The sequence below is a fragment of the Litoreibacter meonggei genome, from assembly GCF_003663885.1.
Lineage (GTDB): Bacteria > Pseudomonadota > Alphaproteobacteria > Rhodobacterales > Rhodobacteraceae > Litoreibacter > Litoreibacter meonggei.
In genome coordinates, this window is record NZ_RCCE01000007.1 from 1 (window position 1) to 55,865 (window position 55,865).

Annotated in this window: 61 protein-coding genes (1 of these 61 running past the window's edge); 29 read left to right on the top strand and 32 right to left on the bottom strand. The window is 56.2% G+C overall.

Annotated elements, in window-relative coordinates; all coding sequences use genetic code 11:
• Window positions 1-188: 188 nt before the first annotated feature.
• Window positions 189-434 carry a hypothetical protein gene (locus BCF46_RS17830; protein ID WP_147436016.1) on the bottom strand — a complete coding sequence of 82 codons (246 nt, stop codon included), beginning with the start codon at window positions 432-434 and terminating at the stop codon, window positions 189-191.
• Between the two features lie 44 nt (window positions 435-478).
• On the opposite strand from BCF46_RS17830, the gene BCF46_RS17835 reads away from it, so the two are divergent.
• Entirely contained in the window at window positions 479-2,239 is a 1,761-nt protein-coding gene (locus tag BCF46_RS17835; RefSeq protein ID WP_121027685.1) for an RcgA family putative transporter, read from the top strand.
• A 7-nt stretch (window positions 2,240-2,246) separates the two neighbouring features.
• Window positions 2,247-3,200, top strand: a complete 954-nt coding sequence (locus BCF46_RS17840; protein ID WP_170157976.1) for an alpha/beta fold hydrolase — start codon at window positions 2,247-2,249, stop codon at window positions 3,198-3,200.
• Between the two features lie 386 nt (window positions 3,201-3,586).
• Here BCF46_RS17840 and BCF46_RS17845 read toward each other — a convergent pair whose 3' ends face one another.
• A complete protein-coding gene (locus tag BCF46_RS17845) occupies window positions 3,587-4,108 on the bottom strand; it encodes a disulfide bond formation protein B (protein ID WP_121027691.1) in 522 nt (173 codons plus the stop codon).
• A 150-nt stretch (window positions 4,109-4,258) separates the two neighbouring features.
• On the opposite strand from BCF46_RS17845, the gene BCF46_RS17850 reads away from it, so the two are divergent.
• Window positions 4,259-5,080, top strand: a complete 822-nt coding sequence (locus tag BCF46_RS17850) for a DsbA family protein (RefSeq protein ID WP_245990238.1) — start codon at window positions 4,259-4,261, stop codon at window positions 5,078-5,080.
• A gap of 187 nt (window positions 5,081-5,267) precedes the next feature.
• The gene (locus BCF46_RS17855) at window positions 5,268-7,283 is read left to right on the top strand and encodes a protein-disulfide reductase DsbD family protein (protein WP_121027697.1); all 2,016 of its coding nucleotides are present in this window, start codon (window positions 5,268-5,270) and stop codon (window positions 7,281-7,283) included.
• 2 nt (window positions 7,284-7,285) lie between these two features.
• Here the strand turns inward: BCF46_RS17855 and cueR are convergent, their stop codons facing one another.
• Both cueR and BCF46_RS17865 read right to left on the bottom strand, forming a co-directional pair.
• Window positions 7,286-7,675 (bottom strand): Cu(I)-responsive transcriptional regulator, encoded by a 390-nt coding sequence (gene cueR, locus BCF46_RS17860; protein WP_121027700.1) that lies wholly within the window; start codon window positions 7,673-7,675, stop codon window positions 7,286-7,288.
• 9 nt (window positions 7,676-7,684) lie between these two features.
• Complete coding sequence (locus tag BCF46_RS17865; protein ID WP_121027703.1) at window positions 7,685-10,195, bottom strand: heavy metal translocating P-type ATPase; 2,511 nt, start codon at window positions 10,193-10,195, stop codon at window positions 7,685-7,687.
• Window positions 10,196-10,347: 152 nt separating this feature from the next.
• On the opposite strand from BCF46_RS17865, the gene BCF46_RS17870 reads away from it, so the two are divergent.
• Window positions 10,348-10,542, top strand: a complete 195-nt coding sequence (locus BCF46_RS17870; RefSeq protein ID WP_245990240.1) for a heavy-metal-associated domain-containing protein — start codon at window positions 10,348-10,350, stop codon at window positions 10,540-10,542.
• A gap of 8 nt (window positions 10,543-10,550) precedes the next feature.
• Here BCF46_RS17870 and BCF46_RS17875 read toward each other — a convergent pair whose 3' ends face one another.
• The 9 genes from BCF46_RS17875 to BCF46_RS17915 all read right to left on the bottom strand — a co-directional run bounded on the left by BCF46_RS17875 (window position 10,551) and on the right by BCF46_RS17915 (window position 18,292).
• Window positions 10,551-11,270, bottom strand: a complete 720-nt coding sequence (locus tag BCF46_RS17875; protein WP_072629808.1) for a DsbA family protein — start codon at window positions 11,268-11,270, stop codon at window positions 10,551-10,553.
• Window positions 11,270-11,761 (bottom strand): c-type cytochrome, encoded by a 492-nt coding sequence (locus BCF46_RS17880; protein WP_425439448.1) that lies wholly within the window; start codon window positions 11,759-11,761, stop codon window positions 11,270-11,272. The genes BCF46_RS17875 and BCF46_RS17880 overlap by 1 nt, the downstream gene beginning before the upstream one ends.
• On the bottom strand, window positions 11,761-13,149 hold the full coding sequence (locus BCF46_RS17885) for a multicopper oxidase family protein (RefSeq protein WP_121027709.1): 1,389 nt from the start codon (window positions 13,147-13,149) through the stop codon (window positions 11,761-11,763). The genes BCF46_RS17880 and BCF46_RS17885 overlap by 1 nt, the downstream gene beginning before the upstream one ends.
• Before the next feature lie 16 nt (window positions 13,150-13,165).
• Window positions 13,166-14,056: a c-type cytochrome gene (locus tag BCF46_RS17890; protein WP_121027712.1), complete on the bottom strand. Its 891-nt coding sequence runs from the start codon at window positions 14,054-14,056 to the stop codon at window positions 13,166-13,168.
• A gap of 4 nt (window positions 14,057-14,060) precedes the next feature.
• Window positions 14,061-14,651, bottom strand: a complete 591-nt coding sequence (locus BCF46_RS17895) for a c-type cytochrome (protein ID WP_121027715.1) — start codon at window positions 14,649-14,651, stop codon at window positions 14,061-14,063.
• Window positions 14,652-14,821: 170 nt separating this feature from the next.
• Window positions 14,822-15,388, bottom strand: coding sequence for a L,D-transpeptidase (locus BCF46_RS17900; protein WP_121027718.1), 567 nt, complete (start codon window positions 15,386-15,388; stop codon window positions 14,822-14,824).
• 134 nt (window positions 15,389-15,522) lie between these two features.
• On the bottom strand, window positions 15,523-16,116 hold the full coding sequence (locus tag BCF46_RS17905) for a L,D-transpeptidase (protein WP_072629813.1): 594 nt from the start codon (window positions 16,114-16,116) through the stop codon (window positions 15,523-15,525).
• Window positions 16,117-16,133: 17 nt separating this feature from the next.
• Window positions 16,134-17,576, bottom strand: a complete 1,443-nt coding sequence (locus BCF46_RS17910) for an ATP-binding protein (RefSeq protein WP_121027991.1) — start codon at window positions 17,574-17,576, stop codon at window positions 16,134-16,136.
• Window positions 17,573-18,292, bottom strand: coding sequence for a response regulator (locus BCF46_RS17915; protein WP_121027721.1), 720 nt, complete (start codon window positions 18,290-18,292; stop codon window positions 17,573-17,575). Before BCF46_RS17915 ends, BCF46_RS17910 begins: the two co-directional genes overlap by 4 nt.
• A gap of 126 nt (window positions 18,293-18,418) precedes the next feature.
• On the opposite strand from BCF46_RS17915, the gene BCF46_RS17920 reads away from it, so the two are divergent.
• The 3 genes from BCF46_RS17920 to BCF46_RS17930 all read left to right on the top strand — a co-directional run bounded on the left by BCF46_RS17920 (window position 18,419) and on the right by BCF46_RS17930 (window position 19,934).
• Window positions 18,419-18,865 (top strand): DUF411 domain-containing protein, encoded by a 447-nt coding sequence (locus BCF46_RS17920; RefSeq protein WP_058314103.1) that lies wholly within the window; start codon window positions 18,419-18,421, stop codon window positions 18,863-18,865.
• Between the two features lie 85 nt (window positions 18,866-18,950).
• Window positions 18,951-19,505: a hypothetical protein gene (locus BCF46_RS17925; protein ID WP_235872024.1), complete on the top strand. Its 555-nt coding sequence runs from the start codon at window positions 18,951-18,953 to the stop codon at window positions 19,503-19,505.
• Between the two features lie 117 nt (window positions 19,506-19,622).
• Window positions 19,623-19,934 carry a DUF2933 domain-containing protein gene (locus BCF46_RS17930; protein WP_058314104.1) on the top strand — a complete coding sequence of 104 codons (312 nt, stop codon included), beginning with the start codon at window positions 19,623-19,625 and terminating at the stop codon, window positions 19,932-19,934.
• A gap of 276 nt (window positions 19,935-20,210) precedes the next feature.
• Here the strand turns inward: BCF46_RS17930 and merA are convergent, their stop codons facing one another.
• The 5 genes from merA to BCF46_RS17955 form a co-directional block, all read right to left on the bottom strand.
• Entirely contained in the window at window positions 20,211-21,641 is a 1,431-nt protein-coding gene (merA, locus tag BCF46_RS17935; protein WP_121027724.1) for a mercury(II) reductase, read from the bottom strand.
• A 135-nt stretch (window positions 21,642-21,776) separates the two neighbouring features.
• A complete protein-coding gene (merF, locus tag BCF46_RS17940) occupies window positions 21,777-22,163 on the bottom strand; it encodes a mercury resistance system transport protein MerF (protein WP_121027727.1) in 387 nt (128 codons plus the stop codon).
• Complete coding sequence (locus BCF46_RS17945; protein WP_121027730.1) at window positions 22,160-22,411, bottom strand: hypothetical protein; 252 nt, start codon at window positions 22,409-22,411, stop codon at window positions 22,160-22,162. Before BCF46_RS17945 ends, merF begins: the two co-directional genes overlap by 4 nt.
• Window positions 22,412-22,421: 10 nt before the next feature.
• Window positions 22,422-22,724, bottom strand: a complete 303-nt coding sequence (locus BCF46_RS17950) for a heavy-metal-associated domain-containing protein (RefSeq protein WP_121027733.1) — start codon at window positions 22,722-22,724, stop codon at window positions 22,422-22,424.
• Window positions 22,725-22,739: 15 nt separating this feature from the next.
• Window positions 22,740-23,147, bottom strand: coding sequence for a mercuric transporter MerT family protein (locus BCF46_RS17955; RefSeq protein WP_235183693.1), 408 nt, complete (start codon window positions 23,145-23,147; stop codon window positions 22,740-22,742).
• A 76-nt stretch (window positions 23,148-23,223) separates the two neighbouring features.
• Here BCF46_RS17955 and BCF46_RS17960 point away from each other — a divergent pair, with 76 nt between their 5' ends.
• Window positions 23,224-23,637: a MerR family transcriptional regulator gene (locus BCF46_RS17960; protein ID WP_211332843.1), complete on the top strand. Its 414-nt coding sequence runs from the start codon at window positions 23,224-23,226 to the stop codon at window positions 23,635-23,637.
• A gap of 25 nt (window positions 23,638-23,662) precedes the next feature.
• Here the strand turns inward: BCF46_RS17960 and ccmI are convergent, their stop codons facing one another.
• From ccmI to BCF46_RS17980, 4 genes are read right to left on the bottom strand one after another with little or no spacing between them, the layout of a single operon-like run.
• A complete protein-coding gene (ccmI, locus tag BCF46_RS17965) occupies window positions 23,663-24,820 on the bottom strand; it encodes a c-type cytochrome biogenesis protein CcmI (RefSeq protein ID WP_121027735.1) in 1,158 nt (385 codons plus the stop codon).
• On the bottom strand, window positions 24,820-25,287 hold the full coding sequence (locus BCF46_RS17970) for a cytochrome c-type biogenesis protein (protein WP_121027738.1): 468 nt from the start codon (window positions 25,285-25,287) through the stop codon (window positions 24,820-24,822). The genes ccmI and BCF46_RS17970 overlap by 1 nt, the downstream gene beginning before the upstream one ends.
• Window positions 25,284-25,850, bottom strand: coding sequence for a DsbE family thiol:disulfide interchange protein (locus tag BCF46_RS17975; protein ID WP_121027741.1), 567 nt, complete (start codon window positions 25,848-25,850; stop codon window positions 25,284-25,286). Before BCF46_RS17975 ends, BCF46_RS17970 begins: the two co-directional genes overlap by 4 nt.
• Window positions 25,851-25,852: 2 nt before the next feature.
• On the bottom strand, window positions 25,853-27,853 hold the full coding sequence (locus tag BCF46_RS17980; protein WP_121027997.1) for a heme lyase CcmF/NrfE family subunit: 2,001 nt from the start codon (window positions 27,851-27,853) through the stop codon (window positions 25,853-25,855).
• 208 nt (window positions 27,854-28,061) lie between these two features.
• On the opposite strand from BCF46_RS17980, the gene BCF46_RS17985 reads away from it, so the two are divergent.
• From BCF46_RS17985 to BCF46_RS18010, 6 genes are all read left to right on the top strand, one after another.
• Window positions 28,062-28,613, top strand: a complete 552-nt coding sequence (locus BCF46_RS17985) for an EF-hand domain-containing protein (RefSeq protein WP_121027744.1) — start codon at window positions 28,062-28,064, stop codon at window positions 28,611-28,613.
• A gap of 39 nt (window positions 28,614-28,652) precedes the next feature.
• Window positions 28,653-29,120, top strand: coding sequence for a rhodanese-like domain-containing protein (locus BCF46_RS17990; RefSeq protein ID WP_121027747.1), 468 nt, complete (start codon window positions 28,653-28,655; stop codon window positions 29,118-29,120).
• A 1-nt stretch (window position 29,121) separates the two neighbouring features.
• Complete coding sequence (locus BCF46_RS17995) at window positions 29,122-30,570, top strand: multicopper oxidase domain-containing protein (protein WP_121027750.1); 1,449 nt, start codon at window positions 29,122-29,124, stop codon at window positions 30,568-30,570.
• Between the two features lie 189 nt (window positions 30,571-30,759).
• On the top strand, window positions 30,760-31,383 hold the full coding sequence (locus tag BCF46_RS18000) for a TVP38/TMEM64 family protein (RefSeq protein WP_245990243.1): 624 nt from the start codon (window positions 30,760-30,762) through the stop codon (window positions 31,381-31,383).
• 84 nt (window positions 31,384-31,467) lie between these two features.
• A complete protein-coding gene (gene petA, locus BCF46_RS18005) occupies window positions 31,468-32,028 on the top strand; it encodes a ubiquinol-cytochrome c reductase iron-sulfur subunit (protein WP_072629824.1) in 561 nt (186 codons plus the stop codon).
• Between the two features lie 168 nt (window positions 32,029-32,196).
• Window positions 32,197-34,509, top strand: coding sequence for a heavy metal translocating P-type ATPase (locus BCF46_RS18010; RefSeq protein WP_245990266.1), 2,313 nt, complete (start codon window positions 32,197-32,199; stop codon window positions 34,507-34,509).
• A 160-nt stretch (window positions 34,510-34,669) separates the two neighbouring features.
• On the opposite strand, the gene BCF46_RS18015 is transcribed toward BCF46_RS18010, so the two are convergent.
• From BCF46_RS18015 to BCF46_RS18035, 5 genes are all read right to left on the bottom strand, one after another.
• Entirely contained in the window at window positions 34,670-37,141 is a 2,472-nt protein-coding gene (locus BCF46_RS18015) for a penicillin acylase family protein (protein WP_121027759.1), read from the bottom strand.
• Window positions 37,142-37,582: 441 nt separating this feature from the next.
• Complete coding sequence (locus BCF46_RS18020; protein WP_370399028.1) at window positions 37,583-38,104, bottom strand: L,D-transpeptidase; 522 nt, start codon at window positions 38,102-38,104, stop codon at window positions 37,583-37,585.
• A 141-nt stretch (window positions 38,105-38,245) separates the two neighbouring features.
• Window positions 38,246-38,797 (bottom strand): methyltransferase family protein, encoded by a 552-nt coding sequence (locus tag BCF46_RS18025; RefSeq protein ID WP_072629826.1) that lies wholly within the window; start codon window positions 38,795-38,797, stop codon window positions 38,246-38,248.
• Window positions 38,794-39,714 carry a cation diffusion facilitator family transporter gene (locus BCF46_RS18030; RefSeq protein WP_121027762.1) on the bottom strand — a complete coding sequence of 307 codons (921 nt, stop codon included), beginning with the start codon at window positions 39,712-39,714 and terminating at the stop codon, window positions 38,794-38,796. The genes BCF46_RS18025 and BCF46_RS18030 overlap by 4 nt, the downstream gene beginning before the upstream one ends.
• Complete coding sequence (locus tag BCF46_RS18035; RefSeq protein WP_121027765.1) at window positions 39,704-40,474, bottom strand: transglutaminase-like domain-containing protein; 771 nt, start codon at window positions 40,472-40,474, stop codon at window positions 39,704-39,706. The genes BCF46_RS18030 and BCF46_RS18035 overlap by 11 nt, the downstream gene beginning before the upstream one ends.
• A gap of 160 nt (window positions 40,475-40,634) precedes the next feature.
• Between BCF46_RS18035 and BCF46_RS18040 the strand changes: the two genes are divergently transcribed.
• A complete protein-coding gene (locus BCF46_RS18040; protein ID WP_121027768.1) occupies window positions 40,635-42,110 on the top strand; it encodes an alkaline phosphatase in 1,476 nt (491 codons plus the stop codon).
• A gap of 103 nt (window positions 42,111-42,213) precedes the next feature.
• Here the strand turns inward: BCF46_RS18040 and BCF46_RS18045 are convergent, their stop codons facing one another.
• On the bottom strand, window positions 42,214-42,546 hold the full coding sequence (locus tag BCF46_RS18045) for a YnfA family protein (protein WP_121027771.1): 333 nt from the start codon (window positions 42,544-42,546) through the stop codon (window positions 42,214-42,216).
• A 2-nt stretch (window positions 42,547-42,548) separates the two neighbouring features.
• Window positions 42,549-42,977, bottom strand: a complete 429-nt coding sequence (locus tag BCF46_RS18050; RefSeq protein ID WP_121027774.1) for a MerR family transcriptional regulator — start codon at window positions 42,975-42,977, stop codon at window positions 42,549-42,551.
• Window positions 42,978-43,150: 173 nt separating this feature from the next.
• On the opposite strand from BCF46_RS18050, the gene BCF46_RS18055 reads away from it, so the two are divergent.
• From BCF46_RS18055 to lnt, 9 genes are all read left to right on the top strand, one after another.
• Window positions 43,151-43,747 carry an SCO family protein gene (locus BCF46_RS18055; protein ID WP_121027776.1) on the top strand — a complete coding sequence of 199 codons (597 nt, stop codon included), beginning with the start codon at window positions 43,151-43,153 and terminating at the stop codon, window positions 43,745-43,747.
• Entirely contained in the window at window positions 43,744-44,169 is a 426-nt protein-coding gene (locus tag BCF46_RS18060; RefSeq protein WP_121027779.1) for a disulfide bond formation protein B, read from the top strand. The genes BCF46_RS18055 and BCF46_RS18060 overlap by 4 nt, the downstream gene beginning before the upstream one ends.
• Window positions 44,166-44,825, top strand: a complete 660-nt coding sequence (locus tag BCF46_RS18065) for a DsbA family protein (RefSeq protein ID WP_121027782.1) — start codon at window positions 44,166-44,168, stop codon at window positions 44,823-44,825. Before BCF46_RS18060 ends, BCF46_RS18065 begins: the two co-directional genes overlap by 4 nt.
• Window positions 44,826-44,874: 49 nt before the next feature.
• Window positions 44,875-45,318, top strand: a complete 444-nt coding sequence (locus BCF46_RS18070) for a copper chaperone PCu(A)C (protein ID WP_121028000.1) — start codon at window positions 44,875-44,877, stop codon at window positions 45,316-45,318.
• Entirely contained in the window at window positions 45,318-45,944 is a 627-nt protein-coding gene (locus BCF46_RS18075) for an SCO family protein (protein ID WP_121027785.1), read from the top strand. The genes BCF46_RS18070 and BCF46_RS18075 overlap by 1 nt, the downstream gene beginning before the upstream one ends.
• Window positions 45,941-47,314, top strand: a complete 1,374-nt coding sequence (locus tag BCF46_RS18080; RefSeq protein WP_121027787.1) for a M23 family metallopeptidase — start codon at window positions 45,941-45,943, stop codon at window positions 47,312-47,314. The genes BCF46_RS18075 and BCF46_RS18080 overlap by 4 nt, the downstream gene beginning before the upstream one ends.
• A 3-nt stretch (window positions 47,315-47,317) precedes the next feature.
• Window positions 47,318-47,767, top strand: a complete 450-nt coding sequence (locus BCF46_RS18085; RefSeq protein WP_121027790.1) for a DUF411 domain-containing protein — start codon at window positions 47,318-47,320, stop codon at window positions 47,765-47,767.
• Window positions 47,768-47,846: 79 nt separating this feature from the next.
• Window positions 47,847-48,317, top strand: coding sequence for a signal peptidase II (lspA, locus tag BCF46_RS18090; RefSeq protein ID WP_121027793.1), 471 nt, complete (start codon window positions 47,847-47,849; stop codon window positions 48,315-48,317).
• On the top strand, window positions 48,314-49,891 hold the full coding sequence (gene lnt, locus BCF46_RS18095) for an apolipoprotein N-acyltransferase (RefSeq protein ID WP_121027796.1): 1,578 nt from the start codon (window positions 48,314-48,316) through the stop codon (window positions 49,889-49,891). The genes lspA and lnt overlap by 4 nt, the downstream gene beginning before the upstream one ends.
• A gap of 328 nt (window positions 49,892-50,219) precedes the next feature.
• On the opposite strand, the gene mntR is transcribed toward lnt, so the two are convergent.
• Window positions 50,220-50,681, bottom strand: a complete 462-nt coding sequence (mntR, locus tag BCF46_RS18100; RefSeq protein WP_121027799.1) for a manganese-binding transcriptional regulator MntR — start codon at window positions 50,679-50,681, stop codon at window positions 50,220-50,222.
• A 92-nt stretch (window positions 50,682-50,773) separates the two neighbouring features.
• Between mntR and BCF46_RS18105 the strand changes: the two genes are divergently transcribed.
• From BCF46_RS18105 to phnE, 4 genes are read left to right on the top strand one after another with little or no spacing between them, the layout of a single operon-like run.
• Complete coding sequence (locus BCF46_RS18105) at window positions 50,774-52,654, top strand: cytochrome c peroxidase (RefSeq protein WP_245990244.1); 1,881 nt, start codon at window positions 50,774-50,776, stop codon at window positions 52,652-52,654.
• Window positions 52,655-52,656: 2 nt separating this feature from the next.
• Window positions 52,657-53,526: a phosphate/phosphite/phosphonate ABC transporter substrate-binding protein gene (locus tag BCF46_RS18110; protein ID WP_245990247.1), complete on the top strand. Its 870-nt coding sequence runs from the start codon at window positions 52,657-52,659 to the stop codon at window positions 53,524-53,526.
• Window positions 53,523-54,308: a phosphonate ABC transporter ATP-binding protein gene (locus tag BCF46_RS18115; protein ID WP_245990249.1), complete on the top strand. Its 786-nt coding sequence runs from the start codon at window positions 53,523-53,525 to the stop codon at window positions 54,306-54,308. The genes BCF46_RS18110 and BCF46_RS18115 overlap by 4 nt, the downstream gene beginning before the upstream one ends.
• On the top strand, window positions 54,308-55,066 hold the full coding sequence (phnE, locus tag BCF46_RS18120) for a phosphonate ABC transporter, permease protein PhnE (protein WP_121027808.1): 759 nt from the start codon (window positions 54,308-54,310) through the stop codon (window positions 55,064-55,066). Before BCF46_RS18115 ends, phnE begins: the two co-directional genes overlap by 1 nt.
• A gap of 32 nt (window positions 55,067-55,098) precedes the next feature.
• Here the strand turns inward: phnE and BCF46_RS18125 are convergent, their stop codons facing one another.
• Window positions 55,099-55,608, bottom strand: coding sequence for a L,D-transpeptidase family protein (locus tag BCF46_RS18125; RefSeq protein ID WP_121027811.1), 510 nt, complete (start codon window positions 55,606-55,608; stop codon window positions 55,099-55,101).
• 130 nt (window positions 55,609-55,738) lie between these two features.
• Window positions 55,739-55,865 carry the final stretch of a cation diffusion facilitator family transporter gene (locus tag BCF46_RS18130; protein ID WP_121027814.1) on the bottom strand. Its footprint extends 788 nt past the window's final position, so 127 of the gene's 915 nt are visible here — the last part of the coding sequence; its start codon lies off the right edge, out of view; its stop codon occupies window positions 55,739-55,741.

Genomic DNA, 55,865 nt, shown 5'->3' on the forward strand with positions numbered 1-55,865 from the left:
TCCAAACTCAGGTGAGGGTAACAGCTTCCCATTTGTCATTCTCCATGCAAGGTTCTGTTTTGATACAGAATTTGCACTTCGTTTGTGAATCCACCTGCTACATGTCTCTAGGCGCATAAGAACTGTTATGTTAAATATATCAGTGTTACTGACCTTGTTTTCCTAACGATTCCAGTTTCGCACGTAATTCAATCGTATACGACATCTTCACGCGCGTCTGATTTCCATCTCGGCACCAACGACCCGGTGTTCCACTCATAAAGCCAACCCACCAGCTCACCAGTCTCTCGATCAAAGATGCGTTTGACAGCCCGTGCATGAACCCGCTTGGGTTCTGCACCGGGCAAATGAGAGCTGTCGGCTCGGATTTTGGACGAGCGACGCAGAACAATCGGGCCAGTCGATATCATTCTTGTTTGGGCAATTCTCGCCATAGTCGCTCCCCCAGAATTCCAGGTCCTTACGCGGGTAAGAGTCCATGCTCGCCGAAGCGTCATCGGCAGCACCCCGCTTCCCGTCCCAGTTGTGGTTACGAAAGCTGCGATTGCACGATAAGATACGCAAAGGGGCGCAAAGGAGCGCAAAATTCGCGTATAAGATATTGATTAAAAACGGTAGATTTTTTATTGCGGCGCAGAAAAGCTCAGAGAACTTCAAAGTGCTGTTCGCCCGCCTAGCTGCAGAAGGGGCAGGCCGTCCAGTAGATCGGCAGGGCTTCGCTGATGGCCCTTGGACGCCCGAAACTCTTGCGGAAGCGGTGTCCTCGTTAGAAGGCAACGAGAATGGCATCGAGCTTCGCGCGGTGCAGACTTGGTTTCAAGATAACGACAACGGGATCAGCAACGATAATATTCGCTGGCTCGCCCGGATCTTCGGATGCTGCGACCCGGAAGAAGCAAGCAAATGGCAAGCTGAGCTGAAGGCATCTAAGGATCGCCTGACAAACCAACGGCGTGAGAAAAAACGTCAGGTCTGCAGTTCGGTGAGTCCAGAAGCCGAACCATTGCGTTTTGCGATGCCACAGATGTCTGAGCCACTAAATTATATCGTCAGCACAAGCGCCGCAATCACAACTGAAGACGGCGAACGCAGAGCAAAATCCCTGGCGGAAAAGTGCGAATGGATGCTCAGCGGTTCAGGATCAATGAACGTGTTGATCGCATATTGGCTGGTTGTCTGTGGATTGGGTTTGTTGAATTATGTTCTGGGTACTCTGAGCGTCACATACAGCCCATTCAATGGACTGGACAAGCAAGTCGGTTTCATCTGGGCGCCAACACTAACAGTTTTACCTCTGATCGCTTTGCCAGCATTCATTTTTTACGTAAGTGACTTAAACACCTACTGGAAGGGTGTCGGTCGGACCAAATGCACGGCTCATGACGTGATTTCAGTCAAAATCGGGAGCAACGAAGCGTGGTTTGCGAAGGTCAACGACTATTCGTTCTCTTTCTGGGGGATTGCTTTGTTCTGCTTCCTGTTCGTCTTTGGATTCCAGTGGGCCGGCATCTATGTGCCTGCCTATCTATCTGGTGACACCAATGGCGTTCAGATTGATAGATACTTGGTCACATTGGTGCGTCCCGAGGTCATTTCTGTGGCAGAGGCAATGGCTTTGTCATTCATTGGCTATCTCTACACGGCGTCCTATATCGCGATCTTCATGTTTGGATTGCTGTTCCTGGTCATCATCGTCCTAGACTATCATGACCTCTGTACGACCGCTGACCTTGAAGGAAGCACCGCGGATACAAACCAAATCAGGAAAGAAGGCCAGAAGATCGTATGGGGCGGGTTTCGCATAGCGGTCTTTGCGCTCTGGCTGGCATCGCTGGTCAAGCTACAGATCACTTATCTATCTTCTGACAGTCCAAACTTCGTAACTTGGCTGAGCACCGATGCGCTGAGCGTTTTTGGGGCGAACAGCATTCGCAACGGTTGGTTGGAGAATACTTCAATAAGCCACTTCACAACCTTCATGATGATGGTCGTCACCGTCACTATTTTCATGGTGTGCGCGCTGAAAATACAGACAGTCTTTGAGCGCTTATCTGTCTACGACGACGACTATCCGTTTTCCCGCGATCGGGTCGCAATCGTAAAGATGCTTGCAGTTATTGGGTTGCTGTCGTTCAACTTGGTACTTGTGGGAAGATTCACCGGATTTTCGCTTCTTGTTGCAGCCAGTACGCTAGCTTCGTTGCATGTGCTATCCGGACCAAGATTACGAACATTTTAGGTGGGTGATGGAACAGGCAAAATTCTATGGTGATATTGCAGAAGGCCCTGCATCAGGCAACGCCTACTGGATAGAAACGGATGATGGCGTCCGTGTTCGGGTTGGCACTTACGATTCCGAAGCCGAGGCCAAGGGCACGATCTTACTCATGCTCGGTCGCTTCGGTTATGTTGAGAGATACGGACGGGTTGCAAAGACGTTTGCAGAGAAGGGTTATTCAACCGCGATCATAGACTGGCGTAGCCAGGGTTTATCCGATCGAATGGCGCCTGATCCACAAGCAGGACACATCGTGAGTTTTTCTGACTATCAAAAAGATGTTGCGGCGTTCCTGAAGGCTGCTGAAGAACTACAGTTGCCAAAGCCATACTTTTTGGTCGGCGTGTCCATGGGTGCCTGTATCGGCTTTCGCGCCATGCTTGACGGTCTTCCTGTTGCAGCGTCGGCTTTCATTTCTCCTATGTTTGGCATCAAGATGTCCACAATTCAGCGCATCGCTGCTTGGCCTCTTTCGTGGGCATTCCAAAAATTGGGTATGGGCCAAAAATACGTACCTGGGGAAAGTGGCGCGATATATGTTTTGGAAACGCCATTCGAAAACAATAACCTTACGCACAATAATGCGATGTACGATTATTGGGTCAAGCAAGCACAAGCTGCGCCCGAGCTTCAGATCGGCGGACCAACAATGTCGTGGCTCCATGAAGCACTCGCAGAGTGCCGGAGGCTTTCAACCGTTCCCTCCCCCAGTGTTCCTTGCATCACCTTTTGCGGCGAACTTGATCAGCTCGTCGACAACGCCTCAATCAAGCGGCGTATGGAGAAATGGCCGAATGCCGAATTTTCCATGATCCGAAACGCCAAGCATGACGTGTTGACTGAGATCCCAGAAGTAGGCGGCGACGTGATGATCCAGATTTTCGATTTCTTTGCAAGAGCGAATTCTGCAGCAAAGCGGTAGTGGGGCAAGCTGGCCTGCGGGCTTTTTCCGGAGCGTGCATCAAAGGTAGAAAGGCGCGGACGGAACTACCATTCGGACACTTCCGGTAAAAGCTTTGCGATGTGATAGATCAAATAAAAGATCAGCATCGTCCAGATGCGTACAACTTCAGTCCCGCGTCGCTGCGGGCGTGACACCGAAAACTCGGCGGATGACGACTGTCATATGGGCGTGGTTGGGAAAACCGGCGTCGAAGGCGATTTACCCAATGCAACAGGATGTGATAGCAGCAGGCCATCATGCTCGAGAGCGAAACCGGCGGACCGGCTTAGCTCTAAATGAGTTGAGTCCGATTAGGGTTATAATGTCATTTGAATTTGAGATACTTGAACGATGTCTTTTGGCGACTAAGCCTCAGGGGTCGGTGGTGAAGTGAGGCTTGGCCCCGTGCTGTTACTCTGGCGCATCCCGAATGCGAACACCCAAAGCCCCGCAAACACAAGACTGAAGACTGCGTTCCAACTGGCCATCGACAAAGTTAGAAATTCCCATGCCACCTGATCGCACATGACCAGGCTAGATGGCCCATCGGTAGACAAAAGGTCCTCGGCCGACATTGAGCTCATGTCGAGCCCGGACCCGGTACAGGATGTAGGCCCTTCCCACCAATCCCGTTCGACACCCGTGTGGAAGACGCCGAGTGCCGCAGTCGTTGCCGCAGAAGCTGCGCCGATGAGCAAGAGTGGAATAATCGGTAGTCCGATCGCCAAAAGCAGACCCATGCCGATTGCAACTACATGCGGATACCGCTGCCAAATGCACATCGCGCAGGGCGCATAGCCCAAAGCCTGAAAGACGAAAGCTGCAAAGAGCAAAGCCGCCGACCCAGCAGCCGCGAGAAGACCAATTTGTTTTCCCGAATAGCTCAAGCTTTAATCCGTTCATGACAGCAATATTGCCAGAGGTTGAAAATGCATTTGCACCCGACCTCCGATCCTCTGAATATCTCCGCAATGCCATGTTTTCACGAATAATATTGTATCGGTTTGTAAAGTTGACGCGTCGCAAGTTGAGACGGTATGACTGACCGCCAATGCGACCCCAATTTACGGCTGAGGATGGACACCAAGAAGCGATCAACGCTATTGACGATCGGTGCGATCTTAGCGGGTTACACTGCCCTCCGTACGGTGCCCTCTTTGCTGCCCGAAAGGCTCGAACTCGTGCCGCTCGACACTCCGATTGGTTTTCGAAAATATGTGGCGGGAGAGACTTCAGGCGGATTTGACCCATTCGTAGGTTTGGGCAACGTTGACAGTGCTGAGGCGACAGCACGGAAAGCCGCGGCCCTGAAGAGGGTGTCCGAAGATATTTGTGGTGCGCTCTATGGGGGTCTTGAAACGACTGCATCGAAGATTCCGATGGCCTCGTTCTCAGATTATTACTGTCCCTTCTGCCGAGTGCAAACCAAACGTCTGGCGGATATGTCACAAGAGATGGATGACGAGGTTGTGGTCGCATGGCATGAGCTTCCGCTGCTCGGAGATAGCTCGAACCTGGCCGCCAAAGCCGCGTTAGCGGCAAAACGACAAGGGGCCTACGTCGCGTTCCATGAGAGGTTGATGAAGAGCCCATTTCAAGCAACGCCCGAGTATCTCCGTCGACTGTCGGATGATCTTGGTGTTGATGGCACCAAATTGGTTGCCGACATGGAAAGCGCCGAGATTGCCCAAGAACTGGAAAATAGTGCGGCTCTTGCCCGGGTCTTTGCCTTTGTAGGCACACCTGCGCTTGTGATTGGTCGTACCGTCGTTCAAGGCCAGATCAGCGACAAAATGATCGAACAGATCGTCGAACTGGAGCGCGAAGAAGGTTGGGGCGTGGTATGTGTTTCAGTGTAGAGCCTAATTGGATTTGCCATGCCCGTCTCCTTTGGGGCCTTAGGAACTGTCGCAAAAATTCCGCCGCCAATAGGTTGGCCCAGGGATCTGCGCCTGCTTTTGAGCAACAACGACGAAAGCGCCCCAAATGATGTTGCGAGCCCCGAGGTGTCTTGTTTTGGCGTTGATGGCGTGTCTCTGGGCATCCATGAGCGTCGCAGCGTCAACTGATACTTACGAGAACACGGCGATTTCAGCGCGGCTTATCTCTGTCGAAAATGGCGTTGCGACGAATTCCGGAACTTTGTCACTCGGCCTCGACATCAAGCTGGCCGAGGGCTGGAAAGCCTATTGGCGCTCACCCGGCGAGGTCGGTCTGCCGCCTGAAATCTCGTGGGATGGATCGACAAACCTGGCGACGGCACAGATTCTCTGGCCTGCGCCTGAGCGTTTCACAGCATTCGGGATCGAGAATTTCGGGTACAACAAACGTGTTGTCCTTCCCATCCAGGCGGTTCTTGAAACAGCCGGACAGGCGGTCGAGCTTCAGGCGGGAGTCACGCTGTTAACCTGCTCGACCGTGTGCGTGCCCCATGATTTCAACCTCGCTCTGACGATCCCGGCTGGCGCTGGAATTGATGCGGCCTCCGCTTCGCTTATCTCCGAGTTTGCCGAACGGGTGCCGCTTGGTCCCGATGCGGCTGACATCGAGGTCGAGACGGCTGTAATCGCCGATGGCGCGCTCTACGTCACAGCGCGCAGTGCAAACGCCTTTGTGAACCCGGACGTATTCCCGGAAATGGGACCGACATTTACCTTCGGAAAGCCGGACATCCGAACGAACAGCGCGGGAACGGAACTTTGGGCGAAATTGCCCCTCTTGGCCAGTGAAGAACAATTGCCACTGTTGCAAGTTACGGTGACAGACGGGTCACGCGCCGTGACGGCCATGCCTGAGTGGTCAAATACCGTCCCGGATGCGCCTTTCGAGCTTGTGGCGAACCTGCCTGATCTGGCGCAGATACTGGCGATCGCCGCCTTTGCTTTCCTCGGTGGTTTGATCCTGAATGTCATGCCCTGCGTTCTGCCCGTCCTGTCCATCAAACTGACATCGGTTCTCAATCATGGAGACAAACCATCACACGAGGTTCGGAACGGATTCCTGATGTCGGCGCTTGGCGTGCTGGTGTTCATGTGGGTGCTGTCCGCTGGAATTTTGGTCTTGCAGTCCGTCGGGATCACGGTGGGATGGGGTCTGCAATTCCAAAACCCTGTTTTCCTGACAATCATGTTTCTGGTCCTGACTGTCTTTGCCGCCAATCTGTTCGGGATATTCGAGATTTCGCTGCCTTCCGGGTTACAGTCGCGGCTGGCCAGATCAAGCAGTCGGGACGGTTACATCGGGGATTTCGCGACGGGTGCCTTTGCTGCGGTACTGGCAACGCCCTGTTCAGCCCCCTTCCTTGGGACGGCGGTGGCCTTTGCCCTGTCCGGTCGCCCAATTGATGTCATCATCGTGTTCACGGCTTTGGGCCTTGGGCTGTCCCTGCCCTATCTGCTGTTTGCCTGGAAGCCCGGCATGGTCCGACTGTTGCCCAAGCCCGGCCGATGGATGCTTGTCGTTAAGTGGGTGCTTGCCGGTCTTTTGGCGGGCACCGCGATCTGGCTGCTCTGGGTCCTGATGGGCGTGTCGGGAGTCCGGGTTGCCGTCTCGGTTCTAGTACTTGCAGTGTTCTTCGTTCTCTTTGCCACCATCCGGCTGCCAGGGAGATTTACGCGACCTGCCGCGCTGGCTGCCGTTGCCGTTCTCAGCCTTGCACTTCCTCGTACCATGGCCCCCCCGCCAACGATAAAAGAGATTGGTCAGGATTGGGTCACATTCGACCGCTCCGAAATCCCAAGACTGATCTCTCAGGGCCAGACGGTCTTTGTCGACGTCACCGCAGATTGGTGCCTCACCTGCAAGGCAAACAAGACGCTTGTTCTGGACCGAGTGCCGGTCGTTGACCGATTGCGAGACGAAAAAGTCGTCGCAATGCAGGCCGACTGGACGCGGCCCAATCCCGATATTTCGCGATATCTGGAGGCCCACAACAGGTTTGGGATACCCTTTAACATCGTCTATGGGCCGAATGCGCCGGACGGGATCATATTGTCCGAAGTCCTGACATCTGACGCTGTTCTAAACGCATTGGACGCCGCCGCGCTCGCCGTAGACAAATAAGGTCAGGATCCTTTGGCGAGGTCCTCCAGTATAGGACAGTCTGGCCGATGATCGCCTTGGCACGCTTCGACGAGGTGCGATAGCGTCTTTCGCATTGACTTGAGTTGGGCGATTTTGCTGTCAATGGCCGTAAGATGCTCTTTCGCGACCGATTTTACTTGCGCGCTTTCCCGCGTCTCATCTTCATATAGACCAAGAAGCGTGCGGCAATCTTCAATCGAAAAACCCAGTGTTCGAGCACGGCCCAGGAACGCCAGCTTGTGAATGTCGCTCTCCCGAAAGGCGCGGTACCCGTTATCGCTGCGCAGAGGTCGAACAAGACCAATATCCTCGTAGTAGCGGATTGTCTTTGGTGGCAAGCCCGCGCGTTCTGATACTTCGCCGATATTCACCTTGGCCTCCTATTCTGCTGGCTGCGTTGTGAGTTTCGTTGCGGGTTGCTGGGGCGCGTCACCTTCTGCCATCGTCGGTTTGATACGGCGCAGACGAAGCGCATTGCTCAGAACCGATACCGAAGACAGCGCCATGGCCCCGGCGGCAAAGATGGGTGACAACAGCAGCCCAAAGGCGGGATAGAGTGCGCCCGCTGCGACCGGAATCAACGCCACATTGTATCCAAAGGCCCATATGAGGTTCTGCCGGATGTTGCGCATGGTCGTGCGAGCCACTTCAATGGCGTTCACCACGCCGCGCAAATCCCCGGACATCAACACCACGTCGGCACTTTCAATGGCCACATCCGTGCCGGTTCCGATGGCGATGCCGACATCGGCATGGGCCAGCGCTGGTGCGTCGTTGATGCCATCGCCGACAAAGGCGATCTTGCGATTGCCCTGCTTCAGTTCCTGGAGCGCTGCAACTTTTCCATCTGGCAGCACCCCGGCCACAACGTGGTCGATCCCGACCTCGCGGGCAATCGCGTCTGCTGTGGCCTTCTTGTCGCCAGTGATCATGGCGACTTTGATCCCGCGATCATGCAGGGCACGGATGACATCGGCGCTGGACGATTTCACCGGGTCAGAAACAGCAATCACTGCCGCAAGGGATCCATCAACGGCGGCAAAGAGCGCGGTACGTCCCTTGTCAGCCAATGCCCGTTCCCGATCTTCCAACGGGCCAATGTCGATGCCCCGTTGCGCCATGAAGCGATCGGCGCCAACAAGTACTTTGCGGCCCTGGACCAGAGCTTCGACGCCGTAGCCCGTCACGGAACGGAACTCTGTAGCATCCGGCCAGGACACGCCTTCGTTTTCCGCAGACTGCACAATGGCTTCGGCCACGGGATGCTCGGATTGCGCTTCGACAGATGCGATGAGGGCGAGTGTCTCTGCACGATCAAAGCCATCAGTCGTAATGAGATCGGTCAGGCTTGGCTGACCTTGTGTGACGGTTCCCGTCTTGTCGAGCGCAACAATATCAACTTCATCCAGATGTTGCAGCGCATCCCCTTTGCGGAAGAAAACCCCCATTTCGGCCGCGCGGCCCGTGCCCACCATGATTGAGGTGGGCGTGGCCAATCCCATGGCACAAGGGCACGCAATGATCAAAACAGACACGCCTGCGACCAGGGCAAAGGTCAGGGCCGGATCAGGACCAACCAGAAGCCAGACAGCCACGGTCACGAGCGCCAGAACCAGAACGGCCGGTACGAACCACATGGTGACACGATCGACAAGCCCCTGGATCGGCAGCTTCGCGCCCTGCGCTTCTTCCACCATACGAATGATCTGGGCGAGCGTGGTATCGGCCCCGACCCGAGTGGCCGCGATGGTCAGGCTACCGGTGCCGTTCACGGTGCCGCCGGTCACTGGATTGCCCGCCGTTTTCGGAACGGCAAGGGGTTCGCCAGTGATCATGCTTTCATCGACATTGCTTGACCCGTCTGTCACGTCGCCATCGACGGGCACCCTTTCACCGGGACGCACTAGGACCAGATCCCCGATCCGAAGTGCCTCGATCTCGACCTCGCTGGCCTGTCCGTTGCGCAGAACCCGCGCCGTCCTTGCCTGCAAGCCCAAAAGCGCCTGTATGGCGGCACCGGTCTTACCCTTTGCGCGGGCTTCCAGAAAGCGCCCCAGCAGGATAAGCACGACAATGACCGCAGCCGCTTCGAAATAAACGGCTCGAACGCCGTCGGGCAGCAGGTCGGGCAAAAACGTCGCCACGACTGAATAGCTCCATGCCGCACCTGTGCCGAGTGCGACAAGGCTGTTCATATCCGGAACACGTCTGAGCAGCGCCGGAATGCCTTTTGCAAAAAAGCCCCAACCCGGTCCAAACAGAACCACCGTCGCAAGCGCGAACTGGATCAACCAAGAAGTCTGGATGCCGATTGTACGCTCAATCAACTCCTCAAAGCCCGGGATCGTGTGTTTGCCCATTTCCAGAATGAACACCGGAACGGTCAGAATAGCGGCAAACACGACGCGGCGCGCCAGGACCTTTGCCTCGTCGGCCTTGCGTTCTGATCGGCTGACCTGCGCATCTGTATCTGCAACTTCGGCAGGGTATCCTGCAGCCGTGCTAGACTCGGCGATTTCTTTAGGTGTGATGACATCTGGCAGATAGCTGACAGCCGCCGTTTCGGCAGCGAGATTGACCGCCACGTCTAAAATACCCGGCGCGGCCTTTAGGGCCTGTTCAACCTGACCCACACAGGATGCGCAGGACATCGCCCCCACATTCAACGTGACCCGGGCCGTTCTGGCCGGATAGCCAGCAGCTGACAGGGCCTCGATTGCGGCACCTGTGGCAGCAGGAAAATCACTTTGGAACCGCACCGTCTCCTTGGCAAGGTTCACGCTTGCGCCCGAAACACCAGGCACATCATTCAGGGCATTTTCGACCCGTCCGACACATGACGCACAGCTCATGCCGGTGATTGAAAGCTGTATGGAACTGGAACCTGTCATCAAAGCATCCTCTACCAAGTCGCTTTCAATCTAAAGCTTCCAGTTGCGGGAAGCTCAAGAGGGAAACTGAATTTTTTTGCGGTCAAAAGTGTCTTGACCTTCCCGCCAGTGGAATCAGCAACAGTCAGGTCGCGTTGCAAATGGAGACCCTCATGATTTTTTCCGTCCCGAAAATGACCTGTGAACACTGCACATCCGCCATCGAAAGCGGTATCAAGGCGAAAGACCCATCGGGCGTCATTGCGACCGATCTGGACCATTGCCTCGTCACTGTCCAAAGCACATTGGAACAAGCCGCCGTGCGGCAAGCCATCGTTGACGCAGGCTACGACGCTTCAGCCGCGTAGGCTTGTCCTTATTCGGCGGCCCGGGCCTGATCGACAAGTTCAATCATCTGGTCCGCCTGAATCAGACCCGGCGCAAGACTGTCGCCGATCACGAATGAAGGTGTGCCACTGAACCCCAGCGACTGCGCAAGCCGCATGGAAGTTTGAATGTGCTCTTCAATTTCCGGTGCGGTCATGTCGCGACGCAGCTGTGCAACATCGAGGCCGATGTCTTCCGCAACGCGAATAATCGTGGCTTCCTCAGCGCGTTGCTTTAACTGCATCATCGCCCAGTGGAATTCTTCATACTTGCCCTGATTGCGCGAAGCCAATGCCGCGCGGGCGGCAAACACCGAACCCTCCCCCAAAATCGGCCACTCTCGATACACGACCCTGACGTTGGGATCGGCGGCAAGCAGTGCCTCCATTTCAGGTTTGACCCTACGGCAATATGGGCAGTTGTAATCGAAGAATTCCACAACCGTGACATCGCCCTCCGGATTGCCCAGAACAGGTGCGTTTGGATCATTTTCAAGCGTGGCTTTTTCAGTATCGAGAACCTCCGCTGCGGCTTGCGCCTGCAAAGCTTGTTGCTGCTCTTCGAACAATTGGGCGGCCTCGAATACAATGCCCGGATTTTCGCGGATGGCTTCCAGCACAAGTTCCTTGATCCGGTTTTCGTCAAGGCCGTCTGCCATCGCAGCTATGGGAAGCATCACAAGTGCAGCGGTGGCTAAAAATCTCTTCATTACCCGTCTCCTTTTGACGCTATGTCCTGTGCCGTTCGATCGGCCTGCGCGGCGCGTTCACGCTCCGGCCAGATTGATTTGATGTATGCGAGGATGTTCCAGATGTCCTCGTCGCTCAGTTGTTCGCCGAAACCCGGCATGCCGCTGTTGAATTCAATGCCTTGCGCGGCGAGCGTCGCCTGGCCCCCTTGCTTGGTGTAGGTAAAAAGCATGCTGTCAGGATGATGCCATGTATGTCCGGTCGCGTCGTGCGGAGGAGCTGGCAGGCTTCCATCTTCGCGCGGCGTGCGCCAGTCTTCCTCGCCCTCTAGGTTTGCACCATGGCACGCGGCGCAGTTTTCCGCGTAAAGGATCTCACCTGCGGCTATGTCGACCGGGCCGGCGCTCGCGGAGTTTGACGAAAGGGGCGCGTCGCCGATTTCAGTCCAAAGGAAGGCCGCAACCGCCGCGACACCCGCAAGTCCAAGCCCGAGATATGCAGATCGGGTCATCATCCAACAACGATCTTGGTCATCATGCCCGAGGCCGCATGTGACAACATATGGCAATGCAGCAGCCACTGGCCAGGATTGTCCGCCACGAACGCGACTTCACGCGTCTCTCCGCGTTCAAGGAGCGTGGTATCACGTAGTGGTCCGAGCGTGCCATCCTCTGCCACTTCATGAAAGTGCATACCATGCAGGTGCATGGCATGTGGGAAAACCGTATCGTTCACCATCTTCAAACGCACATTCTGCCCTCGGTCCAATCGCGCGAAAGGTTCGCCGTCGATACCGTCAACCTTCCCGTTGAACGACCAGAAATACCCGGCTTGAACAAGCTCGCCCATCGGCTTGATTTCCCCACCAAGAGACGCGGAACTCAAACGGCCCATCGCGCCCCCTTCCATACTCAGACTGAGCGTTGTGGCGTCCTGCAGATCAACCATTGCGTGGTCATTCGGAGGCAGGGCCGCGGGCGCATCCCTGCGGTTTACGGTGCCACCTTCCTCGACCTCGAAAGCGACCTGGCTAAAAGTCTCTTCGCGACCAACCTGAACGATATGGGCCGTTTCTCCGACGTTTGCCGCTACATCGACGATCAGGTCAATACGTTGGGCCGGTGCAAGGGTCATGGTGTCAGTTACCTTCAACGGTGCAGTCAACGGCATCCCATCAAGGGCGACCAACCACCCGTCGAGTCCATCCAAGCCCAACTGGAAATTGCGCGCGTTGGAGGCATTGACGAGCCGCAGACGCAGGCGTTCATTCCTGCGCGCAGACAAAGCGAGATTAAAAGTCCCGTTGGTCGTAATCAGGTTTCCGAGCCTTCCCGCGTGGCTGAGATCACGAGGCGCACCAAAGTCATTCTGGATCTGGGCGGTTTCGGGATTGATGCGCCAATCATCAAGTATCAAAACCTCCTCCCGATCAATATCGAGGGCCTCCGCTTCTTCAACGATCAGGGCGCCATAGAGTCCCCTGGCCACCTGTTCCAACGAACGGTTATGCGCGTGATACCAGTAGGTGCCAGCGTCCGGGACAAAAAAGTCATAGTCGAAGGCATCCCCTGGCTGGACGGCATCCTGCGTCAGGCCCGAAACGCCATCCATGGCGTTGTCGATCCGGATTCCGTGCCAGTGCGTTGAAGTTCCTTGGGAAAACCGATTGACCAATCTGCGCTGCACCCGACCACCTTGGGCGACACGGATTTCCGGGCCCGGTGAACTCCCGTCAAAGCACCAAAGCGAAGTTTTGCCATAGTCACCAGGCAGCAACTGCACGTCGCTCTCTTGTGCAATCAGGTTGGTTGGCGGTGAATTGGCGAAACCAGCAGAGGCTGACATCCCGGCAAATGCGCTGGATGTGGCGAGAAACTGGCGTCGATTGAGCGTGATCATCTGTTGATTTCCAGTGCTATATATCGTTGTCCATAAGGTAGGTGGCCATCGCGGTCAGGTCTGCATCGCTTAGGAAGCTCGTTCCATAGCGTACAACTTCGGCCATTGATCCTCCAAAGACATCACCCGAAGGCGTGATGCCAGATCGCAATGCATAAGCCAGATCGTCTACTGTCCAACCTTCTGACAAAAGATCGCCGGAACGGATCGATGGGGCCTTGCCGCCTCCAGGCAGGGCATCGTTGCCCGAAAACCGTTCAGCCACAATGCGTGCACCTACAACGTTCCGCGTCGTATGACAGGCAGAGCAATGTGCGGCACCGTTAACCAGCAGCTTGCCCCGGTTCCAGACGTCGCTTTTGTCGGCTTCGGGTGCCGTAAAGGGTTCCGTCAAAAACGCCGCTCTCCAAAGCTTCATCCCCCATCGTTGATCGAACGGAAAAGGGACGTCGTGGGCCGGCGCTGGCACGTTCACGGCTGGCACGGTCTGGAATGCGGCCCACAGGTCAGCAATGTCCTGATCCGTGAAATTTGCATAAAACGGATACGTGAAGGTCGGATAATAGGGATCGCCGTCAGGAGAGATACCCTGCCTCACTGCTTTTGCGAAGTCTGCCACGGTCCAGTTTCCCATTCCATGTTCCGCGTCGGTTGTAAGATTTGGCGGGTAAAAGGTGCCAAAGTCTGTCTTGAGAGGGGCACCCCCGGCCAGCGGGGCACCTCCGGATTCAAAGTGTGTGTGGCACGCGATACAACCGCTGGCCCGTGCCAAATACGATCCCCGTTCAACATCCCCGGCCAGACTTATCTCTGTCTCGGATGCTCCGATCGGCCAGGCTATCGTTGCCGCGACAACTCCGATCCCACCGACGCACCCCGCGCCAATAATCCAATGCCACCAGCGCATTTGCTTACTCGTCTTCTTTGCGGAATTTCTGATGACAGGCCGAACATGTCTGAGCAACCATTGTGAACGCCGCGTCTGCGGGCATGTTGGCAAACATCTCGCCCGTCATGACCTGGTTCGATCCCATCATACCTCCACCCATCATGGAGGCAGCGCCACCGCCCATCATCCCGCCGGTTGTGCCGCCCATCATTGATCCACTGTCGTTGCTTTGTGCTGTGGCCAGCCCATTACCTGCGCTTAACTTCAATCCTTCTGCGGCTGTTTTCAGGTCTTCCGCGAGGGCCGCGAACTGTTCGCTGTCTTCCCACACTGACGGCAACGCTTTGGACACGCCCCCACCCGACCCCTCGGGAAACAGCCGTGCCATCTGTTCACCCGAATGCCCGACCATTGCGTCTGCCTCACGACGTACCAGATCGGCATCGTATGGAACTTGACCCCGCATCATCGGGATGAGTGTCTTGATGGATTCTCCCATCGCAGACATGCCTTGCATGCGCTCGAGGACAACACCCGTTGCCCCAGTATGCGCCCAAGCCGCGACGCCGATCGTCGCAATGACCGTGGATGTGATCCAAACCTTTATTCGCATTTCCAGCACTCCATTAGTTGATCCCGTTTGCACGCTGCAGTTCCCGCACATATTCAACAGCCATTTTCACGCCGCTGTTTATGAAGCTTTCGACCGGCTGCAACTGCTGCCAGATCACAGGCGCCCCCCGACAACCAGGACCGCCGCGATGAAAATGCCGGATCTCGCCATCAGATTAGCTTGACTTGAGTGCCAACTGGCGTCCGGTCATACACTTCGATGATTTGTTCGTTAAACAGACCAATGCAGCCGTTTGATGAGCGCCGCCCGATCTTGCGTGTATCGTTTGTCCCGTGGATTCTGTAATACTGCCATGTCAAATGCATGGCCCGGATGCCCAAAGGGTTTTCCGGTCCGGGGGGCACATAGGATGGCAGAGTGGGGTCTCTTTCAAGCATGGACGGTGTTGGCGCCCAGTCCGGCTCTGGATCCTTGAAGATGATTTCGGTGTATCCGCGCCGCGTTAGCTCGTCTGTCATCGGCACGGACGTTGGATAGATACGCATTTCGCCGTCTGCGGTCCAATGTTGCAGAACACGTGAAACCGTATCCGAAATAATGATGCCATTTCCGAGCCGATCAAAGTGATCCTGCCAAGCATGCGTTCGGAACGAAGACATGTTGCGCCGAACCGGAGCTTGTTCTTGCGCGCCTAGAATAGAAGGCGCTGCGAATGCTGCCGCCCCTACCCCGGTAGAGAATGCGCGACGTGTCAAAACTGTTTGTTTGCGGGTCATGGGACCAACCTCGATTAGGGTACCTGCTTCCTTGTTAGATTACCCAATCGCATGGTTTCCCTGAATAGCTGGGCGGTTGGTTTTTTGTAACTATATGTATCGCTATCAAGGCTCTGTGAGCGTTTTTGCTATTCTCACGTGGCGAAAGGTTTGAGCACAACACGCGTCTGGATCGGGACTTGCTCGTATAACTCGACAATTTGGTTGTTCGTAAGCCTCGCGCAACCGTTCGAGACGCGTCGACCGATCGTCTTCGGGTCCGTGGTTCCGTGAATCCTTAGGTATGTGTCTCCTCGACCCGGTTGAAAGAGGTACAACGCTCTTGCACCCAGTGGATTTTTTAGTCCCCCAGGAACACCGCCGGCAAAACGAAGATATCGGCCCGGCTCTCTGCTTATCATTGCAGGTGTCGGCGTCCAGCGCGGCCACTTTTGCTTGCGCGCGACATAGAACTCGCCGGATTCATAGAGGCCTTCCCTGCCAATTCCGACCGTGTACCTGACCGCCCGATGGTTCGGCAAAGTCCAAAACAACGCGAACTGGTTCGGATCGACATGTATTTCTCCCGGCTTCCCTGCCTCGGAATACTCAACTTCGCGCGGCAAATGCTCAGGAGGCACGACAGATGGTCCGATGCGGCGATCATGCTCTGCGTCACTATGAGCAAATGCTGTTTTTCCGCACACGGAAAGAGCAATAACAGACGTCAGAAAATGTCTTCGTTTCATATACGTACCTTGGGAAATTATTGTGTTTTGAGGTTAGTAATAGCATGCGCTATACGTGGCGAAAGAGACTCTTGTCGCGAGGTGCCGGCACCCGGCCTGATTGGCAGCGTGATTTCTGCGCGGAGCCCCGCATCAACGCGATTTTTCAACAAAATGGAACCGCCGTGCTCAAGGACGATACTTCGCGCAATTGACAGCCCCAAACCATGACCGCCCGTTTCTTGTGATCGCGACGTCTCAAGTCGGACATAAGGCCCGAAGACGGCCTCTAGTTGATTTTCGGGGATGCCGGGCCCATTGTCGTCAACGGCGATCACTACCTCATCGCCCGACCTTTCCCAAGATACTCTGGCCTCGTTCCCATAGCGGATCGCGTTCTCAATCAGGTTTCTCATGGCGCGCCGCATCGCACTTGGCTTCACAGATGCGATCAGGGGCCCTTCGCTGTTCATTTGAACCTTGTCCAACCCCATACCGGTAATCAGATCATGAAGATCAATGGATTGGACGTCTTCATGCTGGCCCACACCCTTCGCGAAATCCAGAGTTGCATCGACCATTTGTTGCATCTCTTCGCTCGATGTTACTAAGGATGCGCGTGTATCCTCATCATCTACCATCTCTGCCCGCACGCGAAGGGCGGTCAGAGGGGACCGGAGATCGTGCGCAAGCGCCGCAAGCATCTGGGTTCGGTCACTGACAAAACGCGTCAGGCGATCCTGCATAGTATTGAACGCATGGGTCAGGTCTTGCACTTCCTTCGGTCCCACAACCGGCAAGTCCCCCTCTCCGGCACCACGCCCCAAGCGTTCGGATGCGTTTGCCAGGTTGTTGAGTGGGCCGGTCAATCTGGAGAGAAGAAACCAGAAACTGGCAACCAAGAGAAGGCCCGCAGTCACAGCAAATGATATGTTGGAGGCGAGGGATGATTGCAGCGGCGGCCTTTCAAATCGCGTACCGACGTTGAGCCAACTTCCACCTGCCAATGCAATAGAAAGCTCCATTTCAATGGCAGCAAGCCTGCCTTGCATCATTTCAGCATGCATATCTGCCATTTCCGGTGACAGATTTGGAAGTGGCAGCAGGCCTCCTTCAATTTCATGAACCTCAACCCGAATATCACGGCTGTAACTCTCTCCCAGCAATGCCCGGATCCGTGCCTCAACCGCCCCGCCTTCATCATGATCTCCATGGGGGACCGTTGGAGCATTTGCCAGATCGAAACGCACAAGCGGTGAGGTCGCAGCGCGAATGATCTGCGCGTGCAGTTCCGGGGGAGCCCCTTCAATCAACTGAGCGACGTTTGCCGCGCGCGCCGCTGCTTCGGCGCCGATCGCAGCCTGTACGGCAAGCGATCTTTCATCAACAAAGAACCACAGGCTTAGGGCCTGTGCGAGGGACAGTACGCCGAGGACCAGAAGCGCAATCTGCGCGCGCAACGTCCGTGGTAACATCTTCATGCGCATATCTCGACATCGCAAGACAGGCTGTATCCACCATTACGCACAGTCGCGATGACCCTGGGCCGCAATACATCCTGCTCGATTTTCCTGCGCAATCGGCTCACCTGATTGTCTATTGTTCGATCCAGAGGCCCCGCTATGCGTCCTGTGCTGAGTTCAAGAAGGTGGTCTCTGTCGAGGACGGCCCTCGGCCTTTTGAGGAACAGCGTTAGCAATTTCAGTTCCCCGGACGTGAGTTGCGTGCGGGACCCAGTTTGGTCAATCAGAGTGCGACCGTCGACATCTAGCTCAAGATGTGCAAATTTGACTGTCTTCCCGGCAAAGTCGTCGATCTGCGGGATTTGCTGCGTTCGTCGCAGAATTGCATTAATCCGCGCCAACAGTTCTTTGGGGTTGAAGGGCTTCGCAAGGTAGTCGTCCGCCCCGCCGTCCAGGCCAGCTATGCGGTTGTCATCGTCTCCCAATGCGGTCAGCATCAGGATCGGTGTATGTCCTTCCCTGCGCAGCCGCCGACACGCGGACAACCCGTCTTCCCCCGGCATCATGACATCCAACACGATGAGATCGAAATTGGCTTCTGCGAGCTTACTGTCCATCTGTTCGGCATTCTCTGCCGCAGATGCACGTAGTCCGTTCCGTTCCAGATAACTTGTTACGGATTTTCTGATCTCTGAATGGTCGTCGACGACCAGTATACGTGGTTGCTCTTTCATATTGTCTTTATAGACATTCCGGCTCAGGAACGCCCATCCCGTGATTGTAGCCAAATGTAACAACGTCTACCGGTCGACTCCCGAACGCATGTCAAGTATCAGAACCAAGAGAAAAAGGAGTTCGAAATGGACAGACGCCAATTTGTCTTGACGGTCGCCAGTGCGATTGCAGCAGGTCCCGCATTGTCACAGACTGCTACCCCGATGTTGCAGGTAACCAAAACACCGACCTGCGGCTGCTGCGGTGCGTGGGTTGATGAGATGATCTCTGCCGGGTTCAAAGCATCAGTTGAAGACGTCGACTATGACACCCTTCAAGTGTTGAAGCAGAAATACGGCATCGCGCCAGAGCTCGCCGGATGTCACACGACTTCTGTGAGTGGCTACTTCGTTGAGGGCCACGTGCCTGCCTCCGACATCGCGCGGTTGCTGCAGGAAAAGCCTGCGGCGCGCGGCGTGACAGCGCCGGGCATGCCTATGGGGTCGCCCGGTATGGGCACCAGGGGCGATCCGTATGATGTGATGCTTGTGCTTATGGACGGATCGACCCGGGTTTTCGCGACACACGGCTGACGTGCTTTCTCCCGATACGTTCCGACAAAGCTATTCTCCCGCGCTGCCATTTGGTAGGTTTTGTTGGAACGTATCCCTTCTGAGCATGGCAAGCATCCTGCCGTTTCTGTTTGTCTACGTCGTCAGCACGCCCAATTTTGCGGCGATGCTCGTGACGAATTCCACAGCGCTCGGGCGGTTTCTGCGTCAGGTGATGACAAACGGGCTGCCGGTTGTATTTATTGTCAACTATATCGGGTTTGTCTTCGCACATAACACGTTGAATAATCCCGACCGCTCGGAGATCGGGTATATTGTTCTGGATGGCCTCCTTCGAAGCGCCACTTTCATCGCGATTCACATTCTCGTTTATGTACTGTCGGCTGACTTGTTTGGCTCCTTCAGCGGCAATCGCGCAACCGCAGTAAGCGTGGTTGGACCAACGCTTGAGCGGTCGTTCATTTTTCACAACATCTCTGGCGTGTATCTCTACGCCGTTGTGCCCGGCGCATTCATCGCGCTTCTGGCCGTTCTGACAAAACGTTCAGGCGAGACGTCTGATACAAGCAAATCCAAAACGAGGAATATAGCTCTGCTCTTCAGCCTGGTCTCGATCCCCGGTGTGACAGTCTTGTCTTACGCGCTGAATTCGGCAACCTGACTGATTTACCCGGACAACTATTCGTAGACCGTCATCTGATCAAGTGTATCGAAATGTACCCTTGACCTTACCTCACTGGAATGTCGCACAGACGTCCGAGAATGTCTGGAGAGCTACATGTCTGACACTCAAAGCCAAAAACCCACCTGGTCATCGAAACTGATGCACTATGGCATGGTGGTCTGTTGTGCCGTCATGCTGTTGCCGATCGCGGCCTTCTTTGTCGCCGGGGGTACAATTGCCGGTCTGTGGACCAACGTCGGGCTTTTTGCGCCGATCGCACTCTGCCTCGGGGCACACGTTGTGATGCACAAATTGATTGGAAAGTCGTGCCACGGGTCAAAAGATGAGCAGGCGCAAGAGGATACATTGGATGCAGAATTCCGCGATGGACAGGTTCCTGCTCGGGACATTGCACGCTCGCGCTAAGCGTCGTCTGGCCCTCAGTTCCACCATCGTCGGTCTGCTTGTCCTGGGCGGATGCTCGACGTCAGGCGGGATTTGTCCGTTAGAGCCTCCGTCGGTTACACGGGCCGCTGCCGACAATGTGCGTCTACCCGATGGTTGCCGACTGGTGGGCCTGTCTGGAAAGGGCGTTCAAAAAGTATCCTGCGACGATGGAAGGAGCGGGTTTGCTTTCAATTAAGGCATCTTGCAACACGCTGTAGTGGTTGCCAGAGCCTCCAGTATTTTTTTGCCGATCTGTCATCCCGCGCAGCAGCTCAGCTTCGCCACGTCCATATCAAAGGTTTGAGCCGCCAGCTTCAGCCCTTCCACGGTCGTCAGATACGGGAAGATCGTCTCGCCGAGCGCCTTTGTTGTCATGCCGAACTTCAGCGCCATGACGAGGGTCTGGATCGTATCGGACCCCCCGGGCGCGATGATCTGGCCACCAAGCAGCCGGTCGGTCTTTCTGTCCGCCACCAGCTTGATCAATCCGCGCGTGTCGCGTGCGGCCAGCGCGCGCGGCACCTGATCGAGCGGCACAATGGATGTCTTGACGTCGAAGCCCGCGTCCCGAGCCTGGGTTTCACTGGGACCGACGCCCGCGACCTGCGGGTCGGAAAACACGACCCAGGGCATCGCGGCGTTGTCGTAACGATGGTCCTCACCAAGCACTGCGTTTTTGGCTGCGAGCTTTGCACCATAGGCCGCCATATAGACGAACTGGTCACGGTTGGTCACATCGCCCGCAGCATAGATGCCGTGCACCGATGTCTGCATGTCCTCGCCGACGACGATGGACCCACGCGCGTCGGTTTCCACGCCGATTGCGTCCAGGCCCATATCTTCGGTATTGGCCCGCCTGCCAGCGGTCGAAACGAGGTGATCCGCCGTCACTTCGACAGGCTTACCGTTCTGGATCACGCGCAGTGTCACGCCCGCGTCGTCGCGGCGCACAGTGTCGTAGCTTAACCCGGTCAGAAGGGTGATGCCTTCGGCCTCGAACGCCGCCGCCAATGCCTCCGAGACCTCTGGTTCCGCGCCGGGCAGCAGGTGCGACCGGGCGACAAGCGTGACCTTCACGCCCATCCGGCTCATCATCTGGGCCAGTTCCGTGCCAATGTAGCCCGCGCCGATGAAGATCAGGCTTTTCGGCAGCACCTCGAGTTCCAGAAGGCTGGTGCTGTCGAGCGTGCCGATTTTCTCGATCCCGTCGATGGTCGGCAGGACGGGACGCCCGCCCGTGGCGATGATGGTCCTCGGTGCTTTCAGGGTTCGCTCACCGACTGTCACGCCACCTTCGATCAGCCGCGCGGGACCGGCGTCGATGTAATCAACACCCTCATATTCCGGCAGAAGGTCCGCGTATTTCTTCTGGCGCAGGGTCGCGACCAGGTCGTCTTTGGACTGAACGAGCGTCTGCCAATCATCCACTTGTGCCCGTCCCGACAGGCCGGGGAACCGCTTGGCAGCCCCCGCACCGTGCACGGCCTCTGCCGCACGGATCATCGCCTTGGAGGGCACGCATCCCACGTTGACGCAAGTTCCGCCGATGGTGCCATATCCCACGAGGGCGACACGCTTCCCGGCATCCGCGCCTGTAATTGCGGCGGAGAACCCCGCCGACCCCGCCCCGAGGACGATCAGGTCATAGCCGCCTTGGCCGTCGCCGACTTTGATTAAGTCTTTCATCTCAGCGTACCTCACCTAGTTCGTGATTTCTCGATTTAGCCGCGAGAAGATAGATGACCGCACCGAGGGCGATCAGCGGTGTCAGCATGCCAAGAAGGCCGAAGAACATACCAGTGGCGGTGCAACATCCCATCATCATGAGGGTGATCCTTTCCTTTGCGCGCGGTTTAGGAGAACCGCGTAGAGTGCTGTGGCGGCGAAAACGACGATTGTGATCCGTATCGCGAACCTGAACTCAAAGAGAATGATCAGGATCGACAGGGCTGCCGCGAGGCCGGTGGCCCAAAGTTTCGGGGCAGGACCCGGTTTTCCAGCGCGAAGCCAAAGGGCCTGTGCCACCACTGCGAGGCTTAAAAAAAGCAGCGGGAACAGCGCGTAATCGAGCCAACCCGTGAGGGCCGACAATCCGACGCCAGCGACGATGACGACCAAAAGCGGCGTAAAGCAGCAGAGCGCGGCGAAGAGCGCACCGCCAAGCCCCCATTTCAGCAGACGGTCGGAATTTTCAGGTGTGCCAGTCAAGGAGCCGTCTTTCTCTGTGATGGGTCGGGGCCGGAGGCGCGTTTCATTTGCAAATGACGCAGTGCGCGTACGATCAGGTAAGTCAGACCCGCTAAAACCAGCGCGGCAATCCCGCTCATTCCTGAAAGCCAGGCACCAATCCCGCCGAACAACGCCGCAAACACGGCAGTCCCGCCGCCGCAGCAGACGACCACGACCGGAGCCGCTACCGCGAAGGCCAGTAGACCACCCATAAAATTGTCACGCATTGCAGACGGCTTAGGAGGCTGTGTCGGGCAGCACCTGCGCCGGATAGCCATTGGCTGTCACCGCGCCGACGATGCTTTCGATGGAAGTCTCGGCGTCATCGTAGGTCACGCTGTAAACACCCTGCCCGTATTCGGGGCCGTCCTCGAATGCGGCGATCTCGACCGACGGAACACCACGCATCGAGCTGGCGACGATGAATGAACAGGACGGGCATGTCAGTTCGCTGACGGCGATCTCGACCTGGCGCTCTTCAGCGAGGGCCGGAGTCGAGAGGGCGGCGATGGTCAGGGCGGATAGTAGAAGATGCTTCATGGTCTTGGTCCTCGTTCAGAATTTCAGGATGAAGGGGGTGATGTAGGGAAAGATCATGGCAACAGCGACAATCGCGGAAGCGGCCCAGAGGGTTGCGCGCATGATGCGGCGGTCGATGGGGCGGGCGCAGGTGCCATCGGCACAGGCCTCGGCATCTACAGGCTTGTAAGCCTTGTAGAAGCCGTATCCCAAAAACGCGGCGCTCAGCGCGAAGGTGTACCATTTGTAGGCATAGAGCGCTCCGAGCTGCGCGATGAACACGCCTGTCACGCCAAAGCTGACCAGCACCAATGGAAGGATGCAGCAAGAAGTCATCGCCAGCGCACCGAGGACGCCGAGGCCGGTCACGCCCCATCCCTTGGTGGTTTCGTCGCCAATTTTCTGCGACCGAGATTGCGGAAGTTCCGCCAAATTTTGTTCCATCGAATCTTCCTTGAACAGATGTTTCCACCGTTCTAAGGTCTGTAGTTGATACAGGCTCAAGGGGGTTTTTTTTGAAATGAGTAACACAAGCGTGAGATCAATTCGGCGGGGTGATTTGGCACGAGCGACGGGCTGCAACCTGGAAACCATTCGCTATTATGAGAAAATCGGCATCATGCCGGACCCGCCGCGCAGTACGAAGGGCTATCGAAGCTACGATGATACCCATGTCCGACGATTGAAGTTCGTCATGCGGTCCCGAGATCTCGGTTTCTCGCTAGAAGAGGTTCGCGGGTTGCTGGGCTTGGTTGATAATCGGATCCAGACCTGCGCCGAAGTCCAAGCCATGGCCGAAGTACATCTCGGAGAAGTGCGCGCAAAAATAGCCGATCTGACACGGATAGAACGCGTCCTATCGGAAACCGTCGCGCGCTGCACGGGCGATGCGGCACCCGACTGTGCCATCATTGATGCGCTTTTCGATGCATGAGCACGAAAACAGGTCTGGAAAGATGCTATTGGCGCATCCTGGCCAGTGCCTCTTTTAGAGTTTGCCGCCGCGGATCGTTTTGCGGAGCTTCTGATAACAGTATTTCAGCACGTTCAAGTGCGACGATTGCCTGTTCTCTATCGCCCAAGACGGAGTAAGCGTTGCCAAGCCGCATCCACCCGTCAAGGTCGTCCGGCTCGTCTTGGAGACGCGCAGCCAGCCGTTCAACCATCGACATGATGAACGCCTGCCTCTCTTCCACTGTCAGATCTTGCGCGTTTTCAATATCTTCTTGAGTAGGCCCAGGCGCATTGACCATCGGGGCAAAATTAGCCAGCGAGATCGGGGCTCTGCCGATCTCGGTGCCAATTCGGTTTGCTTCAGCAACAAAGCTTTCCATCCAGGGATAGAAACTGTCCGCGTTGTTCAGTCGTCTTACCAGCAAGTCATGTGCCTGCGCGATGTCGCCCTTCTGTCTCAATGCGACTGCCTTGTAGAAGACCGCCGCGGGATTGGACGGGTCCAGTTCCATCGCATGCTCGATTGCGGTCACCGCAGCCGGTGTCACAACACCTTGCTCTGCCGAGATAAGGGCCTCTGCAAGCATGGAGAAAACGGCCGAAGTGGCTTCTGGTCGTTTGGCGACAATCCCGAAGGCCTCGGCAGCATCTGCGAACCGACCCATTCTGGAATAGGTTTGTCCCAGAAGCATCCAGCCTTCTGACGGTCCTCCGGAGGGATCAGTCGTGAGCCGATCATAAAGCTGATTTGTCAAATCTGCGACTTTCGCCGTCTCTTGACGTTCAGCTGTCCGCTCGGAAAATGCAATGCCGGGTATCTCCGGTGATCCCATGACCGCGTAGTAACCGAATGCGAAGGCCGGAACGAACATAGCACTCAGAACAATGGCAAAGCGACCACCCGATGTCAGTTCCTTGGTCGCCTGAGCAGTCTTGCGCGACTGCATGAGAATCCGTCTCTTGATCTCCTGTTCTGCCGCGGTGGCCTCTGCGCCAGAAATGACACCGCGCTCCAGGTCCCGTTTGACCTCATCCAATTGGTCCAAGAGAACGGCGGGGGTTGTATCCGCCATGACCGACGTCATTTCTGACCGGCGTCGGAGCGGTAGTCCCACAAAGAGCAGTCCAATTGTGGACAGTGCGGCAAAAACCAACCAGATCATCAATTGTCCTTTGGAGTGTTAATGTCGATGAAACGCGCAATCTCGGCTTCCTCAACTTCGGAAAAATCCGCCACGACGCCTTTGCGCCGGCTTCTCAAAATGATCGCCCAGCCCGCCAGGAGAGAAACGACAGCCAAAACAAAGGGCGCCAACCAAAGGGCCAGGGTGGAGGCATTGAAAGGCGGGCGCATCAGAACGTAGTCGCCATAGCGCGCATGAATAAACGCGATGACCTCTTCATCGCTGTCGCCAGCGACCAACCTTTCACGCACCAAAATCCGCAAATCCCGCGCAACGCCAGCATTGGAGCTGTCGATATCCTGATTTTGACAGACGACGCAGCGCAGTTCCTTTGAAATCACCCGCGCGCGCTCTTCAAGCACCAGATCCTGCAACATCTCGTCCGGCTCGACCGCAAAGGCCATCACCGGAAGAAGCAAAAAAAGCGCGATGATCACATGCCTCATCCGTTCTGCCCCCTCGGCAATGCGCCTGCCTGTTCGAGCGCCTCTCTGAACCTAGCAATGGCTTCATCACCAACAACAGGCCCCACGTATCTGAACAACACAGTTCCATCGGGTCCGACAATGAACGTCTCGGGTACGCCCGACAGGCCCCATTCAATGCCAGCCCTTCCACTCAAGTCTGAGCCAATCCTTTCATAGGGATTGCCAAGCTCCGCCAGCCATTTTGTCGCATCTTCCGGCTTGTCCTTGTAGTTGATACCGAACAGCCTCAGCCCATCTTTTTCGACCATTTGGGTCAGTATGCCATGCTCCGCCCGGCAGGGTACGCACCACGAAGCAAACACATTCACGATGACCGGTCCGGCGTTATCCACGAGATCGGCGCGGGACAAGCCGGGCGTCTCCAGCCCCTCAATGGCAGCCAGATCGAACTGGGGCGCAGGCTGGGAGATCAAAACAGATGGAATGTTGTTTGGATCCCGATCGGGGTTAAGCCCCCATAGGAAGAACCCGCCAAATACCGCCGCGATCGCGAGCGGGATGAATGCCAGTATACGTCCCATCGTTACTCTGCCGGAACCCGAGCGGTCACAGCTGCTTTGCGACGAGGTGCACCGACGCGCAGCCGACGATCCGACAGCGAAAGACCGCCGCCTAGAACAAGCATCGCAGACCCGATCCAGATGAAATTGACCAAAGGTTCATACAGAATTCGAAGAGTCCATGCGCCTTGTGTACTGGCGTCCTCCGAGGCCGGGTTCGCGATGGACGCATAGAGATCTCCTGCCAGTGTGGAGCGTATCGCGCTCTCGGTCGTGGTGCTTTGAGCAACCGGGTAAGTCCGCCGCTCCGGGAAGAGATCGGTCAAGTATTTTCCATCCCTCGAAACGGTCAATTCACCGCGATCCGCAAAGTAATTGGGCCCACGCACCCGTTCGACTCCGTTGAACCTCACATCAAACCCGCCGATACTGATGTCAGCGCCGGGCTGGACAAACATAATTTCCTCGGATTTCCAAACTGTTGAGCCAATGAATCCGAACATGGCAACAGCAAGACCTGCGTGAGCCAACGTCATGCCATGCGCAGATCTGGGCAGATTTGAAGCCCGGCGCCAGGATGTTGAAACCGGGCCCTCAAACAGCTTGATCCGCATCGTCCATTCCCGCACCGTCGCCATGAACAGCCAAAAGGCGAGCATCAGAGACAGATAGCCCAACACCGGGCCACCTTCCGCCAAATACCAGACCGCAAGCGTCCCCAGAACGGCAAGAAGGGCGACAAAGCGCAGACGTTGCAGGACGCCCGGCAAATCCGCGCGCTTCCACGACAAGAAGGGTCCACACCCCATTGCAAAGACAAGCGGCAACATGACCGGAATGAACGCAGCATTGAAAAATGGCGGGCCTACCGACAGCTTTTCGCCGCCTGTCATTGCTTCGTAGAACAGAGGGTACAATGTACCAAAAAGGACGACGCCAGTGGCCGTTGTCAGAATCAGATTGTTTACCAACAGGCCCGCTTCACGGCTGATCGGTTTGAACAGCCCACCCGGCTCCATCATCGGCGCGCGCCATGCAAATAGCGCGAGCGAGCCACCGATTGACACCGCCAGCAGTCCCAGAATGTAGAGGCCTCTTTCGGGATCAACCGCAAATGCATGCACAGAGGTCAGCAGCCCCGACCTGACGACAAACGTTCCCAAGAGGGACAGGGAAAAGGTCAGGATCGCGAGGAGAATTGTCCAGCTTTTGAAGGCGTCTCTTTTTTCTGTCACGATTGCGGAATGCAGCAGTGCCGTGCCCATCAGCCAGGGCATGAAACTGACGTTTTCGACAGGATCCCAGAACCACCAGCCGCCCCAGCCAAGCTCGTAATAGGCCCACCAAGACCCCAAGGCGATGCCCGCGGTCAGGCTCATCCAGGCGGCCAGTGTCCACGGACGCACCCACCGCGCCCAGGCGGCATCCACCCGTCCTTCGATAAGGGCTGCAACGGCAAAAGAGAAAACAATCGAAAACCCGACATATCCAAAATAAAGGAGCGGTGGATGCATCGCGAGGCCAACATCCTGCAGCAGCGGGTTAAGGTCCTGGCCGTCGCTGGGTGGCGGGAAGACGCGATCAAAAGGGTTGGACGTAAACAGCATGAAGGTCAGAAAGCCGACACTGATCCATGCCTGTACCGACAGCGTTCGCGCCTTCAGTGCTTGCGGAATATTGGATCCAAACAAAGCAACAGCAGCCCCGAAAACCGTCAAAATGAGTGTCCAGAGCAAAAGCGAGCCTTCATGGCTGCCCCATGTGCCCGCCACCTTATATAACATCGGTTTGAGTGAATTCGAATTCTCAACAACATTCTTGACCGTAAAGTCGCTGGTGATGAATGCCTGCATGAGCGCAAGGAATGCAACGGTGACGAAGAGCACCTGTCCAAACGCGGACCATCGGGCCGATTGCATCCAAAGAATATTCCGACGTTTGGCACCGAGGATTGGCAATACACTTTGAACAAGAGCCAGAGCCAAGGCCAAGGCCAGCGCGAAATGACCAACTTCAGGTGTCATCTGATCATCCACCCCTTCGATGAACTCACCGCTTTGTGCGGTTCGTACCATTCCTACCAAGTCGGCCTGCAAACTGTCAGGGGTTGCTTTGTCACCGTTTGTAACAAAGAGCCCTGTGACATATCATTACAAAACACCCCCTCCCCCGGTCTTTATCTGATCCGACATAATAACGATGTTTCGAGAGTAAGTTGGAAAGGAAAGACCGATGGCAAATAGAAGCATTTTTGCACTTTGCGTGCTGACTACCTTTGGCATATCGCAAGCTGCGTTTGCGGAGTCGCATGTCGGCGGCGAAACTCAGCCTGATACGGGCGCAATGTCCAACATGACAATGGGCGATGGTGCCGCGCAAACTGGTATGATGAGTGGGGACATGATGTCCATGATGCAGAACATGATGAAGATGCACGCATCCAGGATGGGTGGCCGCGGCGGTATGATGGGTATGATGGATCGTGATATGATGGCCATGATGATGCCCAGCGGTGATCCTCAGAACATGCGCGCGCACATGGGCGTGAAGTTGCGAGAATTTGATGCCGACGCCAACGGTGCGCTGACCCTCGAGGAATTCGAGACCTTGCACATGAATGTCGTTCGCGACCGCATGGTTGACCGATTCCAGCATCTGGACGCGGATGCCGATGGTCAGATCACTCAGCAAGAAATGGACGCCGCCGGTACACGGATGGGCGACATGCAAACAACGTCGGATGCGTCCGGATCTGCCGATCACCATGGTAGCGACAATGAATAAGCAAAGCGTCAGGCCTGCCTATTCCAAAGGAGGCCTCCGATGCCATCCGATCTGACACGTCGCACGGTCGGATTAGCCTTGATCGCTGCAGCCGTCTCACCAACTTTAGCCGTCGCACAGACAGCCAAGATTTGGTCATCTGACTCCGCGTATAATGCGCTGCGGCAAGATCGCGTCCGGATGATCGACGTCCGTTCGCGGCCGGAATGGGCCGACACCGGGATTGCTGAAGGAGCCTGGCCGATCAGCATGCACGAAGATCGGTTCCCCGAGCGGCTTTTTTCAGCCCGTGCAATGGCCAAAGGCCGGCCTGTCGCCCTCATTTGTGCAACTGGTGGTCGGTCAGGAAGTGTGATGCGGAGTCTCCAGCAAGCTGGGTATAGTGACTTTGTTGATGTATCCGAAGGAATGCTCGGATCTGCCGCCGGGCAAGGTTGGATTGCAGCCGGCCATCCGGTTGTCAGCATGGAAGCTGCCCTGGCGGCCCTTCCGGAAGGCTTGGCCTGACGTGCGCCTCTTGAACCGCCGTGAAGCTATTGGATATGCCGCAGGTTTCGGAGCCGCCGCTGTGCTGCCATCTGCTGCGCTATCCGGCACAGGGCGGAAGCTTGAATACCCAGAGCTTCTGGATGCAACAACATCGCGACGATTTCAGCTGAAAGCTCAATCTGGCGCGACCCGATTTCGCGGCAGTTCCGCGACCGAAACCATCGGTTACAACCAAGGCTATCTTGGACCAACGATCCGGCTTTTGACCGATGCAGATACTTTGGCCGAGGTGCAAAACACTCTGGACGAACCCGTCTCGTCGCATTGGCATGGGTTGCTTGTTCCAGGCCCCTTCGATGGTGGGCCGCATCAGGCCATCGCGCCCGGACGATCATGGGACCCGGTACTCAACCTTGATCAGCCTCCAGCAACAGCATGGTATCATAGCCATGTGCACGGTTCGACAGCCCGACAGGTCATGTTCGGACTGGCAGGTGTTCTGCATGTTACCGATGGGGAAGACGATGAACGTGGTCTGCCGTCCACCTATGCGGTTGATGACTTGACCCTCGTACTGCAGGACCGTCAATTTAATTGGCGCGGTCGCATGACATACGATGTCGGCATGCATCAATCGATGAATGGTTTTCGAGGTGACACAATGCTCGTGAACGGGCAGGCAGGAGCCTCAGCGGCAGTTCCCAAGGGGGTCGTGCGGTGCCGTCTTGTCAACGGTTCGAATGCGCGGATTTACCGACTGTCCTTGGCCGACGATCGGCCACTTCACCTCGTGGCGACGGATGGCGGATTCCTGGATCGACCGGTTGCACTCACTCGTATGGTGCTTGCGCCAGGAGAAAGGGTCGAAGTTCTCATTGATTTCACGGATGGCAGGGACAGCGTCCTGGTGTCCGACGATATTGCAAACTCCGCCATGGGTGGAATGATGGGAAGTGGTTCTGGCGGTCGTTTTACGGTGCTGCACTTCGCCGTCGATACAACCCTCCCCGTCCGTATCGACACCCTGCCCGATGCCATGGATGGCCCGTTGCCTGACCTTTCTTCCAACGATATCCCCGTTCGGCGTCTAACTCTAGACATGTCGATGGGAATGGGCATGATGATGTCCCGCTCCGGCAATCAGTTTTCAATCAATGGCGCGCCCTATGATCAAAACGCCCTCAATTTCTCTACCAAGCTCAAAAGCACCGAGCGCTGGATTGTCCGCGGCGACATGATGATGCACCCGTTCCATATTCATGGGGTGCGCTTTCAAGTCTTGTCCGACAACGGACGCCAGCCGCGGGCAGAGAACAGGGGCTGGAAAGACACCGTTCTCGTGGCTGGCGAGGTTGAACTGGCGATAACGTTCGAAAAACCGGCGCCATCGTCGGCACCGTATATGTATCATTGTCACATTCTTGAACATGAAGACGGCGGCATGATGGGACAATTCAGTGTCTCATGATGAAGAATGTGCTTGACCCTCTACTCGCTGGAACCATGACAGTTGTGCTTGGCCTTTATTGAGGGATCAAAATGGATAATGGATCGAACATCGGGCGTCCTTTTCACGTCGACGTTGTAGCGGTTTTCGTGGCGCTCTATGCGATCGGGTAACACGCATCCCCGTCACTTGGGACTAGTTCTGATCGCAGTGCTTGCGGCGCTGCTCACTGGCATGTGGGCCTTGGATTATTGGCCGAACATAACCCGGGAAACCATCGAGGGCTGGGTTGATGGTGCCGGTCCTTGGGGGCCACTTCTGATTGTTTTGCTGATGATGGGATCAATCGTTGCAAGCCCCATTCCCAGTGCCCCGATCGCCCTTGTAAGCGGAGTTGCCTATGGCCACATGGAAGGAGCCATCTATGTAGCCATCGGGTCGGAACTGGGTGCATTGTCAGCGTTCATCATCGCGCGTTACCTAGGGCGCGTCTACGTCGAGCGATGGCTAGGTAACAAGGCCGCTTATGGTTTGCTCGGGTCTCAAAATTTGCTTACTTTGACGGTGTTTGCTTCCCGTCTTTTGCCCTTCATCTCGTTTGATGCAATGAGCTATGCTGCGGGCCTTAGCCGCCTTCACCTTTGGCGCTTTTTGATTGCAACACTCGCCGGAATTCTTCCCGCGAGCTTCCTGCTCGCGCATATTGGAGCAGAAGCGATGTCAGGGAGTTTCGACGCTGCTGAGTGGGTCATCGTTGGTCTCGGAGTGATGACAGCAACACCGTTGATTCTGGTGGCGATTTTGCGCCCCTCCGACCGAAACAAAGCTTCCTGAGTTTGGATTACCGACTAGAGCAACTCCTTCACCCGCCTTGCTCAACATTGACCTTCCCACGCAGGAAGCCCCTAGAGTCGAATCATGACAGAGTTGCAAACCGAACAGCATCGCCGGGATTTTCTCTACTATGCGACTGCCGGAGCGGGAGCAGTTGCCACTGGCTCGGCAGTTTGGCCTTTGATCAATCAAATGAATCCATCTGCAGATGTTCGAGCTCTCTCAAGCATCCGGGTCGACATTTCGGATGTAGAGCCTGGAACACAACTGACAGTAAGTTGGCGGGGCAAACCGGTCTTTATCCGCCACCGAAATGAAGAAGAGATCGCTCAGGCGCGCTCCGAGGACGTGTCGTCATTGCCCGATGCAGTGGCTCGAAATCCAAATATTCCTGGTGAAGATCCGGCCACAGACGAAAATAGAGCACTGCCCGGACATGAGAATTTCTTGGTTATGATTGGTGTTTGCACACATCTCGGTTGTGTGCCCCTCGGTGATGGTGCCGGCGACTTTGGCGGCTGGTTCTGTCCATGTCATGGATCCCACTATGATACTGCGGGACGTATCCGGAAAGGGCCCGCACCAGAGAACCTTCACATTCCCACATTATCGGTTTCGGAAGGCATGATATTGACACTGGGCTAGCGGGTTTCACGGGCGGAGACCTAAAAATCTCGAACCCGATACGAATTGTTACATATGCATGCTGAGTCTGCCTTGACCTTCCAGCTACTGGAGGAGCTAGTTGTATGATCGTCTTGAATATCAAGGATTGAGACGATGAGCACGGATCAAGATCAACACCACAACACCATGCAGGCCGCGACCGCTTCGAACGCCACGACAGTGATCGATCCGGTGTGTGGCATGACCGTTGAGGTCAACGAAAATCCCCGGAATACTGAATTTGGAGGGGAGACCTTCCATTTTTGTTCAGAGAACTGTGAAACGAAGTTTCGCAGCGACCCATATTACTACGCCTCGGGACATGCGCAAAAGGCGCAAACGCATAGCAAGGCAAGTACTCAATGGACTTGCCCGATGCATCCCGAAATCCTCAGGGACGAGCCTGGCGCGTGCCCGATTTGTGGTATGGCGCTTGAGCCAATGCTCCCATCGGATGAGCCGTCCGAAGAACTCTCCGATTTCACGAAGCGCATGTGGATCAGCGCGGCAGCCGCAGTTCCGCTGGTCATCTTGACCATGGGCGAACTGGTCGGTCTGCCCGTGCGCGCGTGGATCGGTCATCAGAATGCAGTCTACATCGAATTCCTCCTCGCAACGCCGATCATTCTCTGGGCCGCGCTCCCGTTCTTCAAAAGGGGGTGGGATTCCATAACGACTCTATCTCCAAACATGTGGACGCTTATCGCGCTCGGGGTCGGAGCCGCCTACACCTATTCGCTTGCCGCGACCTTCTTGCCTGGAATTTTTCCTTCGGCGTACCAAACCGGCGAAGGCGTCGGCACTTATTACGAAGCCGCAGTTGTGATCGTCACATTGATCTTTGTCGGTCAGGTGCTTGAATTGCGTGCACGGGAACGAACGGGTGATGCAATCCGCGCCTTGCTTGATCTCGCACCGAAAACAGCCCGCCGTATTATGCCGGACGGGACCGAATACGACGCACCGCTGGAGCATATCATTGCTGGCGATACGCTACGCGTGCGACCCGGTGACAGCATCCCAGTGGACGCTGACGTGCTTGAGGGGCGTTCATCAATCGACGAAAGCATGATTACTGGAGAGCCGCTTCCCGTTGAAAAAACACAAGGGGACCGGGTCACGGGCGGGACGATCAACAAAAACGGCACGTTGATGGTGAGGGCCACGCAAGTCGGGGCGGACACAGTCCTTTCTCAGATCGTGGATATGGTCGCTGGAGCGAAACGGTCGCGCGCGCCAATTCAGGGACTAGCAGACCGTGTGTCGTCAGTATTCGTGCCAACGGTCGTTCTCATTGCGGTCACATCGTTCATCGCTTGGCTCATGTTCGGGCCAGATCCGGCACTTGCATTTGCGATAACAGCTGCAGTCTCTGTGCTTATTATCGCCTGCCCTTGCGCATTGGGTCTCGCAACACCGATCTCGATCACCACTGCTGCGGGCCGCGGGGCACAAGCGGGTGTCTTGATCAAGGATGCAGAGGCACTTGAGCGGATGGCGCGCGTCGATACGGTCATTGTTGATAAGACTGGCACCCTCACCCAAGGGCGTCCGAAGCTCACAGATTTGGTGGTCACGGGTGGGCACTCTGAAAATGATGTTCTTACCCTTGTTGCAGCCTTAGAACGAGGCTCAGAGCACCCCCTTGCGGAGGCGATTGTGGAGGGTGCACGAGAGCAAGGCCTGTCGCTTTTTGAAGCAACAAACTTCGAGGCTATCACTGGCAAAGGTGTCAGAGGTCAAGTTGACGGCCATGATGTCGCTCTCGGAAATCCAGCAATGATGGACGAAATCAATGTGGACCATTCGGTTGCTGAACATGCTGCAAATGACCTCAGGGCTTCTGGAAAGACTGCCATGTTCATAGCAGTCGATGGTAGGTTCGCCGGGATCGTGGCAGTCGCTGACCCGATCAAAGAAACCACGGCCGGTGCCATTGACGATCTTCATCGCCTCGGGCTCAGGGTCATCATGGCGACTGGTGACAATCAAAAGACGGCGGAAGCCGTCGCTTTGAAGCTTGGAATAGATGAAGTTCATGCAGGGGTTTTGCCGGAAGACAAGAAAGCCCTGGTGGAAAACTTGAGGCATGAAGGCGCCCAGATTGCCATGGCCGGAGATGGCGTAAACGATGCGCCTGCCCTAGCGGCTGCCGATGTCGGGATTGCGATGGGTACCGGTGCCGACGTTGCCGTCGAAAGCGCTGGCATCACACTATTGGGAGGCGATCTGGTAGGCATTGTCAGAGCCCGCAGGCTCGCAAAAGCAACGGTTCGAAATATCAAACAGAACCTATTTTTTGCGTTTGCCTATAACACTGCAGGTGTTCCTGTCGCGGCTGGCATTCTCTACCCCATTTTCGGGTTGCTTCTTTCGCCAATGATCGCTGCCGCAGCCATGAGCCTGTCGTCAGTATCGGTCATTGCGAATGCGCTTCGATTGCGGCGTGCCGAACTTTGACCCCTGTATGCGAAATTGTCATCAGATTCTTGAGCTTTCCACCAAGCCGCAACTCAAGAAGGACAGGTCCAATCCCGCCTTCATGGTCCAGATTGCCATTGTGCGGCACAATAGCTCTAAGTATCTGTGGTGCAGGAAAGCCGGATTGCCTTCATTTCATTCAGTTGCGCTGTGGCAGCAGACTTGTCGTTCCCACCGACCCGGCATTCACGAGTTGTCGCTCAAGATACATAGGGACATACTCTCCACGCCGCCACAATCGACCAAGATCATCGTAAAAGCGGCTGAGAAAATGGCCCGACTGTCCGGTTGATGCTATGTATACCGAACTGTTTGGATCAGAAAGGTCATAGACCCCACGGAAAGTCGATCCAAAATCAGCCTGGAACGGGTCCTCGGATGCACCCGCAGAAAATCCAAGGAAAAGAGTGGTGTCGCCGCCTGAGAACGGAAGTCGAATGTTTGACATGAAACTGAAACCTCGAGACCAACTCAGGATAGGATGATCAAGTGCGGTTTGATGGGCATCTCCCCACCTCAAAGTACTCAAATCGCCACGCCCAAATGTTTCTTCGAGCCATAACAGTGAATCGTCGAGCGCGAGGCTAGCGATCTGATCACAGGTCTCGATTTCTTCCGATTGAACTACGTCGCACCAGATTGAGGCACCATCGACATCGCGGAACACGCGCTCGAGAAAAAGTGTCTGAATGACAGGCAATCCCTCAGCCATTTTGCTCAACTCGTCGTTTATCAACCGTTGCTGGAGGGCGCGCATCCAAGCGGTATAGATCAGGGGTTCCGCCATGTGCTCGTTCATGTCGCCGTTCCAATCTGCCAGCATTTGCAGAGCTTCGGCACGCCGTCGGGCAAGAGTTCCTTGGGGCGCGGGTGGTTCTGAAAACCACAAGTTCTTGGCGATGAGTGGCAACAGGCCCCTTGCGGCCGGACTGATAGTGTCTTGCTGATACTCAACGAAACCGTCCCGGGTGTGGACGTCGCGCGCCTCAAGCAGCCTCGTAAGGCGACCTAACCTAAAGCTTCGTCCGTCTGCCCAAACAAATTCGGGAGAGGGCGCTTGATTGTCTATGTCGCGATCAATTTGTGTCTGGGAGTTTGGATCGGATAACTCGGCGTCCTCCGAGGTGTCACCTGGGCCAGTCTCAAGCCAGCGGCTTTCCGACAGCCATCCAGGTGCTGGCATAGACCCCGCAAACGCATTTCGAGGATCTCGAATTGGTTGGACGCCAACAAACTGACTTGCGAGATTTTCCTCGTCTGCAATGATCATCTTCATAGCGGGTGCGATGAAGGATCGCATTGCCAAGAACCCTTGATCTGTACTCTTTGCAGTCATCAAACCCATGAGCGCACTTATGGAAGTGTCATTTGTGGACAGGCCGGTCCATGCCAGAGAGGCAATGTGCCCTTCTGGAATGACCGACGATAAACCGAACAAGTCAGATTGAACGATCGGACCGTTTTCGCTTCGCTCCAAGCGAATAGTCACGGGCGCTTCGCCCCGAATGCGTATAACGGAGGGGCGCGAAACGATTGGCCGGGGTCCCGCCGGTGTCAGTACCTCACGAGAGCCTGTGTCGAGTAGCTTCTCAATAAAAAGATCCTGGTCGTCGATGTTCGATGTGGTTCCAGACCATGCCAGACTGCTGTTACGACCTGACAGTATGACCGGCAACCCAGGTATTGTCGCACCGATGACGCCACCGACTTGAAGCTCCAACCCAGCGAGGTACCAGAGCGAAGGTATGGCCAACTGAGTGTCGAAAATACCGGCAACTACCGCGTTGCCTGAAACGGTTCGGTTGCGGGTGGCAGCCCAGGCAAGCATCGACGAATTGAGATTGGGACTTCTAAGAGGCGACAATCTGCTCAGTTCAGCGGGTTCAAATCGAATGGCGCCGAGACGAGCATTCGGAAACTGGTCAAAGTACCTTGGTATGTTGCGATCATCATTGGCAAATGACGCCGGGAGAAGATCAGAAACGCGTGCGGGGGGAATGAGCATAGAGAGGCGAGCCCTCAAAACCTCTTCTTGGAATTGACCCGAGCTCTGTAACGCAAAAAGCTTGAGAATTGCGATGCTGTCCTCTGGTCTCCATGGCGCGATGGAGCTTTCAAACAGAAAGAATTCTGGTGCACCTCGCCCCAACGCACCTTTGTTGATTTCCTCAATCCACGCATTCACCCCTTCCGCATAGGCGTTGAGAGCTTCACGCGTTTTGTCGTCCTGGGCGGAAAGCGAAGAACGAGCGGCCTCGGCCAGATCAAGTCTGCGCATGAAATCGTCATAGGCCAAAGTGCTTCGTCCGAAGAGTTCAGATAGGCGTCCTTGGGCAATTCTTCTTAGAAGGGTCATTTGCCACAGCCTGTCTTGCGCGTGAGCGACTCCAAGCCCAAAAAAGACATCGGGGTCGTTCGTTCCAAAAATGTGTGGAACTGCGTAAGCGTCTCTCACGATATCGACCGGTGCCGATAGACCCTCAACATTGAAACTTGCCGTGTAGTCTGGAATTGATCGAGTCATCAGCCAAATCGCCAATACGATCGCAACTATTGTTATGATTGCTGCGGCGATGAACCCTCTAAGCAAGAGTCGGAATAGACGTCTCATCCGTACCATGTCCGCTGAGGGTAGCTTCGCAGAACATTCTTCGTTTCAGTAAAGCGCGTACCGAAACAGGTCGACTTCCAGTCCTTTTTATACGCGAGGTCACAGCTCCGTCTTGAAGATCGGGCGTCGGCTGGCGGATTCAAAATGGCTATTACTTCCGGTTTCGGCCGTTCCATCGCTTGCAGACCCAAACGACGCAAAACAGAGCCAAAATTACGGCGAATACTAAAGCCGCCCATGTGATGCCAATAGAGAATATGGTTGTCGTCCCGTCGCTGTCACCTTGCATCGACTTCTGCCTCCAAGAAAAAGGTAGAGCAACGTCGATCCACGGCAGTTTCTATCATGAACCCTTGGCTGTTTCGCCGTGCATACGATCTTTGGAATACACTTCAGATTGGCGGCCAAAAGGCCCGCCGCTGTCACGGGACAATCAGTGAACTAAAAAAGTCTGACTTGGGTGCCGACTTCCGCCAGATCGAACAACTCTGCGATATGCTCGTTGTACAGCCCAATGCACCCATTGGAAGACTGACGCCCGATCTTGCGTGTGTCGCCGGTCCCGTGGACACGGTAATATTGCCAGGAAAGATAGAGCGCGTGTGTGCCGAGAGGGTTGTCCGGGCCCGGTGGCCAGTAGTCAGGCCATTCAGGATTACGCTCCTTCATCGAAGGTGTCGGTCTCCAACTCGGACCTTCTACTTTTTGAACGACCCTTGTGTATCCCCGCCGGGTCAACTCTTCTGATTGAGGCACGCTCGACGGGTAGAGCTTGTAAATACTTTCGTCCTCAGACCAGAACTGAACGGCTCTTGAATTGATGTCGCAGAGGATCGCCCCATGCTCGAGATTATCAAAGTGGTCTTGCCATGGCTGAGCGCTGAAGGACGAGATATTCCTGCGTACCGCCGTTCCGGTCGGTTGCTCCACAGACTGGGCCTTTACCAAGGCCGGAAGTCCGATGACGGCGGCGGCTGTTGTTGACAGAAACTGCCTGCGGTTTTTAATTATTCTGCTCACAGCTTTCCTCCATTTTTTTGAGTCGTAAGACCTCTAGTAGCTAGAGGGTCAAGCGATCCGGGAATGACATTTTTGTGAAGCGATTTAGAGAAAGCGACGGGTTGAAGCCCGATACTCTTCAAATTCAGAACCGTACAGGTCCTTTAGCCACGGCTCTTCTGCGAATGGCGCGGCAATCAAAACAAGGATGGCCGCTGTTCCTACAATGAGAGCCGAGGGTGAAGACGTAAGGATCATCCATCCACCGACGATTGCCATATCCGCCATGTATTGAGGGTTTCGAGAGTAGCGATACATGCCGGTAGTCTTCAACGTGCCTTTAGCTCCACCAGTTTGCGCTATCCCGAAATGAGCGACTTCAGTCCAGACGACAAAATTGCCAAACAGAATGAGAGGTATCCCAACCCCGAACCGGAGCCAGTTGGGAAACGCCAAAATGCCCCACCCCAAGACGCCAAGCACAATGAATACGCCAAACAACGAAAACGTTGGCACCCAGACCAGAATTGGAGTGATCGCCGTGTAACGTTGGGGCGGCCAGATACGGCGCTTTGGGGAAACAATTGACCAAAGGATCGAAGCCAGTGTTGCTGCAGCAATTCCTAGACCAGAAAGAACAAGCGTAGTTTCCATCATGCTTTTGTCTGCTCGTGTCCATAGAGTTGTGCGCTCTCATGAGCATTCTCCAAGTCTTCGAATTCGAGCGTGGAGTGCCGGATGCCGAACTCTTCGGCGAGACGCGCCTTTATGGCAGCTTTGATCCCTTCGCCGGATGAGCCATCGATGGTCACTATATGGCAATCCAGCGCCGCCTCGTTCTCTTGCATCTGCCAAAGATGAACGTGGTGGACGTCATGGACCCCGTCGACGTCTCTGATTGCGGCAACAATTGCGTCATTGTCGAGGTCAGGTGGACTTCCCAGCATCAGGATGCGAATGGGTCCGCCGATTTCAGTTAGAGCGAGGTAAAGGATGTAGAGCGCGATGCCGATCGTGATCGCCGGATCGACCCACCACATATTATAGAGCAGGATGAGCGAGCCGCCGATGATCACCGCAACAGAGGCCAGTGCGTCTGACAGATTGTGCAGGAAAAGCGCCCGGATGTTCACGCTGCCCTTTTGCATCGAATACGTCAGCAGCGCTGTCAGCGTGTCGACGACCAGCGCCACTGAGCCCAGGATCACCACAGTCCAACCGGCCACTTCGGTCGGTTCGATCATGCGCATCCCGCCCTCGTAAATGAGATAGATACCGACGAGGATGAGGGTGGTGTAGTTGATCAAGGCAGCCACAACTTCAATCCGGCCATAGCCAAAAGTCATGCGCTTGTCGGCGGGTCTTCGGGATATCTTTCGGGCTGCGAACGCGATTACCAGAGACGCCATGTCTGAGAAGTTGTGCAGTGCATCCGCTATGAGAGCGAGGCTGCCAGAGAGGATGCCGCCCACAATCTGTACAACCGTCAGAAGTGCGTTGGCCCAGATAGCGATGGAGACACGGCGGTCGCCTGACGCGGGATCAATATGCGCGTGGCCGTGATCATGAGGCATGACGCGATTCCTCGTGTCTATGATTAGGCAATGCCAAGCCAGGGATCTGCGGCACACTACCTGATCTGATCCGGCGCACGCGGGCGTTCATCCAATGGCGTATGATATGGCGATACAATATGCCCTTTACGAAGCTGAATGACTGCTGATGAGCGGCGTAGAAGTTGTCGGGCGCGTCGAAAGTACCAAAGTCCTGGGCAATACCGGTCTCTTGGATGTAGGTATTGCCCCCCGTCCACTCCACTGGCGGCGCCTGCAGGCAGTCGGTCCCTGCCCCGTAACCGCAGAGACTGTGTGAATCGGCAAATTTGGATTGCAGCGCTGATAGAAACTCCGCATCCAGAATGAATCCTTCGAGGTTTGCCCAACCCGTCTCCGTCTCCACCTCAACCCAAGAGTGGACGATCTCATTGGGTGCAAGAGGATAGACGAGCTCTGGCACAACACCCCGTTGCAGCTCTTTGTGGATCGTGAACCCGTGAAGGCGGCACTGCACACTTACCGCGCGCAACAGGGCCATGAGAAGCGTGCCCTTGGTGTTGCATTGACCAAAACCGTCAGCGAGCACCTCGGCGGCCGAGATGTGGTCAGCGCGGTTGTACCCAAAGGCAATTTCATTGCGGACGAAATCGTAGACAGCGCCGATCCGGTCATGTTGAGAAAGGGCTTTCCACCCTCGGTCCTCGATCAATTGTGCAATCGACGGGTGGTCGAAGTTCAGGATTGGGGTTGTTGCCAACAGCCGATCATTCGCGCTCATTTTATATCTCCTCGAATCGTCTACGTGAAGATGTAATTGCTACAGTCACTATAGATTCAAGATCCAAATTTCATTTTAGTTTAGCACACGCTGTCACAAATCTGATGCTTAAGACCCGCATCTTCGCTGCAAACTCATCCCTCTTTTCAGGAGCAAAACTATGAAGACGTTAACAGCGGTATCCGCCCTTGCCATCGCGGTATCAGGCATGGCGACAGCACAAGACCTGCCGCAGGCAGAAAATGATTGGTTCGTATCCGGCCAAGAGCGTCTGGCCGAAGAGTTGGCAAAACTGCCCAATACCAACAGAGCCGTCAACATCATTTTGATGATCTCTGACGGCAACGGCGTTGGTACAAACTACGCATCGCGTCTGTTTGCAGGCCAGCAAGAGGGCGGCTTTGGTGATGAGTATGTTCAACCCCAGGAGGCCTTTCCAAACCTCGCTCTGGTCAAGACCTACAACGTTAATGCCCAGACGCCGGACAGCGCTGGAACAGGCACGGCCATGATGGCCGGGATCAAGACCAAGGCTGGCATCATCGGTGTGAATGAAAACGTGAACCGCGGCGACTGTTCGACGCTGCCGGGCAATACCGTTGCCTCCATGAACGAACTTATGAGTGAGATGGGAAAAGAAACCGGCATTGTCTCCACAGCGCGCATCACACATGCAACGCCGGCCTCGGCCTATGCAAAGACAGTGGACCGCAATTTCGAGGCGTCAGTGCCTGAAGGTTGCGACACCCAGACTGACATTGCGACGCAGCTGATCGAGGCCATGCGTTCCGGGATGATCGACGTCGCCATGGGCGGCGGCATGCGCAACTTTCATGGTGACGAAGGCGGGCGCCGCGAAGACGGGGTCAATCTGATGGACGTAGCCCAAAGCGAACTAGGCGCTCATTTGGCGACCGATCAGGCGTCTTTCGAAAACACCCCTTTGGATGGGACCCCGATCCTCGGGTTGTTTGAAAGCAGCCACATGATGTACGAAGCTGACCGCGAAGACGAACCCAGCCTGGCCGACATGACCGGTGCGGCCATCCAGGCGCTTCAGGCAAAATCGGGGGACAATGGCTTCTTTCTTCAGGTCGAAGCGGGTCGCGTGGACCATGCCAACCACGGCGGCAACCTTGCACGCGCGGTACGTGACCAAAAGGCGTTCTCCGACGCCGTCGCGATCGCTGATGAACTGACGGACGATGCCGACACCCTGATCATCGTGACGGCTGATCATGAACATGCACTTGCCTTCAATGGTTATTGCGGGCGTGGGTCGGACATCCTTGGCCTGTGCATGGGCATCGACGGCGAAGGCGTGGCGCATACCGGAGAGCCCGAATTGGGAGCCGACAATAAGCCGTTCACCGTCGCAGGCTACCTGAACGGTGCGGGATCGGTTCTGACCGAACAAGCGGATGGTTCTTTCTTTGGTACGCGTCCGGCGCTCACCGAAGAGGCCGCGACAGACCTGGACTATTTGCAGCAGGCGGTGGTTCCCAAGTCCTCCGAAACCCATTCGGGTGAGGATGTCGCCGCCTATGCCAAAGGCCCGTGGGCACACCTTGTCGATGGCACAATTGAACAGAACATGATTTTTCACATCATGAACTACGCCGCGACGGCCGAATAATCTGATTTGGTCTGATCACGACATCCCCAAGAGTTTCGCTCTTGGGGATGTTTTGCATTTGATTTTGAAGATACGAGCCCCAAAGAAACCATTGGTCCAAGCCCTAGCTTAAGGCGTTGCGTGGACCCAAAAGAATGATGGCGGCGCCAATCAGGCAAACAACAACGCCTATGACATCCCATCTGTCAGGCCGCTGTCCCTCAGCCAGCCACATCCACATGACTGATGCCGCGATATAAACTCCGCCGTACGCAGCAAATGCACGTCCCGCGACGGTGGTATCGACCTGTGCCAACAGCCAACCAAACACCAATAGGGCGCATGCTCCTGGCAGGATCCAAAAAGCGGTGGCACCGAGACGCCACCAGTTCCAGATCGTAAAACACCCTGCGATTTCAGCCAAGGCTGCGAGTGGATATGCGAGCAATGCAGGCATTGCTACGCGCCAATCTCGTCATGGTCGGTCAGGCACTCAGAATGATCGCGCAAGACCTCGAGAACCTTGCAGTCCGCGGTATTGCCTCCGCTGCATTCATGGATCATGCGCTTCAGCTCGGTGCGCAGCGCTTTCAATCGATCCATCCTTAGTTCTACTTGCTTGAGTTGCCGCCGCGCGATGGAGTCTGCTTCATGGCAAGACCTATCTGGGTTGTCGCTCAGATCAAGCAACTCGCGGATCGCTTCAAGTGGAAATCCCAACTGGCGTGAGTGTCGAATAAAGGACAAGCGGTCGACTTCCGCATCGCCATAGCGCCGTTGCCCCCCTTCTGTCCGGCCCGGTTCAGGCATCAACCCGATCTGTTCATAGTACCGGATGGTCTGAACTTTTGTTCCGGTCTTCTTTCCCAAGCTTCCAATTGTCAGCATGCGACCTCCATATCTATAGTATTGGTAGCTATAGCTACTGGCGTCTGCAAGCCGGGGCTCTGTTCACGGGTACGTGACACAAACGTCTCTGCGACAAGAAACAGCTTGAACCTCTAGCAACTAGAACATTTAGAACGCTCTAAAAATGGGCGGAATCGGGCGCAATACGGCCAATGAGATTATCAGTGATTCAGAAAGGGCTTTGGGGACTCACCGTGATCGCGGTTGTGGGGTTCGTTTGGCTGCAGATTTCTGCCAGAGGCGAACGGTCAACTGATGGGCCTGCGTTCCGAGCCGATTTCGAACTGACCGATCATAATGGGATGGTCCAAACAGACGAATATCTCGCAGGGCGCTGGATGCTCGTTTTCTTTGGCTTTGCGAATTGCCCCGACGTGTGCCCCACAACTCTGGCGGAGGTAGCCGCTGTGATGGACGGGCTCGGCTCCGATGCGACACAAGTCCAGCCGCTTTTTATCTCGATTGATCCAGAACGCGACACGCCGCAAGCGCTTGCTGAGTTTATCCCATATTTTGACGCAAACATCATCGGACTGACAGGCACCGCTGATCAAATTGAGAGAACGTCCAAGACATTTCGCATCTACTACGAAAAGATTGAGGAAGCCGCTTCGCCCGACGGATACACGATGGGGCATTCGTCTCAGCTGTTTCTCTTTGATCCGCAAGGCGGATATGTCGGTGCCTGGACATATGGCACGCCGGCAGAGGAGATCCTTGCCGATCTGAAGGCGCGGATGTCGATATGAGCCGGGTGATGTCAAAAGAGACGGCTTTGACCGCCGCGTGGATCGTCGCTTTGGGGAGTTCCTTGGCCGTGCTCTATATAGGTGAGGTTCTGGGGCAGGCTCCGTGCAATCTGTGCTGGTTCCAGCGTGCGTTTATGTTCCCTCTGGTCGTCGTTCTGGGCCTCGGTCTCTGGTGGGAGGATCAACGGGTCGGTCGCTACGGTGTTGCTCTTGCCCTTGGTGGCGCTGCCATCGCGCTTTGGCATCTTGGTCTCTATACTGGAGTTTTGCCCGAGCCGATCCAACCCTGCACGGCGACTGGCCCATCCTGCACCGGCGACAATCAGCTGTTTCTTGGAATCCCTATCCCGCTCTTGGCGCTGATTGCCTTTGCGTTTATCGGCTTCTTGTCATTTTTCTCCCTGAAGGAGCCCCGTCCATGAAAAACAAATCCATCGTCCTATCGGTCCTTCTTGTTGGGCTTGCCGTCTTTGCCGCCGCGATTTGGTATCAGTCCCGCCCTGGCCCGGTTGCCCAGGTTGATCCGGTCCAACCCGAAATCGCCGAAGCACTCATGCGTCCCTACTCACCTATCATGGGACCCGAAGACGCGCCGGTCACAATTGTGGAGTTCTTCGATCCCGCTTGCGAAGCCTGCCGTGCTTTCTATCCGATCATAAAGGACATCATGGCGGAACACGGCGATCAGGTCCGCGTCGTATTGCGATACACCCCATTTCATGGCGCGGCATCGGAAGAGGCGATCCGGGTGATGGAAGCGGCGCGCATGCAGGACGTATATATTCCGGTCAAAGAAGCGATCCTCGAATTTCAGCCACGATGGGCATCCCACGGTGAACCAGCGCCCGGATTGATCCTTGGCATTGCAGAGCAGGCCGGTCTGGACGTAGAGGCCGCACAAAATCAGATGAAAGCGCCGCAGACGCTCGCAATCCTTAATCAGGATCGTGCAGATGTGGAGACAATGGGCGTGCGTCAGACACCAACGTTCTATGTGAATGGCAAACCGCTTGACCCGTTCGGAGCCGACGAGCTCCGTGCGCTTGTTGCGGCCGAGGTCGCTGCAGCAGGGTCGTGACCAAGAGATCATTGAAAGGAATAGATAGGTGAAATCTCCAGTTGCCGCAGTGGCCATCGCACTGAGCATATTTTTGGGTCTACCGATCTCCTCCTTTGCAGGGTCTCAGGACATTGTGGTCGAAGATGCTTGGGCGCGCGCCTCAATCGGCAAAAACCGTCCGGGTGCAGCCTACATGACGGTGCGCAACACAGGCACGGATCCAGTGACCATATTGAGCCTTGAAACACCCTTGGCGATGATGCCAGACATCCACCGAACCACAACCGATGCCAATGGCGTTAGTTCGATGGCTCCGGCCGGGGAAATAACAATCGCGCCGGGGGAAGCTGTATCTTTGGAGCCAGGTGGACTGCACGCCATGTTGATGCGGTTGGAAACCCCGATGGTTGAAGGCGAGAGTTTTTCACTGACACTGACATTTGACGATGGTGGGACAGTGACTGTCGATGTGCCCATCCTAGGCATTGCGGCGCGAGGGCCGGAGGGCTGATGCAGCGACGGCACCTTCTCACTTATATTGGAGCAGCATCCGGTGCGTTGGCTCTCGCCCTATTTGCCGGTTGGTGGCAGGTGGACGGGCCCGGTGCCCCTGAACCGGTCGCCAAGCGACCGTTACCGTTGACCGAGATGGATTTCCGGATGACCGATCAGACTGGGACGGCTGTCGGCCCTGAATCACTTCTTGGCAACGCATCCATGGTGTTCTTCGGCTTTACCTACTGTCCGGATGTATGCCCGACCACGCTGTCCGACATCTCCAGTTGGCTCGACGATCTGGGTGAGGATGTTGCGCAATTGAATGTTGTGTTCATAACCATCGATCCAAAACGCGACACTGTTGCGGCTATGGCGGAATATGTGAGCTACTTCCATCCAGCCATCCAGGGTTGGAGGGGTTCACGGGATCAAACAATGCGGGCCGCAGAGGGATTTCGCGCGAGCTATGAAAAGGTCGCCACCGGTGGTGGTGACTATACCATGAACCATACGGCGAGCGTCTTCATGTTCGATGCTGAGGGACAGTTTGCCGGCACAATCGATTATCATGAACCAAGAGAATTTGCGGTGCCGAAGATCCGCCGCGTCCTCGCAAGAACCGAAGAAGAAACATCATGAAGCTGAGATACCTCGTAGCAAGCATCTCCGGAACAAGCCTCGCCGTTGCACTGGTGCTGGGATTCCAGACCGACTGGAGAAAGGCCCCCGTTCCGGAGGCGCTGGCAGCCGTGTCTGATTGGCAACCGTCACCAATGCGGATGCCCGCACCGCCGGATCAACTGCTTTCAATCTACTCGAACGAGACTTTTGAACCTGTAGCAGTCGCATGGAGGGCAGAACCCCCTACTCTGCAATTTACCACTGTCGCTTTGCTTGAAGTGAGGCCCCCGGTTGAAATCTGGTCAGGGACATTGTCCGCCGGCGAAACCCTAGATGCACTGCTCTCCAAGGCAGGTCTTTCTGCAAGCGACCGCGCTGAGGTCGCGCTTGCCTTGGCTGCAGAATACGATCTGCGAAAACTGAAACCCGGATACGGCATTGAAGTCGAAACTTCCTTGTCGGGCACCCCACGCCGCGTCGCGCTTTCGGTGGGCGAAGGTGTTCGGATTGAAGCCACGTTTACAGATGAGATTGCGACACGCAGGATTGTTCCCGAGCCAGACTTGATTGTTCGCGCCGCCGATACCACCGTTCAGAATTCAATCTTTGCCACCCTTGCGTCAGCGGATGTCCCGGCTCGGTTTGCAGTGGACCTCGCCGAGATGCTGGGCGGCACCGTGGATTTCCGACGGGATCTGAAAGGGGGCGAACGACTGCAATTGATGTGGCGTGAAACGATGCTCGAGGATGAAGTGATTGGGCAACCCAGCCTGTCCTTCGCCGCGCTGACGATCGAAGAGACGCTTTATGAAGTCGTCTGGCCCGACGACAACTCTGGCAACGCCACTATCTTCATTGACGGAGAACTGCTTAGGGTCTTTGCGCAGCCTGTGAAAGGCGCTCGGCTAAGCTCAGTTTACGGCAATCGCAGGCACCCTGTATTTGGCGACGTGCGCATGCATACCGGGGTCGATTTTGCAGCCCGCCATGGGACGCCTGTTTACGCGACAGCACCTGGCCGCATCTCGTTCGTCGGGCGACGCCGCGGTTATGGTCGCGTCGTCGAGATCGCACATGGTTCAGACACCATGACCCGATATGCACATCTCAGCGACGTCCCGGAGGGACTGGGCGTTGGAGCCAGAGTTGCCGCAGGTGACAATATTGGTAGTGTCGGCGCGACCGGAACCGCAACCGGTCCAAACCTGCACTACGAAGTGCGCGTAGACGGTCGCCCGACAGACCCAATGTCAGAAGAACGGCTTGCCGCAGCGGCAAGCCAACTCGAGACCAACAGCAGCGTTCTGGTTCGTCTTGAGACTGTTCGCGCGCAGTTCAACGGTTTGCTTGACCAGGAAGTTGCCGCCGCGACTTCAAAAAGACTGTAGATTATGAGACTGCTCACACTCGCAACAGCACTATCATTCGGTCTCGCCGGTCAGGCATTTGCTGAACCCACACCCATAGACGTCAAAAAGACGAATGGCTGCGGGTGTTGCATTGCTTGGATGGATCATCTCGAGGAGAATGGATTTGCACCGACGGGACAAGACATGTTCGCAGGGCTTCTCGTCCGCTTCAAACTCGAAAACGGCATCCCGCAACGCATGGTGTCCTGTCATACCAGTCTGATCGACGGCTACGTAATCGAAGGCCATGTGCCTGCGGATGATATTCGGAGATTGCTCCGGGAAAGGCCCGACGCAGTCGGTCTCGCAGTGCCTGGCATGCCGCTTGGTTCCCCCGGCATGGATCAAAGCCGCTGGCGTGAGGACTATGACGTTTTTCTCATCGAAAAAGACGGATCGACGGAAGTGTTTGCCAGCTATCCCGGCAATTGAAGGCTGACACCAATAAACCGGAAAAATCCAGTTACTCCCCCATCACCTTTGGGTCCCTGAGCAGCATAAAGGCCAGCGCATGAAACACACGATAACTCTTGGGCTGGTAAGCACACTCAGTGCCGTTGTCGTGGATCAAGCGAGCAAAATGGCTGTCGTCGCAAACGCTTCTACACTGAGCTCCGGTGTTTCCGTCTTTCCTGGTTTCAATCTAGTCTACCATCGCAATGATGGCGTGACTTTTGGTCTGTTAAATGGTGCGCCATGGTGGGGGCTAGTATTACTGGCAACGGTTGTATGCCTATGGCTCGTAGTCCTGATGTTCAGAACGAAAGAAGAGGGCGAGGCCGTGGCCTATGGCCTGATCATTGGCGGAGCCTTGGGGAACGTTATTGATCGGATCAGAGTAGGCTCCGTCACCGATTTTCTGGACTTTTATGTTTGGGATCTGCATTGGCCAGCCTTCAACCTCGCAGACACAGCTATTTTTTGCGGCGTCGCCCTGCTGCTGACCTGGCCGGGGTTGAAGAAAACCCAGACCGAGCAATGACAGAAACCGCCGGAGAGAAGGCCGCATTTCGGAAGGTCGCCCTTGTGCTTTCGCTAGCTCATGCCGCAGCAATTGTTTGTCTTGGTGCGCTGACCGTCCTGACCCTTCCGCCTTTCTCATATTTGATAATTGCTCCGGCGACCTACGGTGGCTTCTTTTTTATTTTGCGAGGGCTTCGCCCATTTCGCGCTGCGGTCACGGGTTGGACCTTTGGTCTGGGATATTTCGCCGGTGGGATCTTTTGGATCGCTGAAAGCTTTTTTGTGGATGCGGATCGCTTTAGTCTGCTTGCCATACCTGCAGTCGCTGGGTTGAGCGCGCTGCTTGCGTTCTTTCCCGCACTGGCCTCTTTCGCGTTTGCTGTGCTGGCGCGGTCGCGATTGTCTGAAGGTCTGGCCGGCCCTCTGCTCTTTGCAACATGCTGGACCGCCGCCGAATGGTTGCGGGGACATGTCCTGACGGGATTCCCCTGGAACCTGTCAAGTTATGCGCTCGTCGAATATGAGCCACTGCGGCAACCGGCGGCGTGGATTGGCAGTTACGGTCTCGGCTTTCTCTTTGTTTTTCTGGTTGTTCTGCCAACCCATCTGATTGCCAGTCGCAATAGTAGACGTCCGTGGGGCCTGGTCTTGGCGCTTGGAGTTGCCGCAAGCCTTTGGGGCGCGGGGCAAACCCGTCTCTGGCTTGGCATAGAAGAACCGACGAACATCACTGTGCGGATTGCTCAGGGAAACGTGCCGCAGCAGGACAAGTGGCGTCCGGAACTGCGAGAAGAAACTGTATCACGGTACATTGACTTGTCGAGCCAGGGTGACGTTCCTGACATCGTATTGTGGCCTGAAACAGCCTATCCGGGGTTTCTGGACGAGGTTGAAGAAGATCGTCAGAGGATCATGCGCGCACTCCCACAGACACGCATCTTCATGACCGGTGTGCCGGACCGGGTCGGGGTCGACGCTGACACCATCTACTTCAATACCGTCCAGGCATATGACCCCAAGGGGCGCAGCCTTGGTGGCTATGCGAAACACAAACTGGTTCCCTTCGGTGAGTATGTTCCGCTTCGAAAATGGCTACCGTTTGAGCGTCTGACCGAAAGTCTTGGGGATTTTACACCGGGCCCAGGGCCACGCACCTTAGCCTTGCCTGGAATACCTTTTGTTGGCGTTGCGATATGCTATGAGATCATTTTTCCGGGTCATGTGGTCGACGATGCCATTCGACCGGACTGGATATTCAATGCCACAAACGATGCATGGTTCGGAACATCGATCGGACCGGAGCAGCATCTGGCGGCCGCACGGATGCGCGCTGTCGAAGAAGGCTTGCCAGTGCTTCGGGCCGCAAACACCGGCATTTCCGCAGTCATTGATGCCAGAGGGCGCGTCTTGGCCCGCCTAGACCTTGAACATACTGGAGTCCTGGACGTGCCTCTGCCCCCTGCCCTGCCACGTACACTTTATGCGCGCTTCGGCGACTGGACGCTTTTGCCGCTGGTTTTGACATGTTGGTTTCTGGGTGTAGGCCTGCCTGCTATCGCAAAGAAGTTATTGGCCACTCGGAAAGGGGTCTGACGTGATTGTAATCATTATGACATTAATCGGGGCGTTCTGGGGCGCATACCTTGCAAAAAAACGTAAAGGCAATCGACTTGACATCGCTCAACATGCTGCGAGTTCTGCCATTCTGTTTTGTTTGATCGGATTGTTTGCCACGATCCTGATCGCCCGGATTCTTGGATAGTCTGGTTGTTGGGCGGCGTTGTGGGTAATTCAACCGGCTGTCCGGTTCGAGCGATCGAGTCCCCTTCGATGCTCGCTATGGTTCTCGTGATGGCGATACCCGTCCTGCAACTTTACTGAACACCAATGGTCGACGGCTCAGCCCATTTTTGGACCAGGATCAATCGGATCCCTTGATATGGTTTTCGAAAGCTATCAACGTTGCCTCGCTGACATGGTGTTCGATGCCTTCGGCATCACGCTCGGCCGTTACTTCGTCAATTCCGAGGCTTTGCAGAAACGCGACCACGATCCTGTGGCGCCTTCTGCACGCCTCTGCGAGGGCTTGGCCTCTGTCGGTCAGGAAAATCGAGCGATACTTTTCTCGACGCACCAACCCCGCCACTTTCAAGCGCGAGATATTCTTGGTCACCGTCGGGGCTTTGACCCCCAGCCGTTCCGCGATGTCGACCGGTCGCGCCTCTCCATGGGCTTCGATCAATTCCGCGATCAGTTCCACATAGTCTTCCGCCATCTCGCTTTCATGGGCATTGCGCACATGCGCGAACCCGTCGGCCTGGGCTTCGGGATCGCGGGAATCAGGCGTAAAATCTTCACGCGTCTGTGATGCGCCGGACGACATATGACGACTTTGCCCGATGGTTGATGGATTGACAACAAGTTGGCTTTGGGTAGATAAGTTAGACACGTCTAACTTTTTGAATGGAGCCGTCTGTGATCCATCACGTCCTGCGCGTGATCCTCTGCGCGATTGTCACCGCTTCGGTGTTGGCTGGTCCCTCATCGGCAACACCCGCCAAGGAAGCCCCCTGGTTGCCCGAAGCCGCAGCCTATCGGTTGACGCTGTTTCTGGGCAATCTCGCGCCGGTCCCGTGGGACAAAGTGGAACAAGCCTGGTCTGAGCCCTATCGCGGATCGGAGTATCGCCTCGGAGCCTTTGACTGGCTGGAGCGAGAGAGCGCCATTGAGGTTGCTGATCTGTCCGACGCGATTGGCAGGCAGGATCGGCATGCCGTTCATCTAGCAGCCACCCGCCTCATCGCGCTGAGAATCGAAGAAGAGCTGGATGCAGCCATTGCTGCCGATAACCCGGCGGTATCGCAACAGGCAGTGGCCACTGCCAAGGAGCTTTACCGCGCGTTTGCCGACCATATCAAAGCCGCGGACCCTAGTGCGGCCCGGACACTGGGTCGGGCGTGGTTGGAACTCAACAATGCCACGGGATCAGCAGGCGTGCTCGGCGCTGGCGCCAAGGATAGGAATGTTAAAGAAATGACTGACGCGCGCGCGGAAATTTCAGCCTATCTGGCCGAAAATTACCTCGTCGCGGATCCTGCCCCGCGCCAGACGCTGACTGCCGTGCCCGAGGCGATTGCCCGAACCGGACAGCCGGTTGAATTGCCCGCCGCCCTGCCCCCCGGCTCAGACATCTTCGATCAGGACCCTCTACCACTTCTCGTGCTCAATTTCGAGGAGCAGGGGATCGACGAAACCGACCTGCCCCTCATCGCCTACGGTGACATGCTGTTCGACAGTGCCGAGATATTCGGCGGACCGGCCCGCGATCTGGGCATAGCCTGTTCGACCTGCCACAACCGCTCGGACATCAATCAACGGTTTTTCATTCCCGGCGCCAGTCACCAGCCCGGCGCGGTCGACGTGGATGGCGCTTTCTTCAACCCGATGTTCAACGATCGCCGCGATGATCCGATCGATATCCCAAGCCTGCGCGGGCTGCGGTTTACCGGACCTTACGGCCGCGATGGCCGTTTCGCGTCGCTGCGGGATTTCTCCCGCAACGTGATCGTCAATGAATTCGCTGGCGAAGAACCCACACCCTTCATGCTGGACGCGCTCGTGGCCTACATGACCGAGTTCGATTTCCTGCCCAATTCCCTGGTCACCGGCGACGGCCAATTGACGGAGGCCGCGCCGGATGCTGCGCGGCGTGGCGAAGTGGTATTCAACCGTCCCTTTGCCGGAATGGGCAACCAATCCTGCGCCAGCTGCCATACGCCATCCGGCAACTTTCTTGATCGCAAATCGCACGACATCGGATCGGTGGCTGCGGCTTACGAAGAGTCACATGCAGGTGCCCTCGACACGCCCACCTTGCTCGGTACGCTCTACACAGCGCCGTATTTCCACGACGGTGCCCTGCCGACGCTGGCAAGTGTTGTGGATTGGTTCGACGAGACAAAGAACCTTGGCCTGTCCGGTGCCGAGCGGTCGGACTTGACCGCCTATCTGGAAACGGTCGGCGCAGCCGATGAGCCATACGAGGATTTCGATACCGCGAACACGCCCTTCCGTCTGGCCTTCGCCGAGCTCACCACCTTTGCCTCGACGCTCGACACGCTTCTACCGAAACGCGATGCGCGGCACATCCTGGTCTTGACCGACACGGTCGCGGCCGATCTGGCCGCCGATGCAGGCACGATGGCCAATCTTTCGTCGCGGCCCGAGGTCTACGCGCTGGCCGAGCGCTTGGCAGAGGTCGGCGCAGCCGTTCGGGCAGAGGACTGGGCGGCCGCGGAAACGAGTTGGAGTCTGTTCAAGACGGATGCCGCGGCCATTGAAGATAAGGCGTTTTGATGATGCCTCGCTTGAATCGCCGTCACCTTCTTATTCTCGCAGCGGCCGGTCTTGCCTCGCAGCCGATGTCTGCTCTGGCGCAGTCTGGCCCGTTGCGCCTGGCCTTCATACCGCAGGAGAACCCCGACAAGCTTCTGGGGGATATCGAGGCGATCACCGCCTGGCTGTCGTCTGAAATCGGAATGCCGGTCGAGGGGTTCGTGACCATTGACCATGCCGCCGCAGTCGAGGCGCTGCGCAATGGGGATGCCGATATTTCCTTTATGGGTGCCCTACCCTTCGTTCTGGCCGAAAGGGAAATCGGTGCCATCCCGCTCTTGTCAGAGGTCTACCGCGATGCGCCCAGTTATACGGGCCGAGTCTTTGTGCGCCGTGACAGCGGCTTCAAGACGCTGGCCGATCTGGAAGGTCGCGACATCGCCTTTGCCGACCCGATTTCGGAATCGGGATACATGTACCCCCTGGCCGAGTTTGAGCGCGCAGGCTTAGTATCCAGCCCGGATGCGGCAGAGGACTTCTTTGGCCGCATTTTCTTTGCCGGTGGCTACCAGCAGGCGATGCAGGCGATGGCGGAAGGCTTGGTTGATGCCGCTGGGGCAAGCCAATACGCTGACCTTCTTCTCACCCCTGAGCAGCAATCTCAGGTCACGTGGATCGCGGAAAGCGATGCCATTCCAAGCCACGTCGTCATCGCACGCCCCGAACTGGACGCGGAGCTTCGCGAGAACTTCGTTGCCGCGATGATGAAGCTCAACATGCCAGAACACCGCGACAAACTCCGCTATCTCTACGGCCCGGATGGCTATGTCGAAGCCGACCCTTCGGGGTTCGACGGTGTGCGGACCATGGCGCAGCGCTTCGGATTGCTATGATGCAAGACGCCATTCACATCGACGATCTGAGCTTTGGCCATCACGGTGCTGAGCAGCGCGCCATCGATCAAATATCCCTGAACATTGCGGCCGGAGATTGCGTTGCCCTTCTTGGTCCTTCCGGAGCCGGAAAGACCACACTTTTGACGTTGCTGGACGGACGGCTGCGCGATTGGCAGGGGCGGGTCTCAGTCCTTGGCACGCCATTCGAACCCACCCGCGCCCTGCCCTTGGCAAAGCGCGCTGATACCGGGTTCATCTTTCAGGAGTTTGCGCTTGTCGAACGATCGACAGTGATGCGCAACGTATTGAACGGCAGGCTGGGCCGGATGCCCAGCTGGCGCGCGCTGCTCGGCAACGTGTCGAAGTCTGACATGGACATAGCCCGATCGACACTCTCCGATTGCGGCATCGCGGACCTCGCAGACCGGCGCGTGGACTCGCTCAGCGGCGGCCAGCGGCAGCGGGTGGCAATTGCCCGTTGTCTCGCACAAGAGCCTAAGCTGATCTTCGCGGACGAGCCGGTCAGCAACCTTGATCCGTCCAGAGCAGCGGACATCCTGACGCTTCTCACCAGCGCCGCCCAGGCACGCGGGGCAACGACTGTGTTCTCGTCGCATCAACCGGAACTGGCACGGCGTTTTGCCGACCGTATCATCGGAATGCGCAACGGTCGGATCGTCTTTGATGTCGCGACGCGCGATTTGACCGATGACGCGACGGCGGCGCTCTATGATGATACAGACCCGGCATCCGGCGCACGGCTCAAGGTCGTAAGCTGATGCGGTCGCGCGATCTGGGCGGGTTCTGGGCCGGGCTGTTGGTTGCCGGTGTGGTGCTGTGGTCGCTGATCACCACCGATGTCGAACTGTCCCGACTACTGTCTGCAGGCCCTCGCATTGCCGATTTCCTTGGCCGCATGTTCCCGCCGGATCCGACCATTATGGACGAGATCTGGAAGGGGAGCGCCGAGACGCTGCGGATCGCGATCCTCGGCACTCTCGGTGCCGTGTTCTTTTCCGTTCCGCTTGGTATTCTCGCCTCAGAGACGATGGTGTCCGCAGCGGTGCACCGACCTGTCCGCACCGTTCTGGCATTTATCCGCGCGATCCCGCTGATCCTGGTGGCGATGTTGATGGTGGGCGCGGTTGGGCTGGGGCCATTGCCCGGCATCATCGCGGTGGCGTTCCACGCGACAGGCATGCTGGCCAAATTCTACGCCGAAGCGATTGATGGTGTATCTCGCGCCCCGATTGCCGCTTTGGAAAGTGCCGGAGCCGGGCCATTGTTGCGTTTGCGCTATGCGATCTGGCCGCAAATGGCCCCGGTCGTGGCCCGCGACACGATCTTTCGGTTCGAGTTGAACCTGCGCGAGTCGCTGATCCTTGGCATCGTCGGGGCAGGTGGAATCGGGTTCTACATTCAGACCTATGTGCGCTCGTTCCAATACGATAAGGCGGCGAGCGTGACGATTGCCGTGGTCATCATGGTGATCGCCATTGAAGGGATCAATGTTGCGCTTCGCCGCCGATTTGCCTGATCTGGTTGAGCTTCAGTGAGTCTCAGAAGCTGCTAGGCATAAATCTCGATGGGTGTCCCATCGCGCACCATTGCGTAGACCTCTTCGACCTGCCGGTCGGTGACCGAGATACATCCAGCCGTCCAGTCCCGCTTGTCCATTGGATCGATACCCTTTCGGGGGCCTCCATGGATGAAGATATCACCGCCGGGCGACTTGCCCTGCGCTGCAGCAAAGGCGATGTCCGCCTCGTTCGGGTAGGAGATGCCGACAGACAGATGAAACAGGCTGTCCGGATTGCGTCGATCGATGGTGTACGCACCTTCAGGCGTGCGTCCATCGCCCTCGAATTGCTTGTGTCCTTCCGGCGCGAAGCCAAGGCCGACAGGGTACGTTTTGAGCACTCCGTCCGCGCCATCGAGCACCAGCAGCCTCTCCGACTTGTATAGGCGCACCCGCGTCACTTCTGGCCCTGTGTAAGAGCGGAACTTGCTTGCGCATCCCGAGAGAAAGGCCGCCACGCCACCCAAGAGAAAAAAACGTCTCGGAAGTCTGTCAATCATCACTGCTCGATGCCCCTTTTTCGGACTAATTGATTAAGGCAAGAATATTAAGAAGTTGATTTTGGATCAACCGTTGCCAGCGAGCGAAAGACTTTCCAACTGCTGCGGGCGTGCATGAATGTCAACAAGCTCAAGTGCCGTAAACATGGCAAGAATCCAGCTCCCTGTCTGGCGTTTCCATCTCGAGGGTGCTGTGTTCTACTCCGAACTTATGGATTAGAATTGCTTCGATGTGATCCCTGATGGCTTCGGCTTTA

Excerpts from the sequence above, each read along its gene's own strand:
- BCF46_RS17830 (WP_147436016.1), bottom strand. The coding sequence starts at position 434 with ATGGCGAGAATTGCCCAAACAAGAATGATATCGACTGGCCCGATTGTT.
- BCF46_RS17835 (WP_121027685.1), top strand. The coding sequence starts at position 479 with ATGCTCGCCGAAGCGTCATCGGCAGCACCCCGCTTCCCGTCCCAGTTG.
- BCF46_RS17840 (WP_170157976.1), top strand. The coding sequence starts at position 2,247 with ATGGAACAGGCAAAATTCTATGGTGATATTGCAGAAGGCCCTGCATCA.
- BCF46_RS17850 (WP_245990238.1), top strand. The coding sequence starts at position 4,259 with ATGACTGACCGCCAATGCGACCCCAATTTACGGCTGAGGATGGACACC.
- BCF46_RS17855 (WP_121027697.1), top strand. The coding sequence starts at position 5,268 with ATGAGCGTCGCAGCGTCAACTGATACTTACGAGAACACGGCGATTTCA.
- BCF46_RS17865 (WP_121027703.1), bottom strand. The coding sequence starts at position 10,195 with ATGACAGGTTCCAGTTCCATACAGCTTTCAATCACCGGCATGAGCTGT.
- BCF46_RS17870 (WP_245990240.1), top strand. The coding sequence starts at position 10,348 with ATGATTTTTTCCGTCCCGAAAATGACCTGTGAACACTGCACATCCGCC.
- BCF46_RS17875 (WP_072629808.1), bottom strand. The coding sequence starts at position 11,270 with ATGAAGAGATTTTTAGCCACCGCTGCACTTGTGATGCTTCCCATAGCT.
- BCF46_RS17880 (WP_425439448.1), bottom strand. The coding sequence starts at position 11,761 with ATGACCCGATCTGCATATCTCGGGCTTGGACTTGCGGGTGTCGCGGCG.
- BCF46_RS17885 (WP_121027709.1), bottom strand. The coding sequence starts at position 13,149 with ATGATCACGCTCAATCGACGCCAGTTTCTCGCCACATCCAGCGCATTT.
- BCF46_RS17890 (WP_121027712.1), bottom strand. The coding sequence starts at position 14,056 with ATGCGCTGGTGGCATTGGATTATTGGCGCGGGGTGCGTCGGTGGGATC.
- BCF46_RS17895 (WP_121027715.1), bottom strand. The coding sequence starts at position 14,651 with ATGCGAATAAAGGTTTGGATCACATCCACGGTCATTGCGACGATCGGC.
- BCF46_RS17900 (WP_121027718.1), bottom strand. The coding sequence starts at position 15,388 with ATGACCCGCAAACAAACAGTTTTGACACGTCGCGCATTCTCTACCGGG.
- BCF46_RS17905 (WP_072629813.1), bottom strand. The coding sequence starts at position 16,116 with ATGAAACGAAGACATTTTCTGACGTCTGTTATTGCTCTTTCCGTGTGC.
- BCF46_RS17910 (WP_121027991.1), bottom strand. The coding sequence starts at position 17,576 with ATGAAGATGTTACCACGGACGTTGCGCGCGCAGATTGCGCTTCTGGTC.
- BCF46_RS17915 (WP_121027721.1), bottom strand. The coding sequence starts at position 18,292 with ATGAAAGAGCAACCACGTATACTGGTCGTCGACGACCATTCAGAGATC.
- BCF46_RS17920 (WP_058314103.1), top strand. The coding sequence starts at position 18,419 with ATGGACAGACGCCAATTTGTCTTGACGGTCGCCAGTGCGATTGCAGCA.
- BCF46_RS17925 (WP_235872024.1), top strand. The coding sequence starts at position 18,951 with ATGGCAAGCATCCTGCCGTTTCTGTTTGTCTACGTCGTCAGCACGCCC.
- BCF46_RS17930 (WP_058314104.1), top strand. The coding sequence starts at position 19,623 with ATGTCTGACACTCAAAGCCAAAAACCCACCTGGTCATCGAAACTGATG.
- merA (WP_121027724.1), bottom strand. The coding sequence starts at position 21,641 with ATGAAAGACTTAATCAAAGTCGGCGACGGCCAAGGCGGCTATGACCTG.
- BCF46_RS17945 (WP_121027730.1), bottom strand. The coding sequence starts at position 22,411 with ATGCGTGACAATTTTATGGGTGGTCTACTGGCCTTCGCGGTAGCGGCT.
- BCF46_RS17950 (WP_121027733.1), bottom strand. The coding sequence starts at position 22,724 with ATGAAGCATCTTCTACTATCCGCCCTGACCATCGCCGCCCTCTCGACT.
- BCF46_RS17955 (WP_235183693.1), bottom strand. The coding sequence starts at position 23,147 with ATGGAACAAAATTTGGCGGAACTTCCGCAATCTCGGTCGCAGAAAATT.
- BCF46_RS17960 (WP_211332843.1), top strand. The coding sequence starts at position 23,224 with ATGAGTAACACAAGCGTGAGATCAATTCGGCGGGGTGATTTGGCACGA.
- ccmI (WP_121027735.1), bottom strand. The coding sequence starts at position 24,820 with ATGATCTGGTTGGTTTTTGCCGCACTGTCCACAATTGGACTGCTCTTT.
- BCF46_RS17970 (WP_121027738.1), bottom strand. The coding sequence starts at position 25,287 with ATGAGGCATGTGATCATCGCGCTTTTTTTGCTTCTTCCGGTGATGGCC.
- BCF46_RS17975 (WP_121027741.1), bottom strand. The coding sequence starts at position 25,850 with ATGGGACGTATACTGGCATTCATCCCGCTCGCGATCGCGGCGGTATTT.
- BCF46_RS17980 (WP_121027997.1), bottom strand. The coding sequence starts at position 27,853 with ATGACACCTGAAGTTGGTCATTTCGCGCTGGCCTTGGCCTTGGCTCTG.
- BCF46_RS17985 (WP_121027744.1), top strand. The coding sequence starts at position 28,062 with ATGGCAAATAGAAGCATTTTTGCACTTTGCGTGCTGACTACCTTTGGC.
- BCF46_RS17990 (WP_121027747.1), top strand. The coding sequence starts at position 28,653 with ATGCCATCCGATCTGACACGTCGCACGGTCGGATTAGCCTTGATCGCT.
- petA (WP_072629824.1), top strand. The coding sequence starts at position 31,468 with ATGACAGAGTTGCAAACCGAACAGCATCGCCGGGATTTTCTCTACTAT.
- BCF46_RS18010 (WP_245990266.1), top strand. The coding sequence starts at position 32,197 with ATGCAGGCCGCGACCGCTTCGAACGCCACGACAGTGATCGATCCGGTG.
- BCF46_RS18015 (WP_121027759.1), bottom strand. The coding sequence starts at position 37,141 with ATGAGACGTCTATTCCGACTCTTGCTTAGAGGGTTCATCGCCGCAGCA.
- BCF46_RS18025 (WP_072629826.1), bottom strand. The coding sequence starts at position 38,797 with ATGATGGAAACTACGCTTGTTCTTTCTGGTCTAGGAATTGCTGCAGCA.
- BCF46_RS18030 (WP_121027762.1), bottom strand. The coding sequence starts at position 39,714 with ATGCCTCATGATCACGGCCACGCGCATATTGATCCCGCGTCAGGCGAC.
- BCF46_RS18035 (WP_121027765.1), bottom strand. The coding sequence starts at position 40,474 with ATGAGCGCGAATGATCGGCTGTTGGCAACAACCCCAATCCTGAACTTC.
- BCF46_RS18040 (WP_121027768.1), top strand. The coding sequence starts at position 40,635 with ATGAAGACGTTAACAGCGGTATCCGCCCTTGCCATCGCGGTATCAGGC.
- BCF46_RS18045 (WP_121027771.1), bottom strand. The coding sequence starts at position 42,546 with ATGCCTGCATTGCTCGCATATCCACTCGCAGCCTTGGCTGAAATCGCA.
- BCF46_RS18050 (WP_121027774.1), bottom strand. The coding sequence starts at position 42,977 with ATGCTGACAATTGGAAGCTTGGGAAAGAAGACCGGAACAAAAGTTCAG.
- BCF46_RS18055 (WP_121027776.1), top strand. The coding sequence starts at position 43,151 with ATGAGATTATCAGTGATTCAGAAAGGGCTTTGGGGACTCACCGTGATC.
- BCF46_RS18060 (WP_121027779.1), top strand. The coding sequence starts at position 43,744 with ATGAGCCGGGTGATGTCAAAAGAGACGGCTTTGACCGCCGCGTGGATC.
- BCF46_RS18065 (WP_121027782.1), top strand. The coding sequence starts at position 44,166 with ATGAAAAACAAATCCATCGTCCTATCGGTCCTTCTTGTTGGGCTTGCC.
- BCF46_RS18075 (WP_121027785.1), top strand. The coding sequence starts at position 45,318 with ATGCAGCGACGGCACCTTCTCACTTATATTGGAGCAGCATCCGGTGCG.
- BCF46_RS18080 (WP_121027787.1), top strand. The coding sequence starts at position 45,941 with ATGAAGCTGAGATACCTCGTAGCAAGCATCTCCGGAACAAGCCTCGCC.
- BCF46_RS18085 (WP_121027790.1), top strand. The coding sequence starts at position 47,318 with ATGAGACTGCTCACACTCGCAACAGCACTATCATTCGGTCTCGCCGGT.
- lspA (WP_121027793.1), top strand. The coding sequence starts at position 47,847 with ATGAAACACACGATAACTCTTGGGCTGGTAAGCACACTCAGTGCCGTT.
- lnt (WP_121027796.1), top strand. The coding sequence starts at position 48,314 with ATGACAGAAACCGCCGGAGAGAAGGCCGCATTTCGGAAGGTCGCCCTT.
- mntR (WP_121027799.1), bottom strand. The coding sequence starts at position 50,681 with ATGTCGTCCGGCGCATCACAGACGCGTGAAGATTTTACGCCTGATTCC.
- BCF46_RS18110 (WP_245990247.1), top strand. The coding sequence starts at position 52,657 with ATGCCTCGCTTGAATCGCCGTCACCTTCTTATTCTCGCAGCGGCCGGT.
- BCF46_RS18115 (WP_245990249.1), top strand. The coding sequence starts at position 53,523 with ATGATGCAAGACGCCATTCACATCGACGATCTGAGCTTTGGCCATCAC.
- phnE (WP_121027808.1), top strand. The coding sequence starts at position 54,308 with ATGCGGTCGCGCGATCTGGGCGGGTTCTGGGCCGGGCTGTTGGTTGCC.
- BCF46_RS18125 (WP_121027811.1), bottom strand. The coding sequence starts at position 55,608 with ATGATTGACAGACTTCCGAGACGTTTTTTTCTCTTGGGTGGCGTGGCG.